Source organism: Streptomyces sp. NPDC107471, assembly GCF_055582845.1.
Genome location: NZ_JBVJPC010000002.1, coordinates 224,380 through 282,050, shown reverse-complemented (window position 1 = coordinate 282,050; position 57,671 = coordinate 224,380). Strand labels below are relative to the sequence as shown.

General features: G+C 72.0%; 47 protein-coding genes and 2 tRNA genes (1 of these 49 running past the window's edge). 34 read left to right on the top strand and 15 right to left on the bottom strand.

What is annotated here, in order from left to right; genetic code table 11:
* The first annotated feature begins 458 nt into the window (after positions 1-458).
* The 11 genes from ACZ66S_RS06155 (at position 459) to moeZ (ending at position 14,097) form a co-directional block, all read left to right on the top strand.
* Positions 459-1,418 (top strand): DUF3152 domain-containing protein, encoded by a 960-nt coding sequence (locus tag ACZ66S_RS06155; protein ID WP_469900015.1) that lies wholly within the window; start codon positions 459-461, stop codon positions 1,416-1,418.
* Positions 1,419-1,474: 56 nt separating this feature from the next.
* Positions 1,475-1,570, top strand: a complete 96-nt coding sequence (locus ACZ66S_RS06150) for an Ms4533A family Cys-rich leader peptide (RefSeq protein WP_365465703.1) — start codon at positions 1,475-1,477, stop codon at positions 1,568-1,570.
* Positions 1,571-1,736: 166 nt separating this feature from the next.
* Positions 1,737-3,455 carry an ABC transporter substrate-binding protein gene (locus ACZ66S_RS06145; RefSeq protein WP_469900013.1) on the top strand — a complete coding sequence of 573 codons (1,719 nt, stop codon included), beginning with the start codon at positions 1,737-1,739 and terminating at the stop codon, positions 3,453-3,455.
* A 4-nt stretch (positions 3,456-3,459) separates the two neighbouring features.
* On the top strand, positions 3,460-4,509 hold the full coding sequence (locus tag ACZ66S_RS06140; RefSeq protein WP_469900012.1) for an ABC transporter permease: 1,050 nt from the start codon (positions 3,460-3,462) through the stop codon (positions 4,507-4,509).
* Positions 4,506-5,504, top strand: coding sequence for an ABC transporter permease (locus ACZ66S_RS06135; RefSeq protein WP_469900011.1), 999 nt, complete (start codon positions 4,506-4,508; stop codon positions 5,502-5,504). Before ACZ66S_RS06140 ends, ACZ66S_RS06135 begins: the two co-directional genes overlap by 4 nt.
* Entirely contained in the window at positions 5,501-7,096 is a 1,596-nt protein-coding gene (locus ACZ66S_RS06130; RefSeq protein ID WP_469900009.1) for a dipeptide ABC transporter ATP-binding protein, read from the top strand. The genes ACZ66S_RS06135 and ACZ66S_RS06130 overlap by 4 nt, the downstream gene beginning before the upstream one ends.
* 190 nt (positions 7,097-7,286) lie before the next feature.
* Positions 7,287-8,993 carry a DUF3492 domain-containing protein gene (locus tag ACZ66S_RS06125; RefSeq protein ID WP_469900007.1) on the top strand — a complete coding sequence of 569 codons (1,707 nt, stop codon included), beginning with the start codon at positions 7,287-7,289 and terminating at the stop codon, positions 8,991-8,993.
* 248 nt (positions 8,994-9,241) lie between these two features.
* Positions 9,242-10,624 carry a hypothetical protein gene (locus tag ACZ66S_RS06120; protein ID WP_469900006.1) on the top strand — a complete coding sequence of 461 codons (1,383 nt, stop codon included), beginning with the start codon at positions 9,242-9,244 and terminating at the stop codon, positions 10,622-10,624.
* Positions 10,625-11,158: 534 nt separating this feature from the next.
* The gene (locus ACZ66S_RS06115; RefSeq protein ID WP_037719791.1) at positions 11,159-12,118 is read left to right on the top strand and encodes an NAD-dependent epimerase/dehydratase family protein; all 960 of its coding nucleotides are present in this window, start codon (positions 11,159-11,161) and stop codon (positions 12,116-12,118) included.
* Positions 12,106-12,855, top strand: coding sequence for a spherulation-specific family 4 protein (locus ACZ66S_RS06110; protein ID WP_469900004.1), 750 nt, complete (start codon positions 12,106-12,108; stop codon positions 12,853-12,855). Before ACZ66S_RS06115 ends, ACZ66S_RS06110 begins: the two co-directional genes overlap by 13 nt.
* A 63-nt stretch (positions 12,856-12,918) precedes the next feature.
* Entirely contained in the window at positions 12,919-14,097 is a 1,179-nt protein-coding gene (gene moeZ / locus ACZ66S_RS06105; protein WP_365462878.1) for an adenylyltransferase/sulfurtransferase MoeZ, read from the top strand.
* A 53-nt stretch (positions 14,098-14,150) separates the two neighbouring features.
* Here the strand turns inward: moeZ and ACZ66S_RS06100 are convergent, their stop codons facing one another.
* From ACZ66S_RS06100 to ACZ66S_RS06090, 3 genes are all read right to left on the bottom strand, one after another.
* Positions 14,151-15,692, bottom strand: coding sequence for an alpha/beta hydrolase (locus ACZ66S_RS06100; RefSeq protein ID WP_469900002.1), 1,542 nt, complete (start codon positions 15,690-15,692; stop codon positions 14,151-14,153).
* Between the two features lie 139 nt (positions 15,693-15,831).
* Positions 15,832-17,376 (bottom strand): alpha/beta hydrolase, encoded by a 1,545-nt coding sequence (locus tag ACZ66S_RS06095; protein ID WP_469900001.1) that lies wholly within the window; start codon positions 17,374-17,376, stop codon positions 15,832-15,834.
* An 82-nt stretch (positions 17,377-17,458) separates the two neighbouring features.
* Positions 17,459-20,140 (bottom strand): lysylphosphatidylglycerol synthase domain-containing protein, encoded by a 2,682-nt coding sequence (locus ACZ66S_RS06090; RefSeq protein WP_469899999.1) that lies wholly within the window; start codon positions 20,138-20,140, stop codon positions 17,459-17,461.
* Between the two features lie 186 nt (positions 20,141-20,326).
* On the opposite strand from ACZ66S_RS06090, the gene ACZ66S_RS06085 reads away from it, so the two are divergent.
* From ACZ66S_RS06085 to nudC, 5 genes are all read left to right on the top strand, one after another.
* On the top strand, positions 20,327-20,713 hold the full coding sequence (locus ACZ66S_RS06085; RefSeq protein ID WP_469899998.1) for an MGMT family protein: 387 nt from the start codon (positions 20,327-20,329) through the stop codon (positions 20,711-20,713).
* 275 nt (positions 20,714-20,988) lie between these two features.
* On the top strand, positions 20,989-24,489 hold the full coding sequence (locus ACZ66S_RS06080; RefSeq protein ID WP_469899997.1) for an ATP-dependent helicase: 3,501 nt from the start codon (positions 20,989-20,991) through the stop codon (positions 24,487-24,489).
* A gap of 110 nt (positions 24,490-24,599) precedes the next feature.
* Entirely contained in the window at positions 24,600-28,115 is a 3,516-nt protein-coding gene (locus ACZ66S_RS06075; RefSeq protein ID WP_469899995.1) for a UvrD-helicase domain-containing protein, read from the top strand.
* A 4-nt stretch (positions 28,116-28,119) separates the two neighbouring features.
* A complete protein-coding gene (locus ACZ66S_RS06070; RefSeq protein ID WP_469899994.1) occupies positions 28,120-29,538 on the top strand; it encodes a dipeptidase in 1,419 nt (472 codons plus the stop codon).
* 149 nt (positions 29,539-29,687) lie between these two features.
* Complete coding sequence (nudC, locus tag ACZ66S_RS06065) at positions 29,688-30,632, top strand: NAD(+) diphosphatase (protein ID WP_469899993.1); 945 nt, start codon at positions 29,688-29,690, stop codon at positions 30,630-30,632.
* A gap of 67 nt (positions 30,633-30,699) precedes the next feature.
* Here nudC and ACZ66S_RS06060 read toward each other — a convergent pair whose 3' ends face one another.
* Complete coding sequence (locus ACZ66S_RS06060; RefSeq protein ID WP_037719776.1) at positions 30,700-30,942, bottom strand: mycoredoxin; 243 nt, start codon at positions 30,940-30,942, stop codon at positions 30,700-30,702.
* 101 nt (positions 30,943-31,043) lie between these two features.
* On the opposite strand from ACZ66S_RS06060, the gene ACZ66S_RS06055 reads away from it, so the two are divergent.
* The 5 genes from ACZ66S_RS06055 to ACZ66S_RS06035 all read left to right on the top strand — a co-directional run bounded on the left by ACZ66S_RS06055 (position 31,044) and on the right by ACZ66S_RS06035 (position 34,999).
* Positions 31,044-33,323 (top strand): ATP-dependent DNA helicase UvrD2, encoded by a 2,280-nt coding sequence (locus tag ACZ66S_RS06055; RefSeq protein WP_469899991.1) that lies wholly within the window; start codon positions 31,044-31,046, stop codon positions 33,321-33,323.
* Positions 33,324-33,534: 211 nt separating this feature from the next.
* Positions 33,535-33,816 (top strand): hypothetical protein, encoded by a 282-nt coding sequence (locus tag ACZ66S_RS06050; protein WP_469900863.1) that lies wholly within the window; start codon positions 33,535-33,537, stop codon positions 33,814-33,816.
* 175 nt (positions 33,817-33,991) lie between these two features.
* A complete protein-coding gene (locus ACZ66S_RS06045; RefSeq protein WP_020119791.1) occupies positions 33,992-34,360 on the top strand; it encodes a WhiB family transcriptional regulator in 369 nt (122 codons plus the stop codon).
* Complete coding sequence (locus ACZ66S_RS06040; protein WP_469899989.1) at positions 34,357-34,680, top strand: hypothetical protein; 324 nt, start codon at positions 34,357-34,359, stop codon at positions 34,678-34,680. Before ACZ66S_RS06045 ends, ACZ66S_RS06040 begins: the two co-directional genes overlap by 4 nt.
* A 103-nt stretch (positions 34,681-34,783) precedes the next feature.
* The gene (locus ACZ66S_RS06035) at positions 34,784-34,999 is read left to right on the top strand and encodes a hypothetical protein (RefSeq protein WP_469899988.1); all 216 of its coding nucleotides are present in this window, start codon (positions 34,784-34,786) and stop codon (positions 34,997-34,999) included.
* An 11-nt stretch (positions 35,000-35,010) separates the two neighbouring features.
* Here ACZ66S_RS06035 and ACZ66S_RS06030 read toward each other — a convergent pair whose 3' ends face one another.
* Complete coding sequence (locus tag ACZ66S_RS06030) at positions 35,011-36,381, bottom strand: ABC1 kinase family protein (protein WP_469899987.1); 1,371 nt, start codon at positions 36,379-36,381, stop codon at positions 35,011-35,013.
* Entirely contained in the window at positions 36,374-37,591 is a 1,218-nt protein-coding gene (locus ACZ66S_RS06025; protein WP_469900862.1) for a TOMM precursor leader peptide-binding protein, read from the bottom strand. The genes ACZ66S_RS06030 and ACZ66S_RS06025 overlap by 8 nt, the downstream gene beginning before the upstream one ends.
* Positions 37,592-37,850: 259 nt before the next feature.
* On the opposite strand from ACZ66S_RS06025, the gene ACZ66S_RS06020 reads away from it, so the two are divergent.
* From ACZ66S_RS06020 to ACZ66S_RS06005, 4 genes are all read left to right on the top strand, one after another.
* Positions 37,851-38,447, top strand: a complete 597-nt coding sequence (locus ACZ66S_RS06020) for a M48 metallopeptidase family protein (protein ID WP_469899986.1) — start codon at positions 37,851-37,853, stop codon at positions 38,445-38,447.
* Positions 38,448-38,562: 115 nt separating this feature from the next.
* Positions 38,563-40,143 (top strand): TerD family protein, encoded by a 1,581-nt coding sequence (locus ACZ66S_RS06015; protein WP_469899984.1) that lies wholly within the window; start codon positions 38,563-38,565, stop codon positions 40,141-40,143.
* Positions 40,144-40,147: 4 nt separating this feature from the next.
* Positions 40,148-40,825 (top strand): AIM24 family protein, encoded by a 678-nt coding sequence (locus ACZ66S_RS06010; protein ID WP_352390275.1) that lies wholly within the window; start codon positions 40,148-40,150, stop codon positions 40,823-40,825.
* A gap of 19 nt (positions 40,826-40,844) precedes the next feature.
* The gene (locus tag ACZ66S_RS06005) at positions 40,845-41,582 is read left to right on the top strand and encodes an AIM24 family protein (RefSeq protein ID WP_383556311.1); all 738 of its coding nucleotides are present in this window, start codon (positions 40,845-40,847) and stop codon (positions 41,580-41,582) included.
* A 157-nt stretch (positions 41,583-41,739) separates the two neighbouring features.
* On the opposite strand, the gene ACZ66S_RS06000 is transcribed toward ACZ66S_RS06005, so the two are convergent.
* Together ACZ66S_RS06000 and ACZ66S_RS05995 are read right to left on the bottom strand one after the other, a co-directional pair.
* Positions 41,740-42,261 carry an NUDIX hydrolase gene (locus ACZ66S_RS06000; RefSeq protein WP_469899983.1) on the bottom strand — a complete coding sequence of 174 codons (522 nt, stop codon included), beginning with the start codon at positions 42,259-42,261 and terminating at the stop codon, positions 41,740-41,742.
* Complete coding sequence (locus ACZ66S_RS05995) at positions 42,258-43,682, bottom strand: zinc-dependent metalloprotease (RefSeq protein ID WP_469899981.1); 1,425 nt, start codon at positions 43,680-43,682, stop codon at positions 42,258-42,260. Before ACZ66S_RS05995 ends, ACZ66S_RS06000 begins: the two co-directional genes overlap by 4 nt.
* A gap of 192 nt (positions 43,683-43,874) precedes the next feature.
* Between ACZ66S_RS05995 and ACZ66S_RS05990 the strand changes: the two genes are divergently transcribed.
* The 4 genes from ACZ66S_RS05990 to ACZ66S_RS05975 all read left to right on the top strand — a co-directional run bounded on the left by ACZ66S_RS05990 (position 43,875) and on the right by ACZ66S_RS05975 (position 47,096).
* Complete coding sequence (locus tag ACZ66S_RS05990; protein WP_469899980.1) at positions 43,875-44,990, top strand: SDR family oxidoreductase; 1,116 nt, start codon at positions 43,875-43,877, stop codon at positions 44,988-44,990.
* Between the two features lie 163 nt (positions 44,991-45,153).
* Positions 45,154-45,615, top strand: coding sequence for a molybdenum cofactor biosynthesis protein MoaE (locus ACZ66S_RS05985; protein ID WP_469899978.1), 462 nt, complete (start codon positions 45,154-45,156; stop codon positions 45,613-45,615).
* A gap of 123 nt (positions 45,616-45,738) precedes the next feature.
* Positions 45,739-45,903 carry a hypothetical protein gene (locus ACZ66S_RS05980; protein ID WP_162951013.1) on the top strand — a complete coding sequence of 55 codons (165 nt, stop codon included), beginning with the start codon at positions 45,739-45,741 and terminating at the stop codon, positions 45,901-45,903.
* A 98-nt stretch (positions 45,904-46,001) separates the two neighbouring features.
* Positions 46,002-47,096 carry a YlbL family protein gene (locus tag ACZ66S_RS05975; protein WP_469899977.1) on the top strand — a complete coding sequence of 365 codons (1,095 nt, stop codon included), beginning with the start codon at positions 46,002-46,004 and terminating at the stop codon, positions 47,094-47,096.
* A 9-nt stretch (positions 47,097-47,105) separates the two neighbouring features.
* On the opposite strand, the gene ACZ66S_RS05970 is transcribed toward ACZ66S_RS05975, so the two are convergent.
* Positions 47,106-47,648: a PPA1309 family protein gene (locus ACZ66S_RS05970; RefSeq protein ID WP_469899975.1), complete on the bottom strand. Its 543-nt coding sequence runs from the start codon at positions 47,646-47,648 to the stop codon at positions 47,106-47,108.
* Between the two features lie 143 nt (positions 47,649-47,791).
* Between ACZ66S_RS05970 and ACZ66S_RS05965 the strand changes: the two genes are divergently transcribed.
* The 4 genes from ACZ66S_RS05965 to ACZ66S_RS05950 all read left to right on the top strand — a co-directional run bounded on the left by ACZ66S_RS05965 (position 47,792) and on the right by ACZ66S_RS05950 (position 53,070).
* Positions 47,792-50,779 carry a UPF0182 family membrane protein gene (locus ACZ66S_RS05965; protein ID WP_469899973.1) on the top strand — a complete coding sequence of 996 codons (2,988 nt, stop codon included), beginning with the start codon at positions 47,792-47,794 and terminating at the stop codon, positions 50,777-50,779.
* Positions 50,780-50,834: 55 nt separating this feature from the next.
* Positions 50,835-50,908 (top strand) — tRNA-Met (locus ACZ66S_RS05960).
* Between the two features lie 206 nt (positions 50,909-51,114).
* Entirely contained in the window at positions 51,115-52,923 is a 1,809-nt protein-coding gene (locus ACZ66S_RS05955; protein ID WP_469899971.1) for a tetratricopeptide repeat protein, read from the top strand.
* A gap of 73 nt (positions 52,924-52,996) precedes the next feature.
* Positions 52,997-53,070, top strand: a tRNA-Met gene (locus ACZ66S_RS05950).
* 139 nt (positions 53,071-53,209) lie between these two features.
* On the opposite strand, the gene ACZ66S_RS05945 is transcribed toward ACZ66S_RS05950, so the two are convergent.
* From ACZ66S_RS05945 to hisN, 3 genes are all read right to left on the bottom strand, one after another.
* Positions 53,210-53,626, bottom strand: a complete 417-nt coding sequence (locus ACZ66S_RS05945; RefSeq protein ID WP_469899970.1) for a Fur family transcriptional regulator — start codon at positions 53,624-53,626, stop codon at positions 53,210-53,212.
* A 75-nt stretch (positions 53,627-53,701) separates the two neighbouring features.
* Positions 53,702-54,112, bottom strand: coding sequence for a CBS domain-containing protein (locus tag ACZ66S_RS05940; protein WP_469899969.1), 411 nt, complete (start codon positions 54,110-54,112; stop codon positions 53,702-53,704).
* Positions 54,113-54,273: 161 nt separating this feature from the next.
* Positions 54,274-55,074, bottom strand: coding sequence for a histidinol-phosphatase (gene hisN, locus ACZ66S_RS05935; protein ID WP_469899967.1), 801 nt, complete (start codon positions 55,072-55,074; stop codon positions 54,274-54,276).
* Between the two features lie 200 nt (positions 55,075-55,274).
* Here hisN and ACZ66S_RS05930 point away from each other — a divergent pair, with 200 nt between their 5' ends.
* Entirely contained in the window at positions 55,275-55,883 is a 609-nt protein-coding gene (locus ACZ66S_RS05930) for a TetR/AcrR family transcriptional regulator (protein WP_469899966.1), read from the top strand.
* A gap of 6 nt (positions 55,884-55,889) precedes the next feature.
* On the opposite strand, the gene ACZ66S_RS05925 is transcribed toward ACZ66S_RS05930, so the two are convergent.
* From ACZ66S_RS05925 to aroA, 3 genes are all read right to left on the bottom strand, one after another.
* Positions 55,890-56,213 carry a DMT family transporter gene (locus ACZ66S_RS05925; RefSeq protein WP_469899965.1) on the bottom strand — a complete coding sequence of 108 codons (324 nt, stop codon included), beginning with the start codon at positions 56,211-56,213 and terminating at the stop codon, positions 55,890-55,892.
* Positions 56,214-56,301: 88 nt separating this feature from the next.
* Positions 56,302-57,312: a ribosome small subunit-dependent GTPase A gene (gene rsgA / locus ACZ66S_RS05920; RefSeq protein ID WP_469899964.1), complete on the bottom strand. Its 1,011-nt coding sequence runs from the start codon at positions 57,310-57,312 to the stop codon at positions 56,302-56,304.
* 12 nt (positions 57,313-57,324) lie between these two features.
* Positions 57,325-57,671, bottom strand: partial view of a 3-phosphoshikimate 1-carboxyvinyltransferase gene (gene aroA, locus ACZ66S_RS05915; protein WP_469899962.1) — the 3' portion only. The gene runs 979 nt beyond the window's last position; the window shows 347 of its 1,326 coding nt (coding positions 980-1,326); the start codon falls outside the window, past its right edge; its stop codon occupies positions 57,325-57,327.

Sequence of the window (57,671 nt, the reverse complement as noted above, 5' to 3'; positions counted from 1 at the left end):
GCTTCCCCCGGCTTCCCGACGGGACGCCTGCGCAGGGGACCTCGCGACTGCCGGACGGGACGCCTGCGCATGGGATCCCGCGGCTTCCCGACGGCACGCCCGCGCGTGGGGTCCCCCGGGTGCCCGGTGGGGCGTCCGGGCAGGGTGTGCGGCGGTTCCCGGACGGGACGCCGGCCGAGGGCTTCCCGCGGGGTGCCGACGGCACGCCGGTCCAGGGCGTGCCCGGGGCTGTCGACCGGACGCCTGCCCGGGGCGCCCCCCGGGTTCGGGGTGGGCATCCCGAGCAGCGTGAATCCGGGGGTGCCTGGGGGGAGTTGAGCGGTCAGGAGTCGGGCGGGTACGCCGACCGACCCGGACCCGGACCCGGAGTCGCTCCGCCGCGGCAGCGGCAGGGGCCGGCCGGTCGACGGTCGGGTCCGCGACAGGACTACGTCGACGCCTTCGCCGACGGCGGAGACGTGGACCTCTTCTCGCCCAGAGGGCCCCGCGGCGACGCGCACCCCTACGGCTCCGTCACCGACTGGCCGGACGATGCCGACGACACCCGCGGCCGCACAGACGCGGACGCCGGCTCCGGCGACGTGCCCCCGGACGACCAGCCCCCGACGGCCAAGGGCGGCAAGGGCCGAGCGTTCACCGGCATCGCGGCCGCCGCAGTCGTCACCGTGCTCGCCGTCGTCGTGGCCGGGCAGGTCACCGACGGACGCGGCACCGCCTCGGGCGCGCAGTCCGCGACCGACCAGGCGCGGGACGCGCGCGACACCGGCACGGGCGTGGTCGAGCCGGCCTCGCCGTCGCCCTCGGCCGTCGTGGCACCGCTGACGTACGAGCAGAAGATGGACACGAAGTACCCGCTGAGCGCCAAGCTGGACGGCTCGGGGAAGTTCGACGCCGTCCAGGGGGTCGACAAGGCGCCCGGCAAGGGGCAGAAGTACACCTACCGCGTGGACGTGGAGCAGGGGCTCGGACTCGACGGCGCCCTCTTCGCCGAGGCCGTGCAGAAGACGCTCAACGACAAGCGGAGCTGGGCCCACGGCGGCGCCCGCACCTTCGAGCGCGTCTACTCCGGCAAGCCCGACTTCGTGATCACCCTCGCCAGCCCCGGCACCACGGCCGACTGGTGTGCCAAGTCCGGCCTCGACACGACCGAGGACAACGTCTCGTGCGACTCGGCCGCCACCGAACGCGTGATGATCAATGCGTATCGATGGGCGCAGGGATCAACCACATACGGTGATCAGATCCATGCGTACCGGCAGATGTTGATCAACCACGAGGTCGGCCACCGCCTCGGCTACTCCCACGTGACCTGCGACAAGAACGGCGAGCTCGCGCCGGTCATGCAGCAGCAGACCAAGTTCCTCGACCACGACGGAATCCACTGCCGGGCCAACCCCTGGCCGTACCCCGGGAGTTGACAGACGACGCAGATGTCACATTGACATGTGTTGATCGGTCGTCCATATTTCAGATCATGTGGTCCCGTCACGCCGTCGAGAGCAGCGCCGCCATCGAGCTGGCGCTCATCGGTGTGACCCCGCTCTGCGTGGCCGACATCCTCTGTCGCTGACGCCCGCCCCCAGGCGCGCGCGTCGCGAATCCCGCATTTCTCCGTGACCCAGGGTCACGGCCTTTTCCGACGACCCGACGCCGGGGCAGACGTCCGTCCACTTTCGTCTCACCCTTCGTCATTTTGTCTCGCCATGCGAGACTCATCATTCGAGAGGTCGTCTCCGATGCGTCAACCGTCCCTCACAGCGCGCCGTGCGGCCGCGGTATCCGTAAGCCTGGTCCTGGCAGCGGGCGCCGCCGCCTGCGGGCCTGAGGACAACGATGCCAAGAGCTCCGGTGGCGACTCCGCGCCCCACAAGGGCGGCACCCTGACGGTCCTGAACGCCAACCCGCAGCAGGACTTCGACCCGGCCCGCCTGTACACCTCAGGCGGCGGCAACGTGCCCTCCCTGGTCTTCCGCACCCTCACCACCCGCAACCGCGAGAACGGCGCCGCCGGCGCCGAGGTCGTCCCCGACCTCGCCACCGACACCGGTCGCCCCAACAAGGACGCGACCGTGTGGACGTACACCCTGAAGAAGGGCCTGAAGTACGAGGACGGCACCGCGATCACCTCGGCCGACATCAAGTACGGCATCGAGCGCTCCTTCGCGCCCGAGCTCTCCGGCGGCGCCCCCTACCTGCGGGACTGGCTCGTCGGCGCGGCCGACTACCAGGGGCCGTACAAGGACAAGAAGGGCCTCTCGGCGATCGAGACGCCGGACGAGCGGACCGTCGTCTTCCATCTGAACAAGCCCGAGGGCGAGTTCCCGTACCTGGCCACGCAGACGCAGTTCACGCCCGTACCCAAGGCCAAGGACACGGGCACGAAGTACGAGGAGCACCCCGTCTCGTCGGGCCCGTACAAGGTCGTCACGAACCAGAACGACGGTGAGCACCTCGTCCTGGAGCGCAACACCCACTGGTCCGCCGCGACGGACGCGGAGCGCAAGGCGTACCCGGACAGGATCGACGTCAAGTCCGGGCTCGACTCGTCGGTGATCAACCAGCGGCTGTCGGCGTCCCAAGGGGCGGACGCCGCCGCGGTCACCACGGACACCAACCTCGGCCCGGCCGAGCTCGCCAAGGTGACGGGCGACAAGGAGCTCGCCTCCCGCGTGGGCACCGGGCACTTCGGCTACACGAACTACATAGCGTTCAACCCGAAGGTCAAGCCGTTCGACAACGCCAAGGTGCGGCAGGCGATCTCGTACGCCGTCGACCGCTCCTCCGTGGTCAACGCGGCCGGCGGCAGCGCCCTCGCCGAGCCCGCCACCACCTTCCTGCCGAACCAGAAGTCCTTCGGCTACGAGCCGTACGACCTCTTCCCGGCGGGCGCCACGGGCAACGCGGCGAAGGCCGCGGAGCTGTTGAAGGAGGCCGGATACCCGAAGGGGCTCACGGTCACGCTGACGCACTCCAACGCCAAGGACTTCGAGACCAGCCCCGAGATCGCGACCGCGATCCAGGACGCGCTCAAGAAGGCCGGCATCACGGTCAGGCTCCAGGGCCTGGAGGAGAACGACTACTCGGACACGATCCACAGCGTGAAGTCCGAGCCCGGGTTCTTCCTCGCCCACTGGGGTGCCGACTGGCCCTCCGGCGGCCCCTTCCTCGCCCCGATCTTCGACGGCCGGCAGATCGTCAAGGACGGCGCCAACTTCAACACGGGCCTGCTCGACGACAAGTCGGTCAATGACGAGATTGACGCGATCAACAAGTTGACCGATCTTGACGCTGCCGCCAAGCGATGGGGTGCTCTGGACAAGAAGATCGGTGAACAGGCCCTGACCGTGCCGCTGTTCCACCCGGTCTACAAGCGCCTGTACGGCAAGGACGTCAAGAACATCGTGATCAGCGACTGGACCGGCGTGCTGGACATCTCGCAGGTCGCGGTCAAGTAACCCGATGAGCGAGGCACTTGTCGCCACCGAGGTCCCCGAGGCAGCCGCCCCGGGGGCCTCGGGGGCCCGTCAGTTCTGGCGGCGGCTGCGGGCGCAGCGCGCCGCCATGGTCGCGGCCGTCGTCGTCGCACTGCTCGTCCTGGTCGCCCTCGCGGCGCCCCTGCTCACCGCCCTGGAGGGCCAGGACCCGACCACCTACCACCCCTCCCTGGTCGACTCCGCGCGCGGAGGCGTGCCCATCGGCTCCTTCGGGGGCGTCGGCGCGGACCACTGGCTCGGCGTCGAGCCCCAGACCGGACGCGACCTGTTCGCCCGGCTGGTGTACGGGGCCCGGGTCTCCCTCGGTGTCGCGCTGGCGGCGACCGCCGTACAGGTCCTCCTCGGCGTCGTCGTGGGAGTCGCGGCCGCGCTCGGCAACCGATGGGTTGATCAACTGTTGAGCCGGATCACCGACATCATCGTGGCCATGCCGTTGATGATCATGGCGTTGGCGCTGCTGGCCGTCGTGCCGAGCAGCTTCCCCCGGCCGGTCCTGGTCGCGCTCATCATCGGCTTCGTCGCCTGGGGCACGATCGGCAAGATCGCGCGCGCCCAGACACTCACCCTCAAGGAACTCGACTACGTGGCCGCCGCCCGGCTCAGCGGCTGGGGCACCCTGCGCATCGCCCGCCGCGAACTGCTGCCCGGTCTCGCCGCCCCCGTCATCACCTACGCGGCGCTGATGGTGCCGGCGAACATCGGCATCGAGGCGGCCCTGTCCTTCCTCGGCGTCGGCGTCAAGCCGCCCACCCCGTCCTGGGGACAGATGCTCACCTCGGCCGACGTCTGGTACCAGGCGGCCCCGCAATACCTGCTGCTGCCCGCTGCCGCGCTGTTCGTCACGGTCCTCGCGCTCACCGTCCTCGGCGACGGCGTCCGCACCGCCCTCGACCCGCGCGCGGCCTCCAGGCTGCGCGTCGGCACCGGCCGCAGGCAGGAGTCGAAGGCCGGCCGGGCCGCGACCGACCAGTCCCGCGCCGGCACCGCCAAGACCGCCGGGGAGGGCACCGCATGAGCGGCTTCACCGGCTTCGCCCTGCGCCGGGCGGTGAGCGCCGCGCTCACCCTGCTCGCCCTCTCGGTCATCATCTACGTCGTCTTCTACGCCACCCCCGGCAACGTCGCCCAGATCACCTGCGGCCCGCGCTGCTCGCCGGAACAGGTGCACCAGGTCGCCCAGCAGCTCCGGCTCGACGACCCGCTCTACCTGCGCTACTGGCACTTCCTCCAGGGCATCGTGGCCGGCCACGACTACTCCACGGGCACCTCCGTCGAGCACTGCCCGGCACCCTGCCTCGGGCTGTCGTACCAGAGCGACCAGCAGGTCACCCGGATCATCCTCGACAAGCTCCCCGTCAGCCTGTCGCTGGTCCTCGGCGGGATGGTCCTCTGGCTGCTGCTGGGCGTCGGCACGGGCGTGCTCTCCGCCTGGCGGCGCGGCCGGTTCAGCGAGCGCGCGCTGACCGGCGTCACGCTCGCCGGCGTCGCCACCCCCACCTTCGTCATCGGCCTCGTCCTGATGATCGTGGTCTGTGGGCAGTTGGAACTGCTGCCCTTCCCGGAGTACGTCCCCTTCTCGGACGACCCCGAGCAGTGGATGTGGGGCCTGCTGCTGCCCTGGGTCACGCTCGCCCTCGGCGAGGCGGCCTACTTCGCGCGGCTGACCCGGGCGTCGATGCTGGAGACGCTCGCCGAGGACCACATCCGCACCTTCCGGGCCTACGGCGTCGGCGAGCGGTCGATCGTCGGCCGACACGCCCTGCGCGGGGCCCTCGCCCCGATCATCGCCCTGAACGCCAACGACTTCGGCAGCGCGGTGGGCGGTGCCGTCCTGGTCGAGTCGCTGTTCGGCCTCCCGGGCATCGGCCAGGAACTGGTCCACGCCGTCACCGTCGTCGACCTCCCGGTCGTCGTCGGCATGGTCCTGGTCATCGGCTTCTTCGTGGTCCTCGCCAACGCCGTCGCGGACGTCCTGTACGCGGTGGCCGACCGACGGGTGGTGCTCGCATGAGTCTCGTCCACGTGACCGACCTGACCGTCGGGTTCGGCGATCTGCGCGCCGTCGACGGCCTCTCCTTCACCCTGGAGCAGGGGGCGGCCCTCGCCCTGGTCGGCGAGTCCGGCTCCGGCAAGTCCACCGTCGCCTCCGCCCTGCTCGGGCTGCACCGCGGCACGGGCGCGCGCGTGGGCGGCTCGGTCGAGGTCGCGGGGGTCGACGTACAGCGGGCGTCGGACGACGAACTGCGGCGGCTGCGGGGCGCGCAGGCCGCGATGGTCTTCCAGGACCCGCTGTCGTCCCTGGACCCGTACTACGCGATCGGCGACCAGATCGCCGAGGTGTACCGCGTGCACACGCGTGTGTCGCGGCGCACCGCACGCGCGCGTGCCGTGGAGGTACTGGACCGGGTCGGCATCCCGGACGCGGTACGGCGGTCCCGGTCCCGTCCGCACGAGTTCAGCGGCGGCATGCGCCAGCGCGCCCTCATCGCGATGGCACTGGCCTGCCGGCCCCGGCTGCTGATCGCCGACGAGCCGACGACCGCGCTCGACGTGACCGTCCAGGCCCAGATCCTCGACCTGCTGCACACGCTGCGCCAGGAGACCGGCATGGGACTGCTGCTCGTCACGCACGACGTGGGCGTCGCCGCCGAGAGCGTCGACGACGTGCTGGTCATGCGGCACGGTCGCACGGTCGAGCAGGGGCCGGTCGCCGCGGTGCTGGGCGCCCCGGGGGAGGCCTACACCCGCCAACTGCTCGCTGCGGTCCCGCGCGTGGACGCGCCGCGGGCACCGTCCAGGGCGGCCGGCGAGGTGGTCCTCGAAGCGCGCGGCCTGCGGCGCGAGTTCGGCCGCGGCAAAAGGGTCTTCGCGGCCGTCGACGACGTCTCGCTCACCGTCCGCCGGGGCGAGACCCTCGGTGTCGTCGGGGAGAGCGGCAGCGGCAAGACGACGCTGGGGCGGATGCTGGTCGGCCTGCTGGAGCCGACGGCGGGCGAGGTCCGCCACGACGGCCACGCGCGCGTGGGCGTGGACCCGGCCGTGCAGATGGTCTTCCAGGACCCCGTCTCCTCCCTCAACCCCCGCCGCAGCGTGGGCGAGTCCATCGCGGACCCCCTGCGCGCGCGTGGCATGGGGAGGGACGAGCAGCGGATCAGGAAGCGCGTGAAGGAGCTCCTGGAGCGCGTCGGGCTCGAAGGGGCGCACTACGACCGCTACCCGCACGAGTTCAGCGGCGGCCAGCGCCAGCGCGTGGGCATCGCCCGGGCGCTCGCGGCCGACCCGCGCGTCATCGTCTGCGACGAGCCGGTCTCCGCCCTCGACGTCACCACCCAGGCCCAGGTGGTGGCGCTGTTGGGGGAGTTGCAGCGGGAACTCGGCCTCGCGCTGGTCTTCGTCGCGCACGACCTCGCCGTCGTACGCCAGGTCAGCGACCGGGTCGCCGTGATGCGCCGCGGCCGGATCGTCGAACAGGGGCCGGTGGACGAGGTCTACGACAGCCCGCGGGACCCGTACACGAGGCAACTCCTCGCCGCCGTACCGGCGCTCGATCCGCGGATCGCCGCCCGGCGCAGGGCGGAACGCCGGGAAGTGGCCGTGACCTGACGTTCCGTGTCCGCATGATCTCCTAGCGCGACCGAACGCGACCCGCACGGGAAAGTTACGAGCGTTCACCCCTTTTGGTGGCGCGATGGACAACCGTCCGTCGCGCCACCGTCTTGTCCGCATACCTTCGTCCCGCTGCGAGCCGCCGGGCCAACGGCGGCTCCTCATACGGGAGATCGGGGGTGCACTTGTGCGCATAGGACTGCTTACGGAGGGTGGCTATCCGTATGTGGGCGGTGACGCCGGGCTCTGGTGCGACCGGCTCGTGCGCGGGCTCGAGCAGCACGAGTTCGACATCTACGCGCTCAGCCGCAGCGAGCGCCAGGAGGACGAGGGCTGGGTCCGGCTGCCGCCGCAGGTCGGCAGGGTCATCACGGCCCCGCTGTGGACCGCGGAGGACGACGGCGTGGTGTACGGACGGCGCGCGCGCCGCCGGTTCGCCGAGTCCTACGGCCAGTTGGCTGCGGCACTGTGCGAGGGAACCGTCGGCGACGCCTCGGGGGAGTCGCCGGCCGCTGAGGCGGACCGTTTCGCCAGCGCCCTGTACTCCCTCGCCGAACTCGCCCGCGACGAGGGCGGACTGGTCGGTGCGCTCCGCTCCGAGACCGCCGTACGCGCCCTGGAACGCGCCTGTCGTGCACCCGGCGCCCGGCAGACGGCGCGCGCGGCCCGGGTGCCGGATCTCCTCGCCGTGGCCGCCCACCTGGAGCGCGCCCTGCGCCCCCTCTCGCTCGACTGGTACGAGGACGACGGCCTCGGCGCGGTCGACCTGTGCCACGCGACCTCCGGCGGCCCCGCCGCCCTGCCCGGACTCCTCGCCCAGCACTTCACCGGCGTCCCGCTGCTGGTGACGGAGTACGGCGTGAAGCTGCGCACGCACTACCTCGCCGACACCGACTCCCCGCCCGCCGTACGGACCCTGCTCGCCGCCTTCCACGGCCGGCTCGCCACCGAGACCTACCGGCGGGCCGCGGTCGTCACGCCCGGCAACAGCCACACCCGCCGCTGGCAGGAGCGCTGCGGCGCCGACCGCGAGAAACTGCGCACGGTCCACCCCGGCATGGACGCCACCCGCTTCACGGAGGTGGGCGAGTCCGCGGAGTGCGCGAACCCGGACACGCTGGTCTGGGTCGGCCGGGTCGAACCCGCCAAGGACCTGATCTCCCTGCTGCACGCCTTCGCGGAGGTCCGCAAGGAGGAGCCCAAGTCCCGGCTGCGGATCGTCGGCGCGCCCACCGGCCCCGAGGGCACCGCCTATCTGGGGCACTGCAAGGCGCTGGCCGCTCAGCTCTTCCCGGACGAGGCCGAGGGGCTGCACGCCGTCGGCGACAACCCCGTCTCCTTCGAGGAGATCGGCGGCCCCGAGGTGCCGACACTCGCCGACGCCTACGCCTCGGGCGCGATCACCGTCCTGTCCAGCGTCGTCGAGGGCTTCCCGATCAGCCTCGTCGAAGCCATGTTCTGCGGCCGGGCCACCGTGTCCACCGACGTCGGGGCGGTGGTGGAGGCCATCGGCGGCACCGGGCTCGTCGTCCCGCCGCGCAACCCGAAAGCGCTCGCGGAGGCATGCGTCACGCTGCTGCGCGACCCCGAGCGCCGGGAGCGCCTGGGGGCCGCCGCCCGCGCCCGCGCACTCGAACTGTTCACCGTGGAGCAGAACGTCGCGGCATTTCACGGCATTTACCTGGAGATCGTCTCGCACACCCCGGTCCGCCGGGTCGTCCTGGACGACACCGGCGAGCCGCTGCCCTTCGCCGCCCCCGCCGAAGCCCACGTGCCCGGCCGCTGGGCCGAGCTCAACACCCGGGTGGTGGCCCGGGGCGGCCCCGGCTGGGCCGCCGGGCCCCCGGTCCGCGCGACACCTCCCTTCGCCGCCACGGAAGGAGCGACCGGATGAGCGACGTAGGACTGGACCGCCCGGGCACCCCGGCCAGCCCCGGGCCGTGGGACACCGAGTCGGAGGACTGGGTGACGGAGGGGCCGGTGCGGTCGACGAGGCCGGCGCGGGGGGCGGGGGAGAGCGCTGGGGTGCCTGAGGTAGTCGGGGAGTCCGGGGTGTCTCGCGTGTCCGGGGTTTCGGACGGGGCCGAAGTGTCAGGCGACTTCGAGGCATCCGGCGAGCCTGAGACGGCTGGTGAGTCCGAGGTGGCCGAAGAGGCTGAGACGGCTGGCGAGTCCGAGGTGGCCGAGGAGGCTGAGACGGCTGGCGAGTCGGAGATGCGCGGCGAGTCCCAGGCAGCCGAAGACGCTGGGATGAACGGCGAGTCCAAGGTGGCCGAAGAATCCGAGGCGGCCGAAGAGGCGCAGCCGGACGACACCCACCTGCCCCGGGTCGCCGCCCCCTCCGCGGACCCGGCCCCGCCCACCCCGTCGACGACGTCCGCCCCCCGCGCCCCCGAGATCTCCACCGGCCTCAAGCCCACCACCCCCGGCCCCGCCCGCCGTTCCGCAGCAGACCCGGTGAAGGCCCTGATGCACCGTCACCGCGAGCTGTGCGAACGGGCCGTCGACCCCCTGGAGATCGCCGCGGGCCTGGAGGCGCACGGCGTCACCGACCGCACCGCGGTCCGCTTCCGGCACCGGGACGTCTTCTCCCTCGCCGAGGAGATGTACGCCCGCGTCCCCAGAGACGGCGAGACGCCCCCGCCCACCACGCCCCAGCGGACACCCCGGCCCCGCGCCGACCGGGCTCTGCTCACCCTCCTCCCCGGCGCCCTCTGCGCGGCCACGGCGGTCGGCATCCGCCTCACCGACGGCCAGTCCCGCCTGGTCGCTGCCCTGGTGGGCTTCCTGGCCGTGTCCCTGGCCATGCGCGCGGCCCTGGCCCGCGGCCCCCTCGGCACGCCCGACCGCGCACCCACCACCGGCACCTCCACCTGGACGTACTGGCTCCTCGCCTACGCCACCCTCGGCGACGGACTCCTCGCGGCGGCCGTGACCGGCGGCCCCGACGCCCTGCCGACCGGCGCCGCCGACGGTCCCTGGCCCATGGCCACCGCCCCTGTCCTCGCCCTCACCCTGTCCTGCGCCCCGGCGGCCTGGTCCGCCCACCTCTTCGGGAGGCGCGCCCGCGCCCGACTGACCGTCAGCCGGGGCCTGGAGGACTTCGCGGCCTCCGTACGACCCCTGCTGTTCGGCACGTTCGCCCTGTACCTGTGCGCCCTGACGGCACTGTCGGCCCTGGCCGGGGCCGTGCTGGCCGAACCCACCGCCCACTCCCAGGTCATCGCCCTGGGCGCCCTCCTCTTCCTCGCCCGCCTCCTCACCGTCCACGGCTTCACCCACGCCCCCGCAGTGGTCCTCACCGCCGCCGTCGCCGCCGAGGCGACCACCCTGGCCGCGTCCTTCGCCTCCCGCCTGCCGGGCTGCGGCTTCCTGGCCGCGCCGGTGGACGCCCTCGTGGACCTCTGGGGCCCGGGCGGCATCCAGACCCTCTCCTGTGGACTGGGCGCCCTGGCGCTGCTGATCCACGGGACCCGCAAGCTGACGAGAGCGTCGGCCCACGCCCAGGCGGAGGCCCCGTGCTGACCCGCCTCCGAGCCACCCACCCGCCGTAGCCGCGACCGGCCCCCGCCGTAGGCGTGGCCGGCCCCCGCCGTAGGCGTGGTCGCCACCCGCCGCGGGTGCAGCCACCCCAACCAGAGGCCGGCCGCTCACCCGTCACGGGGGCAGTCGCTCACCCGCCACAGGAGGGGCAGCCGCTCACCAGTCATGGAGTGGCAGTCGCCCAGGGGCGGTCGCTCACTGGTCAGGGGGAACAGCCGCTCACCCGCCGTAGGAACCGTCGCCCACCCGGCGCGAGCACCAGCCGACGGTGGCGGACGCGGCCCCACCCGCCCCGCGGCGGAACCGCCCCAACGGAACGGCCCACCGCAGCCACCCCCAGAGACCCGCCCACCCGGTCCCGCCCAGCGGACCCGTTCCACCGGACCCGCCCCATTGGACCGCACACCGCCGCAGGCACCCCCGGCCCACCGCCGGAGGCAACTCGCAAGCCCCTTCCGAAGGAGAACCCGCAATGACCACCTCCCGACCCGCCCCCGAGGCCCCGGGAGCAGCCCGATGAGAGTCCTGCTGATCGGAGCCAACGGCTACCTCGGCCGATTCGTGGCCGACCGCCTGCTCGCCGACCCCGCCGTCCAGCTCACCGCCCTCGGCCGGGGTGACGACGCCGACGTCCGCTTCGACCTCGCGTCCGGCAGCCCCGGTGCCCTCACCCGCTTCCTCGACGCGGTCCACCCGGGCGTCGTCGTCAACTGCGCCGGCGCCACCCGCGGCGGCGCCCGCGAACTCACCCGCCACAACACCGTCGCCGTCGCCACCGTCTGCGAGGCCCTGCGGCGCAGCGGCTGCGGGGCCCGCCTGGTGCAGATCGGCTGCGGCGCCGAGTACGGGCCGAGCCAGCCGGGCTCCTCCACGGCCGAGGACGCGGTACCGCGCCCCGGCGGCCCGTACGGCGTCAGCAAGCTCGCCGCCACCGAACTGGTCCTCGGCTCCGGTCTGGACGCCGTCGTCCTGCGCGTCTTCTCGCCGGCCGGCCCCGGCACCCCCGCGGGCTCCCCGCTCGGCCGTCTCGCCGAGGCCATGCGCCGTGCCATGCAGTCCGGCGACGGCGAACTGAAGCTCGGCGGCCTCGGGGCCCAGCGCGACTTCGTCGACGTCCGCGACGTGGCCCGCGCCGTCCACGCCGCCTCGCTCTCCGCCGCACAGGGCGTCATCAACATCGGTTCGGGCCGTGCCGTCCGCCTCCGCGACGCCGCCGCCGTGCTGGCCCGGGTCGCCGGATACGGCGGTGCCCTCCACGAACTCGACGGCCCTCCCGGTCCGCTCAGGGCGACCATCGGGCACCCCCGCTCCGAGTCGGACCACGCGGCACCGGTCGCGTACCCGTACCCCGACGGCTGCGGAAGCTGGCAGCAGGCCGACGTGCGCACCGCGCGCGACCGGCTCGGCTGGCGCCCCCGCATCAACCTGGAGGAGTCCCTGGCCGACATCTGGATGGAGGCGGCATGCCGCATCTGACCAGCACGAGGACCAGCACGTCGAGCACCGAACTGCGCACCGGTCTCGGCGTCCCCGGCTTCGCCCACCCCCTGGTCGCCCCCGCCGAATGGGCCGAACTCACCCGCCCCGGCACCCCCCTGCACTGGGCCGTCCTCGACGTCGCCGAGGGCCCCGGCGCCCGCCCCGACCCGCACTGCCTCGAAGCGGCCGGCCGGCTGCGCAACGCGGGCGTCCGCGTCCTCGGCCGCCTGGACACCGCGTACGGGCTGCGCACCCACGGCGAGACGGTCTCCGGAGCCCAGCGCTACCTCGACTGGTACCAGGTCGACGGCTTCCTCCTGAGCCGCTGCCCGACCGACCGCGCCACGCTCCCGGACGTCCGCCGCACCGTCACCACGCTCCGCGCGGTCCGTGACGATGCCCACATCGTCCTCGGCCACGGCACCCATCCCCACCCCGGCTACGCCGAGACCGCCGACCAGTTGGTGACCTTCTCCGGCTCGTGGAGCGACTACCGCTGGTCGCAGGTGGCGGAGTGGACCGCCGACTACCCGCCCGACCGCTTCTGCCACCTCGTCCACGGAGTGCCCGGCCCGCATCTGGAGGAAGCCCTGCGGATAGCCCGCTGGCAGGGCGCCGCGACGATCTGGTTCACCGACCGCACGGACCACGGCGGCCGCGTCGACCCCTGGGAGACCATGCCCGGTTACTGGGACGACATCGTCTCGCGGATTGGAACGGGTGTCTCGGAATGAAAAAGGCCATGGCAGTGTTACCGGGAGAACAACTGTAGTGATTGACCGACCAACGGAGTCCCCGTGTCGCTGCCACCCCTGGTCGAGCCCGCTGCCGAGCTCACCGTAGACGAGGTCCGCAGGTACTCCCGCCACCTGATCATCCCCGACGTCGGGATGGACGGGCAGAAGCGGCTGAAGAACGCCAAGGTGCTCTGTGTGGGCGCCGGCGGCCTGGGCTCGCCGGCGCTGATGTACCTGGCCGCGGCGGGCGTCGGCACGCTCGGCATCGTGGAGTTCGACGAGGTCGACGAGTCGAACCTGCAGCGCCAGATCATCCACAGCCAGGCCGACATCGGCCGGTCGAAGGCCGAGTCCGCGCGCGACTCCGTCCTCGGCATCAACCCGTACGTGAACGTGATCCTTCACGAGGAGCGGCTCGAGGCCGACAACGTGATGGACATCTTCAGCCAGTACGACCTGATCGTCGACGGCACCGACAACTTCGCGACCCGCTACCTGGTCAACGACGCCTGCGTGCTGCTGAACAAGCCGTACGTCTGGGGTTCGATCTACCGCTTCGACGGCCAGGCCTCCGTCTTCTGGTCCGAGCACGGCCCCTGCTACCGCTGCCTCTACCCGGAGCCCCCGCCGCCGGGCATGGTCCCCTCCTGCGCCGAGGGCGGCGTCCTCGGCGTGCTGTGCGCGTCCATCGGCTCCATCCAGGTCACCGAGGCCATCAAGGTCCTCACCGGCACCGGTGAGCCCCTCGTCGGCCGCCTGATGATCTACGACGCCCTGGAGATGCAGTACCGCCAGGTCAAGGTCCGCAAGGACCCGAACTGCGCGGTCTGCGGCGAGAACCCGACCGTCACCGAGCTCATCGACTACGAGGCCTTCTGCGGCGTCGTCTCCGAGGAGGCCCAGGAGGCGGCCGCCGGCTCGACGATCACTCCCAAGCAGCTCAAGGAGTGGATCGACGACGGCGAGAACATCGAGATCATCGACGTCCGGGAGATCAACGAGTACGAGATCGTCTCCATCCCTGGCGCCAAGCTGATCCCGAAGAACGAGTTCCTCATGGGCACCGCCCTGGAGAGCCTGCCGCAGGACAAGAAGATCGTCCTGCACTGCAAGACGGGTGTCCGCAGTGCGGAAGTCCTCGCGGTCCTGAAGTCCGCGGGCTTCTCCGACGCCGTGCACGTCGGCGGCGGTGTGATCGGCTGGGTCAACCAGATCGAGCCCGAGAAGCCGGTCTACTAGGCCCACATCTCGACGGGAGGGGCTCGGCACCACGTGTGCCGGGTCCCTTTCGCTCACCTGGCGCAGACCTTGCCGTCCTTCGGCACCGTGCCCTTCAGCAGATACGCGTCGACCGTGGCGTCCACGCAGTCGCTCCCGTTGCCGTACGCCCCGTGTCCCTCGCCCTTCCAGGTGAGCTCCACGCCGACCCCCTTGCCCAGCTCGTCGGCCATCCTGCGGGCACCCTCGTAGGGCGTGGCCGGGTCGCCCGTGTTGCCGATCACCAGCACCGGTGCCGCACCGGGCGCGCTCACCTCCGGGGTCTCGTACTGCCCGGGCACCGGCCAGTCGTGGCACCAGCCGGCCGCGTCCCAGCCGAGGAAGGGGCCGAACACGGGTGAGATCCGCTCGAACTCCGGCAGCAGCCGCTTCGCCTCCGCCAGCGTGGGCCGCTGCTTGTCGTCCAAGCACGATATGACCCGTTGTGCCTGCGGAAGCAGGCCGTAGCGCCCCGAGGAGTCACGCTCGTTGTAGCCGTCGGCGAGCGCGAGCAGTTCGGAGCCGTCGCCCCGCTCGGCCGTTGCGAGAGCGCTGGTCAGAGAGGGCCAACTGTCCTCCCGGTACAGGGGCAGGACGATGCCGGTGAACGCCAGCACCTGGGTCAGTTTCCGCCCGGAGTACGTCTCCAGCGGGTGCGTGTCGATGCGGTCCAGCAGGTCGGCGATCCTGCGGGTGCCCCGCGCGGGGTCCTCGCCGGTGGACGCGAGGTAGTTGTCGAGGGCGCGCTGGAAGCCCCGGGCCTGGTTCTTGCGGTGGTCCACCATGTCGGCGCCGGGGTCGACGACCGCGTCGAGCACCAGCCGCCCCACGTTCTCCGGGAACAGATGGGCGTAGACGCCGCCCAGTTCGGTGCCGTACGAGATACCGAAGTAGCGCAGCTCGTCGTCACCGAGGACCTGGCGCATCAGGTCCATGTCCCGCGCGGTGTCGGTGGTCGAGACGTGCGCCAGCAGTTCGCCCGCGTCCTTCTCGCAGCCCTGGGCGAAGTCGGTGGCGTCCCTGAGGTACGCCTGTTCCTCAGCCGGGGTGTCCGGAGTGGCGTCGACCGCCTCGGCCGCCTGCGTCTCCTTGTCGCCGCGGCACCGGACGCCCTCGCTGGCGCCCACCCCGCGCGGGTCCCAGCTCACCAGGTCGTACCGCTCGCGCAGCAGGGACACGGTGGCGGCGTACCCGGGCATGCCGGCAACGCCTGATGCCCCGGGGCCTCCGAAGTTGAACAGGAGCGAGCCGATACGGTCGCCGCCGCGGGCCCTGGAGCGGATCATCGCGAGGTCGATCGTCTCGCCGTCGGGCTTCGCCCAGTCCAGCGGCACCTTCAACGTCGCGCACTGCCAGTCCCTGCCGGGTGCGGAGGAGTCCGCGGTGGCCCTGCAGCGCTCCCAGTCGAGTCTCTGCGAGGTCAGCGCGGCGGGCAGCGCCTTCGCGCCGGTCGTCGTGGGCCGCGCGCCACCCGACCGCTCCTCGCCCCCACCGCCGTCGGACGAACCACCGCCGCAGCCGGCCGCCAGCAGCGCGCCCGCGGCCGCCACACCCGCCCACCGCACGAAACGCCCCATTCCCGTCCCCCTCCCAAGCCGTCCGCGTCGGTCCACGAACGTCGGTCCGGCCATGGTAGGCCGATCACGAATCCCCCGTCCGACCCTGTGGATAACCCTCTGACCTGCACCTTTCGGAGGGAGTCGGGTCGGCTGTGCGCTACGAGCAGACGGTCCCGGCCGCCGGTACCTTCCCGGTGAGGAGATAGCCGTTCACCGCGTTCTGCACGCATGCGTTCTTGCTCTCGTACGCCCCGTGCCCCTGCCCCTTGTACGTCATCTCGATGCCGACGCCCGCGCCGAGCGCCTCCGCCATCTTCCGGGCGCCCTCGTACGGGGTCGCCGGGTCCCCGGTGTTGCCCACGACGAGGATCGGTGCCGAGCCGGGGGCGCTCACGTCGGGATGGTCGGCGGCCCCGGCCACGGCCCAGTCGGTGCAGGTCACCATCGACCAGGCCATGAAGTCGCCGAACAGCGGGGAGGCGGCACGGAACTCGGGCAGCCGCTGCTCGACCTGGGCAGTGGTGTAGCGGGGCTTGTCGTCGGCGCAGTTGATGGAGATGTTGGCCGCGGCGATGTTGCTGTACTCGCCGTTCTCGCTGCGCCCGTTCATCGAGTCGGACAGCAGCATCAGCACCCTGCCGTCACCGTCGTACGCCTGTTCAAGGCCCTCGGTCAGGTACTCCCAGAAGTCCTTCGAGTACAGGGACTGCGCGATGCCGTTGGTCGCGGCGGTCTGGGTCAGGGGCCGCTGCCCGATGCCGGGGATGGGGTTGCGGTCGAGGTCGGACAGCAGTTTCGCGATGCGCTTCTTGACGTCCTGCGCGGTGTCGCCGACCGGGCAGTCCGTGGGCTTCGAGGTGCAGTCCTCGGCGAAGTTGTCGAGCGCGAGCTGGAAGCCCTTCGCCTGGCCGAGCGAACCCTGCTCGCTGCTCTGCGTCGGGTCGACGACCGCGTCGAACACCGCGCGCCCCACCCGCTTCGGGAACAGGTGGGCGTAGACGCCGCCGAGTTCGGTGCCGTACGAGATGCCGAAGTAGTACAGCTTGTCGTCGCCGAGGACCTGACGCATCAGGTCCATGTCGCGGGCGGCGTCCGTCGTGCGCACGTGCGGCAGCATCTTCTCGGAGTTCTCCTCGCAGGCCGCGTTGAACTCCTTGGTGTTGTCCAGGAGCGCGGTGCGTTCGGCCGTGTCGTCCGGGGTGGCGTCCTGCTCGAAGTACACGTCGAGCTGGAGGTCGTTCAGGCACTCCACCGGCGCGCTGCGGCCGACGCCGCGGGGGTCGAAGCTCACCAGGTCGTAGCGGGTGCGCAGTTTCGTGTAGTCGGAGCCGAAGGCGGGCAGCGTGGTCACGCCCGAACCGCCGGGGCCGCCGAAGTTGAAGACCAGCGAGCCGATCCGCTTGTCCTCGGCGCCGCTGGCCTTGGCCCGGATCAGCGCGAGGCCGATCGTGTCCCCCTTGGGCTCGGCCCAGTCGAGCGGGGCCTTGAGGGTGGCGCACTGCCATTCCTCGCCGCCCGGCAGCGGCGAGGGGGCGTCACCGCCGCCCTCGGCCGCGGAAGGGGCCGGGCAGTCCTTCCAGTCCAGCTTCTGGGCCGACAGGTCCTCGTGCTCGGAGTCGTCGCCGCAGCCCGCCAGCCCCGAGGCCAGCAGAAGGGCGGTGGCGGTCAGGGCGGCGACACGCAGGCGAGAGGGGTTCGGCATGAACCCATCCTGCGCTCGCGCGCGCGGGGACGCGCGGAGCACGAGGCGTAAGAGGTACCTGCTCCGGCCGGGGCGGGACGGACTACAGGGCGCCCTTCCGCGACAACTGGTTGAAGGCCAGCCAGCCCGGCAGCACCGGCAGCCACAGCGTCAGCAACCGGAACAGCAGAACGGCCGGCGCGGCGACCTCCTTGGGGAGCCCCACGGCGATCAGACCGACCGTCAAGGTGGCCTCCACGGCGCCCACACCGCCCGGTGTCGGGGCCGCCGAACCGAGCGCGTTGCCGGCGAGGAAGACGACGGCCACGCTGGCGATGCTGAGCGAGGTGCCCTCGTTGCCGAAGGCACGGATGGACGCGTCCAGGCACATCACGAAGCAGGCCGTCAGCAGCAGCATGCCGCCGATGCCGGTGATCAGCTTCTGCGGCCGCTGGAGGACGTCCAGCATGCGCGGCACGACACCCGCGAACAGCGACCTCACGCGCGTGACGACGAACTTCCTGAGGAACGGCACCGAGGTGACCACGAGCACGAGCACCGCCACCGTCAGCAGACCCGCGATGACCGTCCTCGACGGCGACAGCGACGGCGTCTTCTCGGTACCGGTCAGGTAGCCGAAGGACAGCAGCATCAGGATGTGGCAGCCGAGCCCGAACAACTGCGAGGCGCCGACGCTCGCCACCGCGAGGCCGGGCCGTACGCCCTGGCGTTGCAGGAAGCGGGTGTTGAGCGCCACACCGCCGACCGCGGCCGGTGCGACGATCTTGACGAACGAACCGGCGACCTGGGCCGCGACCGTCCGCAGGAACCCCACCCGCTCGGGCACGAAACCCAGCAGCGACATGGCGGCGGCGAAGTAGCTGCACGCCGAGAACAGCACGGCGGCGGCGACCCAGCCCCACTCGGCGTTGGCGACGAGGGGCCCGAACTCGATGTGGGTGAGCTGCGTCAGCAGGAAGTACGCGCCGATGGCGCCCGCGATGAAACTGATCAGCGTGCGCGGCTTCACCCGCTCCAGACGGGCGGGTTCGACCGGCGCCTGCGGCCTGATCAGCAGCACCTGGTGGCGGATCTGCGTCAGCAGATCCTCCTCGCGCGCCTCTTCGATGGCCTCGTCGATGGCCCGCTTCTCCGCCCGGGCCTCCGCCTTGACCGTCTTCTTGTCGGGCTTCTCGAGGACGGGCCTCGCCTCCTCCGGCGCGCCCTCCAGACGGGCCTGCTTGGCCTGCTGGGACGCCTCCAGGACGGCCTCGCGCTCGCGCTGGGCCCGTTCCCGGGCCAGTCTGCGCAGCGTCGCGCGCGTGGAGCGCGTCAGCGCGATGGGCTGGAGCATCGGCAGACAGTCGGCGACGGTGTCGGGGCCGAGGATGCTGACCGCCGAGGCCACCGCGCGTTCCGCGCCCGCCAGCAGTCCCAGGGTGGTGACGAGCTGGGCGACGTCCATGCGCAGCAGCAGGGTGCTGGCCGCGATCTCGCCGCCGCGCAGGTCGGTGAGGATCACCGCGCCGGAACGATCCACCAAGATCGCGTCACCGGCGAGCCTGCGGTGCGCGATGCGCCGCGACTGCAGTGCCTGCACCTGACGCCAGGTGTTGCGCAGCAGTTCGTCGGTGATCTCGTCCTCGTCCAGCGATTCGAGCGTGCGTCCGCCGGTGTGCTCGTAGACGAGCATCACGGCGTCCGGGCCGAGTTCGGAGGTGGCGATCAGCTTGGGCGCGTTGGCACCGGCCGCGATCGCCGCGTAGGCGAGCAGCGCCTCCTGCTCCAGGGCCTGCCTGAGCGACTGGAGGCTGCTGCGGGTGGCGAAGCCGCGCAGCGTGAGGTTGCGCCACACGCGGTAGAAGAAGCCCTGCGCCTGCTGCTCCCGGTCGACCACCGTCACGTCCAGCGGCGGGCCGTCCTCCAGGGTGACGAAGTAGCGCCGGCCGCGGTCGCCGTTCTCCGCGCTCTCCGAGACCTCCTCACGGGCCGCACTGACCGGGTGGAAGCCGACGGTCCTGAGGCCCGCGATCAGCGTCTGACCGGTGGGCCGGACATTGGGCGAGCCGACCGCGTACAGCGTGCCGTAGGCGACCGTCCAGCCGATCAGCACCGTCAGGATGATCGAGAACGGTGTGGTGTAGCCGGTGACGAGCATCGAGAACGCGTCGAGCATCAGCACGATCCACAGCACCGCACGCCAGCGCGGCCTGCGGGACATGCCGACGGCCGTCATATAGGCGATGACGGGCGCCAGATAGCCGTGCACCGGGTCGGTGAGGGCGTGGATGTCACCGGGGGAGGGCTGGGTGAGCGCCTCCTGGATCGAGTTCGGGGCGGCCTTGGCGACCCACAGGTCGGTGGCGAGCGTCACACCGTGGGCGAGGACCGCGGCGAGCACGCCGTCGGCGATCCGCAGTCCGTCGCGCTTGATCAGCCGTTCGATCGCGAACGCGACCGGGACGAGGAGGATCGCGATGCTGGAGGCGAGACCGGCGATCTTGATGAGCAGGTCGGGCGCCTGCCCGGTGCCCTTGTTGATGTCCTGTTCGAGCCCGGAGGTGGTGCCGTGCGCGAACGCGGCGATCGCGAGCAGCACCACGACGGCCAGCACGCCGACCAGCAGCCGCATCAGGTCGGAGGGCCGGTGCACGCGCGCGGGAAGGAGCGGTTCGTCGCTCTCGACCGCGTCGACGTGCACTTCCTCGGCGTCGGCGGTGTCGGGGCGCGACGAAGCGTCAGAGGTGCTCTCGGCGTCCTCCGGGTGCACACCCTGTGGCTTCATCGTCTCTTCTTGATCTCGTATCACCAGTCACCGCCCGCACGATGGTGGCATGCCCCACCGACACACGGGGGTGTCAGGGTGCACATGCGGGGGCGCACAGTCTGCCGGAAGCGCCGTTCTCGGGCGAGGGATACGCACGGTCGCGAGCCCGTCACATTGTCGGTGGGGTGGTGCAGGATGGGGCGGATGAGCGAGCAGAGCCTTCCTCAGGACGCCCACCCGGAGTACGCGGACACGCTGCCGGAGTACGCCGAGCGGGTCCTCGACGTCGCCGAACGCATCCCTCCGGGGCGTGTCATGACGTACGGCGACGTCGCCGAGTGGCTGGAGGAGGGCGGCCCCCGCCAGGTCGGCCGGGTCATGGCCCTGTACGGCGGAGGCGTGCCGTGGTGGCGTGTGGTCCGCGCGGACGGCGTCCTGCTCCCGGGGCACGAACTGCGGGCGCTCGACCGGTACCGCGCCGAGGGCACGCCCCTGAAGGAGGCGAGCAGGGCTGCCGAGGGCCATCTGCCGCGCCTCGACATGCGGCGGGCCCGCTGGGACGGTGGCGATCGGGCGGAGGGTCACACCTGACAGCTTCCGCCATCCGGCGGGCCCGGGAGCACCCTGAGGCCCGTACGGGGGAAACACGGCACGTCTGTGGCATGCCGTACGTTCGTGGGGTGAGGGACGTACGGGTCGCGAGCGACTCGTGGGCCGCACGGGACGCCCGGGATGAATCGGAAGCCCTGCTTCCGCACTCCGCGTCGGCGTAGCGTCGGCTGCACGCGTCCCCCTCACCCCCCGTCCACCGCCCTCCACGCGCGGCGGGCCGCCCGACAGCACACCCACCAGGACCGGCGAACCACGTGAGCTCCTCTTCCTCCACCAGGCGTCTGTCGCACTCCCAGGTGCGACAGGGGACCCGTGGCGCTTACCGACTGGTCCGTACCCAGCCGGCCCGCGTGGCTCCCCCTCGTCTGGACGCCGCACAGCGCGCCGTGGTTGAGCACGGAAGCGGTCCTTTGCTCGTTCTCGCAGGTCCGGGCACCGGGAAGACCACCACCCTCGTCGAGTCGGTGGCCTCACGAATCGCCCGTGGAGGGGACCCCGCGCGCGTGCTCGTGCTGACGTTCAGCCGCAAGGCCGCCGTCGAACTGCGCGACCGCATGGCGCTGCGCATAGGAGCGGCGCGCGCCCCGCAGGCGACGACCTTCCACTCGTTCTGCTACGCCCTGGTCCGCGCCCACCAGGACAGCGACCTGTTCGTGGAGCCGCTGCGGCTGCTGTCCGGCCCCGAGCAGGACGTCACCGTGCGCGAACTCCTCGCCGGCCAGCCCGACCTGGAACGGCTCGGCCTCGCCCACGTGCGCTGGCCGGACGAACTGCGCGCCTGCCTGACCACCCGCGGCTTCGCCGACGAGGTCCGCGCGGTCCTTGCCCGCAGCCGCGAACTGGGCCTCGGTCCCGGCGCCCTGGACGCCTTCGCCCGCCGCATCGGCCGCCCCGACTGGCGGGCCGCGGCCGCCTTCCTCGCCGAGTACCTCGACGTCCTCGACCTCCAGGGCGTCCTCGACTACGCCGAACTCGTCCACCGCGCGGTGCTCCTCGCCCGCCGCCCCGAGGTCGCCGAGCGACTCGCCGCCCAGTACGACGCCGTGTTCGTCGACGAGTACCAGGACACCGACCCGGCCCAGGTACGGCTGCTGCACGCCCTCGCCGGCGGCGGCCGCACCCTCGTCGCCTTCGGCGACCCCGACCAGTCGATCTACGCCTTCCGGGGCGCGGACGTGAACGGCATCCTCGACTTCCCGTACGACTTCCCCCGCGCGGACGGCCGGACGGCGCCCGTGGAGGTCCTGCGCACCTCCCGCCGCTCCGGCGCCGACCTGCTGGCCGCGACCCGCCTGGTGACCCAGCGCATGCCCCTGACCAGGCTGCCAGCGGAGAAGGTCCGCGCCCACCGCGAGCTCGCCCCGGTCCGCGAGGGCGGGCGCGTCGAGGTCTTCACCTACCCGACCCCCGGCACGGAACTGGACAACATCGCGGACATCCTGCGCCGGGCGCATCTGGAGGACGGCGTTCCGTGGGGCGAGATGGCCGTCCTGGTCCGCGCGGGCTCACGCACGATCCCGACGGTCCGCCGCGCGCTCACCGCGGCCGGCGTACCCCTGGACATCGACGGCGACGACCTCCCCCTGCGCCACGAACCGGCGGTGGCCCCCTTGCTGACGGCCCTGCGGGCGGTGGCGACGGCGGAGGAGGCGGGGGGTGTCGTACGGCCTGAGGAAGCCGTAGGTGTCGTACGGCCTGAGGAAGCGGGGTCGGAGGAGGCAGGGCCCGAGGGGGCGGGGTCGGAAGAGGCACGTCCCGAGGAGGGCATCGTTACCGAGGAGCGGCTGTCGGACGACGAGGCCGCCTCTGCGGACGAGACCGCTCCCGAGGAGCCGCCGTCGGACACGGGGGAAGCCTCCGAGACACCGTCCGTGGCGACCTCCTGGCTCGACACCGAGACCGCCCTCACCCTCCTCGCCTCCCCCCTCGCCGGTATGGACGCCGCCGACCTGCGCCGCCTCGGGCGGGCCCTGCGGGACGAGGAGCGGGCCGCGGGCAACGCCCTGCCGCCGCCCTCCGACGTGCTGCTCGCGCGGGCCCTCGCCGAGCCCGAACGGCTGGCCGTGCACGACCCCGCGTACGCACGCGGAGCCCAGCGGCTCGGCGCGTTGCTCGCCAAGGCCCGGCAGCGCCTCGCGAACGGCGGCAGCGCCGAGGAGGCGCTCTGGGACCTGTGGGAGGGCACGCCGTGGCCCGGGCGTCTGCAGCGGGCCGCCCGCCGCGGCGGGGCCGCGGGGCGCAACGCGGACCGGGATCTCGACGCCGTGTGCGCCCTGTTCGCGACCGCCGCGCGCGCGGAGGAGCGCACCGGAGGCCGCGGCGCCCTGAACTTCCTGGAGGAGATCGACGCCGAGGACATCGCCGCCGACACCCTCACCCGGCGCGCCGTACGCCCCGACGCCGTCCGCCTGATGACCGCGCACCGCTCCAAGGGCCTGGAGTGGCGGCTGGTCGTCGTCGCGGGCGTCCAGGAGGGCCTGTGGCCCGATCTGCGCCGCCGGGGCTCCCTCCTGGAGGCCGACCGCATCGGCCGCGACGGACTCGCCGAACCGCTCACCCCGGGCGCCCTGCTCGCCGAGGAGCGCCGGCTGTTCTACGTGGCCGCCACGCGTGCGCGTGAGCGACTCGTCGTCACCGCGGTGAAGGCCCCCGCAGACGACGGCGACCAGCCCTCCCGCTTCCTGACCGAACTCGGCGTCGAGCCCAAGGACGTCACCGGCCGCCCGCGCCGCCCGCTGTCGGTCGCCGCACTGGTCGCCGAACTGCGCGCCACCGTCGTCGACCCGCGCGTCTCCGACACCCTGCGGGAGGCCGCCGCCCGCAGGCTGGCCCGGCTCGCCGCCCTCGCCGACGATGACGGCCGCCCGCTCGTCCCCTCGGCGCACCCCTACCGCTGGTGGGGCATGTTCGAGCCGACCGAGTCCAAGGTGCCGCTGCGCAACCGCGACCAGCCCGTGGTGCTCTCCGGCAGCGCCCTCGACCAGCTCGCCAACACCTGTGCCCTGCAGTGGTTCCTGGGCCGCGAGGTGAAGGCCGACGCCCCCGCCACGGTCGCCCAGGGCTTCGGCAACGTCGTCCACGTCCTCGCCGACGAGGTCGCCTCCGGGCACACCCCGGCCGATCTCGACGTCCTCATGGAGCGCCTGGACTCCGTGTGGAACGCACTCGCCTTCGACGCGCCCTGGAAGTCGGCGCAGGAGAAAGAGAACGCGCGCGTGGCGCTCGAACGCTTCCTGAAGTGGCACGTCATGGACCGCACCGGCCGCACCCCCGTGGCCAGCGAGCACGACTTCGACGTCACCCTGGAGGCGGGCGAGGTCGAGGTGCGCATCCGCGGTCAGATGGACCGCGTCGAGGCCGACGGCGAGGGACGCGCGTACGTCGTCGACTTCAAGACCGGCAAGCAGCCCGTGAGCTCCGCCGACGTGGAACGCCACCCCCAGCTCGCCGTCTACCAGCTCGCCGTCCGCGAGGGGGCCGTCGACGAGGCCTTCGACGGCGTACGCCCCGAGCCGGGCGGCGCCGAACTCGTCCAACTGCGGCAGGGCGCCCCCAAGCGGGACGGCGGCGAGACCCTGCCCAAGGTCCAGGCGCAGGAGCCGCTGGAGGGGGAGTGGGTCGGTGACCTGCTCGCCACGGCGGCCGGCAAGGTCCTCGACGAACGCTTCACGCCGAACGCCGGCCAGCACTGCGCCCACTGCGCGTTCCGGGCCTCGTGCAGCGTCCGGCCGGAGGGGCGCCACGTCGTGGAGTGAGGTGAGCATGCCGGTGTGATCAGTCGCACCACACGCGCTGACCTGCGTATCCTCCGCCCCGAGGGGCGATTCGTCCTCCGCTGTCAGTGCGCGCCGCTAGCCTCTGCGACATGCCCGCCCGTATCACCGATCCCGATCAGCTCAAGGAGCTCCTCGGCATCCCGTTCACCCCGGAGCAGACGGCCTGCATCACGGCGCCGCCCGCCCCGCAGGTGATCGTGGCCGGTGCCGGCTCGGGCAAGACGACGGTGATGGCGGCCCGCGTGGTCTGGCTGGTCGGCACCGGACAGGTCGCCCCCGAACAGGTCCTCGGCCTCACCTTCACCAACAAGGCGGCGGGCGAACTCGCCGAACGCGTCCGCAAGGCGCTCGTCAGGGCGGGCGTCACCGACCCCGACGTCATCGACCCGGACAACCCGCCGGGCGAACCCGTGATCTCCACCTACCACGCCTTCGCGGGCCGCCTGCTGACCGACCACGGCCTGCGCATCGGCCTCGAACCGACCTCCCGTCTCCTCGCCGACGCCACCCGCTACCAGCTCGCCGCGCGCGTGCTGCGCGAGGCGCCCGGCCCCTATCCCGCGCTGACCCGCTCCTTCGCCGACCTGGTCAGCGACCTCCTCACCCTCGACGCCGAACTAGCCGAGCACCTGGTCCGCCCCGAGCAGGTGCGCGCCCACGACGCCGAGCTGCTGCTGACCCTCCGGGGCGCCAAGCTCACCAACGACGCCCTGCGCAAGGTTCCCGAGGCGGCCGCCGCCCGCCGCGAACTCGCCGACCTGGTCGTCCGTTACCGCGCCGCCAAACGCGAACGCGACCTGCTCGACTTCGGTGACCAGATCGCCCTGTCCGCCCGCCTTGCGGGGATCCCCGAGGTGGGCCGCGTCCTGCGGGACGAGTTCCGGGTGGTGCTGCTCGACGAGTACCAGGACACCTCGGTCGCCCAGCGCGTCCTTCTGGCGGGGCTGTTCGGCGGGGGGACCGGCCACCCGGTCACCGCCGTCGGCGACCCCTGCCAGGCCATCTACGGCTGGCGGGGAGCCTCCGTCGCCAACCTCGACGACTTCCCCGAGCACTTCGCCCACCCCGACGGCCGCCCCGCGACCCGCCAGTCCCTCAGCGAGAACCGCCGCAGCGGCGGCCGCCTCCTCGACCTCGCCAACGGCCTCGCCGAACCCCTGCGCGCCATGCACGCGGGCGTGGAGGCCCTCCGCCCGGCCCCCGGCGCCGAACGCGACGGCATGGTGCGCTGCGCCCTCCTGCCCACCCACGCCGAGGAGATCGACTGGCTCGCCGACTCGATCGCCCACCTCGTACGGACCGGGAAGGCGCCCGGCGAGATCGCCGTCCTGTGCCGCACGGCGACCGACTTCGCCGAGATCCAGGGCGCCCTCGTCGAGCGGGACGTCCCGGTGGAGGTGGTCGGCCTCTCGGGCCTGCTGCACCTGCCCGAGGTCGCCGACCTGGTCGCCGTCTGCGAGGTCCTCCAGGACCCCGGCGCCAACGCCGCCCTGGTCCGCCTGCTGACCGGCCCGCGCTGGCGCATCGGCCCCCGCGACCTCGCCCTCCTCGGCCGGCGCGCCCGGCGTCTGGTGTCCCACACGCGCGTGGACGCCGACGACGACCCCGACCGCCGGCTCGCCGAGGCCGTCGAGGGGGTCGACCCGGCCGAGGTGATATCGCTCGCCGACGCCCTGGAGACCTTCCTGGAGACACCCCTCTACAGCGACGACGAGGACGACGACGGACTGCCCTTCTCGCCGGACGCGCGCGTGCGGTTCGCGCGTCTGGCCGCCGAACTGCGCGACCTGCGCCGCTCGCTCGCCGACCCGCTGATGGACGTCCTGCACCGGGTCCTCGCCGTCACCGGCCTGGAGGTCGAACTGTCGGCGTCCCCGCACGCGCTGGCCGCCCGCCGCCGCGAGACCCTGTCCAACTTCCTCGACGTCGCCGCATCCTTCGCGGCCGGGGACAACGAGGCGACCCTCCTCGCCTTCCTGGGCTTCCTGCGCACCGCCGCCCAGTACGAGAAGGGCCTCGACAACGCCCTGCCCGGCGGCGAGAACACCGTCAAGGTGCTCACCGCGCACAAGTCCAAGGGCCTGGAGTGGGACGTCGTCGCCGTCCCCGGCCTGGTCACCGGCACGTTCCCGAGCAGCCAGGGCCGCGAGAAGTGGACCGCCCAGGGCAAGGTGCTGCCGCACGCGCTGCGCGGCGACAGCGACACCCTCCCCGACATCAACTCCTGGGATGCCCGCGGCATGAAGGCCTTCCACGAGGCCATGAAGGACCACCAGCACACCGAGGAACTCCGCCTCGGCTACGTCACCTTCACCCGGCCCCGCTCCCTCCTGCTCGGCTCCGGCCACTGGTGGGGGCCCAGCCAGAAGAAGCCCCGGGGACCGTCCGACTTCCTCCAGGCCCTGCACGACCACTGCACGGCCGGCCACGGCGAGATCGAGGCGTGGGCCGACGAGCCCGCCGAGGACGAGGAGAACCCCGCCCTGCACAGCCGGACCGAGGACCAGGTCTGGCCCCTGCCCCTGGACGACAGGGCCCTCGCCCGGCGCCGGGCCGCCGCCCAGACGGTCCTGGACCACCTGGAGGCCCTCGCCGCCCACACGGACACCCACCCCGCGGCCGTGCACGACCCGGACACCTACGACGACCCGGACTGGCCCCCGCCGCCGGACGATGAGCCGGAGCACTCCGAAGAGCCGCCCTACGAGGACGAGGGTTTCGGCGAGGACGGCACCGAGGACTGGGACACCTTCACCACGGCCCGCCCGGCCGTCCCGCACCAGGCCACGGCCCCGGAGGCGCCCACCACGCCGGCCCGCCCGCACCCCGCGGACCCGGAACCCCTCACCCCCGAGGAGGCCCGTGCCGTCGCCTCCTGGGACCGCGACCTCGACGCCCTCACCGGCGAACTCCTGCGCGCGCGGGAAGCCGTCACCGACGTACCCCTGCCCGCGTCGCTCACCGCGACCCAGGTGCTGCGCCTGGCCGCCGACCCCGACGGGCTCGCGCAGGAGCTCGCGCGCCCCATGCCGCGCCCTCCGCAACCCGCCGCACGTCAGGGCACCCGCTTCCACGCCTGGGTCGAGGCCCGCTTCGAGGCCCTGACCCTGCCGATGCTGGATCCGGACGACCTGCCCGGCGGCGACGCCGAGATCGCCGACGAACGCGACCTGGAAGCGCTCAAGGACGCCTTCGAGCGCACCGAGTACGCCCACCGCACCCCCTACCGCCTGGAGACGCCCTTCCAGCTCGCCGTCGCGGGCCGCGTGATCCGCGGCCGTATCGACGCCGTCTACCGCGAGGGCGACGGGGACAGCACGACGTACGAGATCGTCGACTGGAAGACCGGCCGCACCCGCACCGCCGACCCCCTGCAGCTCGCCGTGTACCGGCTGGCCTGGGCCGAGCGGCAGGGCGTGCCTGTGGAATCCGTCACTGCGGCGTTCCTGTACGTCCGCACCGGAGAGGTCGTACGGCCCAGGAACCTGCCGGACCGGGCCGCCCTGGAGCGGCTGTTCACGCAGGGCCGGGGAGGACGAGCGGACGGCTCCGCGCAAGCAAACTGTGAGGAACCGCCCACCGAGGATGTCGGTGCGGGCCGATAGGCTCATGACCATGAGCCAACCCGTTGACAGTGACGTCAGCGCCGTCCGTGCGTACATCGAGCAGCACCGCGCCGCCTTCCTCGACGACCTCGCCGCCTGGCTGCGCATCCCGTCCGTCTCGGCCCAGCCCGACCACGCACCCGATGTACGCCGCAGCGCCGAGTGGCTCGCCGCCAAGCTCACCGAGACCGGTTTCCCCACGGCCGAGGTCTGGGAGACCCCGGGCGCGCCCGCCGTCTTCGCCGAGTGGCCCGCCGACGACCCCGCGGCGCCCACGGTCCTCGTCTACGGCCACCACGACGTCCAGCCCGCCGCCCGCGAGGACGGCTGGGACAGCGACCCCTTCGAGCCGGTCGTCCGCGGCAACCGCCTCCACGCGCGCGGGGCGGCCGACGACAAGGGCCAGGTCTTCTTCCACACCCTCGGCGTCCGCGCCCACCTCGCCGCGGCCGGCCGCACCGCCCCGGCGGTGCACCTGAAGCTGCTCGTCGAGGGCGAGGAGGAGTCCGGCTCCCCGCACTTCCGCGCGCTGGTCGAGAAGCACGCGCGGCGACTCACCGCCGACGCCGTGATCGTCTCCGACACCGGCATGTGGTCCGAGGACACCCCCACCGTGTGCACCGGCATGCGCGGCCTCGCCGAGTGCGAGATCCGGCTGTACGGACCCGACCAGGACATCCACTCCGGCTCCTTCGGCGGGGCCGTGCCCAACCCGGCCACGGCGGCCGCCCGCCTCGTCGCCGCCCTGCACGACGAGCACGCGCGTGTGGCGATCCCCGGCTTCTACGACGACATCGTCGAGCTGACCGACCGGGAGCGCGAGCTCTTCGCGGAGCTGCCCTTCGACGAGGAGCAGTGGCTGCGCACCGCCAAGTCGCACGCCACCCACGGCGAGGCCGGACACACCACCCTGGAGCGTGTCTGGGCCCGCCCCACCGCCGAGGTCAACGGCATCGGCGGCGGCTACCAGGGCCCCGGCAGCAAGACGATCGTCCCGTCCTGCGCCATGGTCAAGCTCTCCTTCCGGCTGGTCGCCGGCCAGGATCCCGGCCACATCGAGAAGGCCGTCCGCGACTGGGCCGCCGCACAGGTTCCGGACGGGATCCGGCACGAGATCACCTTCGCGGCCGCCACGCGCCCGTGCCTGACCCCGCTGGACCACCCGGCCCTGCAGTCCGTCGTACGGGCCATGGGCCGCGCCTTCGGCGAACAGGTCCGCTTCACCCGCGAGGGCGGCTCCGGCCCCGCCGCCGACCTCCAGGAGGTCCTCGGCGCACCCGTGCTGTTCCTCGGCATCTCCGTCCCCTCCGACGGCTGGCACGCGCCGAACGAGAAGGTCGAGCTGGATCTGCTGCTCAAGGGCGTCGAGACCGCCGCGTACCTGTGGGGTGATCTCGCCGAGCACTGGAGCCACGCGCCCTGACCGTCCGCGCCGCCCGACCGGCACCGCGCGAGGGGCACACTGAAAGGGCCGCCGCGCGAAGCCCCGCCGGACCGGCCGCCCCGCGCCGCACGTCCCGCCGAACCACCCGCCGAAACAATCCGTTGCACCCGGGGGAGTTGGAAGCACCCGTGACCACCTGGACCGACCACACCGCCGACCGTCCTGTCTCGCTCACCGCCCCCAGCGGCATCGACCGCGCCGCGCACCACCGGCTCGACGAGGCCTGGCTCGCGGCGGCGTGGAGCCACCCCACCACCCGCTGCTTCGTGGTCTCCGGCGGCCAGGTCCTCATAGACGAGACGGCGGACGGCCGCACCGAACTCGTCATGACGCCGTCCTTCGAGGCCCCGCTCACCGAGGCGCACCGCTACTTCCTCGGCATCGACGAGGACGGCGTCCGCTACTTCGCCCTCCAGAAGGACGCCCTGCCGGGCCGCATCGACCAGTCCGCGCGGCCCGCCGGTCTGCGCGAGGCCGGCCTGCTGCTGTCCGCGCGCGACGCGGGTCTGATGGTGCACGCGGTCGGCCTGGAGAACTGGCAGCGCACCCACCGTTTCTGCTCCCGCTGCGGCGAGCGCACCGTCATCGCCGCGGCCGGCCACATCCGCCGCTGCCCCGCCTGCGGCGCCGAGCACTACCCGCGCACCGACCCGGCCGTGATCATGGCCGTCACCGACGACGAGGACCGCATCCTGCTCGGCCGCCAGGTGCACTGGCCGGAGGGCCGCTTCTCGACCCTGGCCGGCTTCGTCGAGCCGGGCGAGTCCATCGAGCAGTCGGTGCGGCGCGAGGTGTTCGAGGAAGCCGGCATCACCGTCGGCCCGGTCGAGTACGTCGCCAGCCAGCCCTGGCCGTTCCCCTCCAGCCTCATGCTCGGTTTCATGGCCCGCGCCACCTCCACCGACATCAACGTCGACGGCGACGAGATCCACGAGGCCCGCTGGTTCTCCCGCGACGACCTCCAGGCCGCCTTCGAGTCGGGCGAGGTCCTGCCGCCGTACGGCATCTCGATCGCGGCCCGGCTGATCGAGCTCTGGTACGGCAAGCCGCTGCCGACGAGGAGCTTCGTCTGAGAGGACGGCAACACCAGAAAGGGCGGTTCCCGAGCAAGCTCGGGAACCGCCCTTTCGGCTGCGCTGCTTACGCGCTGATCTTCTGCTTCACCTGCGCCAGCGACGGGTTCGTCAGCGTCGAACCGTCGGCGAAGAGCACGGTCGGCACGGTCTGGTTCCCGCCGTTCGCCTTCTCCACGAAGGCGGCGGACGCCGGGTCCTGCTCGATGTTGATCTCGGTGTACGCGATGCCCTCGCGGTCCAACTGCTTCTTCAGCCGCTGGCAGTAACCGCACCAGGTGGTGCTGTACATCGTCACAGTGCCCTGCATGTCTCGCGCGCTCCTTCGGTGGCTCCGGGGAAGAGGTCATCCGTTGAGGGAACGTATGCGACCGGGTCGCCATTCCCGCACCGGGGGTGCCCGGCCAGGTGATGCCTGCCGCATTAGTACGACTGCGGCTGCCTGCCTGTGGACAACCGGCTCGTCCGCCTCCGCCGACCTGGCAGCATGGCGGTGTGACAGCAGCAACGCACTCCACGCTCTTCCCGCGCACACCGGACTCGGCCGACGCGGTGCTGGAAGGGCTCGACCCCGAGCAGCGCGAGGTGGCCACCGCCCTGCACGGACCGGTGTGCGTGCTGGCGGGCGCCGGCACCGGCAAGACCCGGGCGATCACCCACCGCATCGCCTACGGCGTGCGGGCCGGCATCCTCCAGCCCTCCAGCGTGCTCGCCGTCACCTTCACCAACCGCGCCGCCGGGGAGATGCGCGGACGGCTGCGCCAGCTCGGCGCCACGGGCGTCCAGGCACGCACCTTCCACTCTGCGGCCCTGCGCCAGCTCCAGTACTTCTGGCCGAAAGCGGTCGGCGGCTCCATGCCCCGGCTCGTCGACCGCAAGATCCAGCTCGTCGCCGACGCGGCCGCCGCCTGCCGCATCCGTCTCGACCGGGGCGAGCTGCGGGACGTCACCGGCGAGATCGAGTGGTCCAAGGTCACCCAGACCGTCCCCTCCGACTATGCCCTCGCAGCCGCGAAGGCCGGCCGGGAGACCCCCCGCGCCGCGGCGGAGATCGCCCAGCTCTACGCCGCCTACGAAGACCTCAAGCGCGACCGGGCCGTCATCGACTTCGAGGACGTCCTGCTGCTGACCGTGGCCATCCTCCAGGACCGGCACGACATCGCCGAGCAGGTGCGTTCCCAGTACCAGCACTTCGTCGTCGACGAGTACCAGGACGTCAGCCCCCTCCAGCAGCGCCTGCTGGAACTGTGGCTCGGGCGGCGCGACAGCCTGTGCGTCGTGGGCGACGCCAGCCAGACGATCTATTCGTTCACCGGCGCAACTCCCGACCATCTGCTCGACTTCCGCACCCGCCACCCCGGGGCCACCGTCGTCAAGCTGGTCCGCGACTACCGCTCCACCCCCCAGGTCGTCCATCTCGCCAACGGCCTGCTCGCCCAGGCCCGCGGCCGTGCCGCCGACCACCGGCTGGAACTGATCTCCCAGCGCCGGCCCGGCCCCGAGCCCGTCTACACCGAGTACACCGACGAGCCCGCCGAGGCCGAGGGCGCCGCCCGTCGCATCCGGGACCTCATGGCCGCGGGCGTCCGGGCCAGCGAGATCGCCATCCTGTTCCGCACCAACTCCCAGTCCGAGACCTACGAACAGGCCCTCGCCGACGCCGGGGTGCCCTACCAGCTCCGCGGTGCCGAGCGGTTCTTCGACCGACCCGAGGTGCGCAGGGCCATCGTGAACCTCCGGGGCGCGGCCCGCTTCGGCGGCAACGACTCCCAGTTGGACGACGCCGTCGACCTGCCCTCCCAGGTGCGTGCCGTCCTGTCCGGCGAGGGCTGGACCACGGAGCCGCCGGCCGGCTCCGGGGCCGTCAGGGAGCGCTGGGAATCACTGGCCGCCCTGGTGAACCTCGCGCAGGACTTCGCCGCCGCCCGCCCCGGCGTCACCCTCAACGACCTGGTGGCCGAGCTCGACGAGCGGGCCGGTGCCCAGCACGCCCCGACCGTCGAGGGCGTCACCCTCGCCTCCCTGCACTCGGCCAAGGGCCTGGAGTGGGACGCGGTGTTCCTGGTCGGGGTCGCCGAGGGCATGATGCCGATCACGTACGCCAAGACCGACGAGCAGATCGAGGAGGAGCGCCGGCTCCTCTATGTCGGCGTCACCCGAGCCCGCGAGCGCCTCCACGTCTCCTGGTCGCTCTCCCGCTCGCCCGGCGGTCGGCCCAACCGTCGGCCCAGCCGCTTCCTCGACGGGCTGCGCCCCGGCTCCATCGCCACCGCGGGGCGCACCGCGGGCGGCGGCCCCGGGGGCGTGGAGCGCGGTTTCACCAGCGCCGTCGGCGTCACGCCCCGACGCACTCAGCGCACCCCGGCGCGCTGCCGGGTGTGCGGGCGCACGCTCACCGACGCGGGCGAGCTCAAGCTCATGCGGTGCGAGGACTGCCCCTCCGACATGGACGAGGGGCTCTACGAGCGGCTGCGCGACTGGCGTGCCGTACAGGCGCAGCGCAGCGGCCAGCCGGCCTTCTGCGTCTTCACGGACAAGACCTTGATGGCGATCGCCGAGGCCGTGCCCGACGACGAGCACGAGCTGGCGCGGATCCCGGGCGTCGGCCGGCGCAAGCTCAACCGCTACGGAGCGGATGTGCTGACCATCTGCGCAGGCCAGGAGGTCACGGAGGAAGAGGACGACGACTGATTCCAACTCGTCGAAAAAATAGTTTGCGCATGCCCCGGCAATCCCCATAGGTTCTTAGCCACGGGGACGGAGGCCTTCTCGGAGGCCCCGATTCCGTGTTCTACTTGCATTTCCGTCGGACAGCGGCTCGCGCCGCCGTCCCCAGAGACGCCGAGAGGAGGCGATTGAAGTGATCAGCATCAACAGCCGCAAGGCCATCAGCACCGCCAAAATGACCGATCTCTCGGTCGTCTCCACGTGCATGCTCGGCGTTTCGAACCTGGGCACCGGTCTGTCCGGCATTCTTGCCGTCCGTCCGGCGTCCTCCGTGTCTCTCGCGGCCCTTCCGGTCCGTGAGCGCAATGAGCGACCGACCAAGGCACTGGAAGCAGTAGTGGCACAGGCGCACGCCTATGCCTTTGCGGCGGCCGGTGCCGGATTCCGGAAGCAGACGACGCAGCACCACCAGATGTGGGCCTTCCGTGGGCCAGAACCCTGGAGTGATCCAGCCTGATCGCCGATCAGGCCGGCGCCTTCAGGGCCGCGGAACCCCATCCGGGATCCGCGGCCCTTCTGTTTTCCCCGAACGGGGAGAGCGGAGCGAAGGGGCCTCGGGACAAGAAAAGAACCCGGTACCAAGCGACCACCGGTCCCACAGGGCCGGACCGAACAGACGAGGAAGACGAACCGTGCAACTCGAAGCGCACGCCCCGTCCGTACCGCCTTCCGAAACGATCCCCCCGCCCGGCCTCACGGAGGACTCCACCTTGATCCCGCTCACCGCGCTCACCGCGCTCGACGACGCCATCGAGAACCTCGGCGTACCCGTCCCCTGCCGTTCCTACGACCCGGAGGTCTTCTTCGCCGAGTCGCCGGCCGACGTCGAGTACGCCAAGTCCCTCTGCCGCACCTGCCCGCTGATGGAGGCCTGCCTCGCCGGCGCCAAGGAGCGGCGTGAGCCCTGGGGCGTCTGGGGTGGAGAGCTGTTCGTCCAGGGTGTCGTCGTCGCCCGGAAGCGGCCGCGTGGTCGCCCGCGCAAGAACCCGGTCACAGCATGAACACCGCAGGAACGATCGACCGCCCCCTCACGAACGACCCCACGAAGCAGGCCCCGATGAAGCCGTCCACCAGCGAGCCCGCCGGCTCCGCGATCCCAGACTTCACCACCACCGACGCGAACGACTCGCGTCAGAACAGGACCCGAGAGATGCAACTCATCCCAGAAGCCCTGGCTCGCGCGCATATGCGCGACCGGCTGCACGAGGCCGAGCAGGAACGCCGGGCGATCCGCCTGGCCACCGCCCGCCGGATGCAGCGCCGGGCCGAGCGCGCCTCCCTGCGTGCTCGCCGTGCGCTCGCCATGGCCGTCATGCAGTAACACGACCCGGTAGTTCCCCACGGGGGTCGGTCCGTCCGAACGGACCGGCCCCCGCGGTGCGTTGTACGCGCCGAACCGTCGGAGACGGAGTTATCGTCGGCGGGTGACGAGCCCTTCCGCACACGACGGAGACGACGGCGGCGACGGCGACGGCGAGCCTGAGCCCCTCGTGTGCGCCCGGTGCGGCACCCGGGCCGAGGGCTCACAGCCCACCTGGACCTGCTCCGTGGAGAACGGCGTCCGGCAGTACTTCTGCGACAGGTGCGCCCGGGAGAACCTCAGGGCCATCGAGGGGCGGCTCGACTCCTCCTGGTGGTAGGCCGGTCCGGCTCACGCCTCCGCGGCCGCCTCCGGCTCGTCCCCCTCGTCCTCCGGCAGGAACCCCGGCAGCCAGTCCTCCAGCTCCTCGCGCAGCCGGACCGTCGCACCCAGTTGGCACAGGACACCGATCGTGCTCAGGGTGACCCGGTGGATCAGCAGGTACGCCGGGGGCAGATTGAGCTGTTTGCCCAATTGATGGGCGGGGGAGCGGGGATCGGCGATCCGGGCCGCCTGACTGCGCATCCAGCCCCGGGTGAAGGTGAACTCCTCGACCTCGGCCGGCTCGATGATCGGCAGGAGGTAGTCGAGGACCGCGTCCGGGTCCAGCTCTATGGACTCCTTCACGAAGCCCTCCGTGCAGAGCAGTTCGTAGACCGCCTCCGCCTCGCCGTCCAGCGTCATCCGCAGGCAGGTGCCGATGGTCTCCGGCAGACCGCCCGAGAGGCGGTCGACCGTGCCGAAGTCCAGGACGCCCAGGCGCCAGTCGTCCTCGCCTTCGGGGCCGCCCGGCAGAAGCCGGAAGTTGCCCGGGTGCGGGTCGGCGTGCAGCAGGCCGGTGCGGGCCGGACCGGAGAAGAGGAACCGGGCCAGGAGCTGCCCGGCGCGGTCACGCTGCTCCTGCGTGCCGTCCGAGATCACCTCCGACAGGGGGACGCCCTCGATCCACTCGGTGATCAGGACCTGGTCGCTCTGGTGGACCACGGCCGGCACCACGACGTCCGGATCGTCCGCGAACTCCTCCGCGTGGGCCTGCTGGGCCTGCGTCTCCAGGCCGTAGTCGAGCTCCTCCGAGACCCGGTCGCGCAGCTCGGCGATGAGGGGCTTGATGTCGATGCCGGGAATCAGCGGCCCCAACAGGCGGGCGAAACGGCCCAGTTGGTTCAGGTCGGACAGCAGGGCCTCGCCCGCCCCCGGGTACTGGACCTTGACCGCCACCTCGCGCCCGTCGTGCCAGACGGCCCGGTGGACCTGGCCGATCGACGCCGCCGCGGAGGGCTTGTCGTCGAACTCGGCGAACAACTCCTGCCAGTCCTCGCCCAGCCGCTCCTCGAGCACCGCGTGCACGGTGCGGGTCGGCATCGGAGGCGCCGCCTCCTGGAGCTTGGTCAGGGCGGCGCGGTAGGGGCCCGCGACCTCCTCGGGGAGCGCCGACTCGAAGACGGACAGGGCCTGGCCGAACTTCATGGCCCCGCCCTTGAGCTCCCCGAGCACCTTGAACAACTGGTCCGCGGTGCGCTGTTGCAGCTCGCGGCCGACGATCTCCGCGGACTCGCCCACGATCCGCTTGCCGAGTCCCCAGGTGGCCCGCCCGGCGAAGCCGAGCGGGAGCGCGGCGAGCTTGGCGGTCCGGGTGACCGCCTTCCGGGGAAGATCAGACATGCGCCCTCCAGGTCCCAGCCGGCCGTGGCGCGGTTGCCTTGCGGCACAACTCCTCCGACGACCGTTGCTCCGTCATTGTCTCGTGCGAAGCCTCCTCCTTGGAGGTGTGTTCTCCCTTACCTTTCTCCGCGGCCCCGCACGGACATGCGGGATGCGCCGGGATCGGCCGAGCGTGCCAGGTCAGACCGGGCAGCGAGACCTCCCAGCGGGCGCCCGCGCTGGACGGGACGCGGCCGTCGAGGAAGGCGAGCGCGTGCGCGGCCGCGAGCCCGGCGACCGTCGTGGCCAGGGTCAGGTCACAGGGGCGGGCCGGAAGCCGTCGGCTGCCCGAACGCCACTGGGCCACCAGCCGGGGCCAGGCCGGGTCACGGTCGGTCCGCGCTTCGTGCAGACAGCCGGCGCAGCCCGTCTCGCCCGGCAGGACGAGCGGGCCGACCACTCCTGTGGCCTCGACCACACCGGCGTACAGGTGAGGTGTGCCGGACCGGACGAGGGGCTCACCGGCGGCCGGGGCGGGCGCGTGGACGTCGACGTCGTCCCGCGGGGCGAGCACGACGAGGGAGAACCCCGGATCGTCCGCCACCACCGAGGCCCGGGAGCCGTGGCGCGGCGGGCGTCCCGGAGCCGCCGCGGACACGGCCCGGCGCGCGGCGGTGTCCCTGCGGTCGCCGACGGAGGCGGCGGGGAGCCCGCCCGGAGCAACGTCCCCCGGCTCGACCCGGCCGCCGTCCCGTACGTCGACCTCCCCGACACCGGCACCCGAGAGCAGTGCGGCCAGTGCCGCGCCCACCCGGCCCGCCCCTCTGACCTGCACGCGCAGTGAGCGGCGGGCCGCCAGGAGCCGCATCGCGTCACCCGGCTCCGAGGTGGTCAGCGAGAGGGACGCCAGATCGGGCGCCAGCCGCTCGAGGACGTCCTTCCTCTCCCGCAGCGCGTCCGCGGCCGGCCCGCCGCCGCGCGCGTCGTCGACGAGCCCGGCCCGCGCAAGCCGCCCCACCAGTGTGTCGACATGGCCGTCGGGCAGGTCCATGCGGCGTCCCTCCTCCCGCAGCAGCGCGAGACCGCGCGTGCCGTTGAGCAGGTCGAGGAAGCTGCCCGTCGCCGTGTCGACCGGGCCCAGCGTCAGCGCGTGCGCCGGGGTCATCCCGAACTGCACGGTGTTGAGGTCGCGCCAACCGCGCCGGAGCGCGGGCTTCATGCGCGGAACCATGGTGTGCTCGAGCGGAACCACTGCTTGCATGACAGGCCCCCGTAGCCCTCGTAGAACGTCCCCGTCCGCCCTCGTGGCCCGCGACGGTCGGTCGCGGTCGAGGCGGCGCTGCCAGCATGCCCGGAGCCGGTGGACGGGTGCCGAAAGTTGTCCACAGGTGGGGGCCATTCGTCGTACAAATCAGACGCATGGTGGGCGATCGAAACCGAACCGTCCCGGAGTCGGGACTTCCCCCGTGTGCAGCGGGTAACGTCGGGGCGTGCCCGCCGACCCACTGCACAGCGCCGGAACGCCACAGCGCAGCACGACGAGCCAGCCGCCGAGCGGCTCGGGGGCGAGCGCGATCGAGGTGCGCAGGAGCAGCCGTCGACGCCGGACGGTCTCCGCGTACCGCGAGGGCGATCGCACCGTCGTGCTCATCCCTGCCCGGATGTCCGAGGCGGAGGAGCAGCGCTGGGTGACCGTCATGCTCGCCAAGCTGGCCGCCCAGGAGAGCAAGCGGGTCCTCGGCGACACCGAGCTCGCCGAGCGCGCCCGGCGGCTCTCGGACCAGTACTTCGACGGCCGGGCGCGGCCCGCCTCGGTCCGCTGGGTCACCAACCAGAACACCCGCTGGGGTTCGTGCACCCCGTCCGAGGGCAGCATCCGGCTCTCGCACCGGCTCCAGGGCATGCCGGAGTACGTCGTCGACTACGTCCTGCTCCATGAGCTCGCGCATCTGCTCGTGCCCGGTCACGGGCCCCGTTTCTGGCGGTTGCTGGAGGCCTACCCGCGCACCGAGCGGGCCAAGGGCTATCTCGAAGGCGTGGTCGCCGCCGACCGGTTGCCGCACCTCCCGGGCGTCCGCGGGGAGTGACCGATGACCCGAACGGGTTTTTGTACCGGATCTGTACCGACCTCCGCCGGTGTCCGAGTTTGCCGTTAGCCTGTCGCGACGCACTCGCATTCGGGATGGGGGACGGTCGTTACGCATGGCCAGGGAATTCCAACGCGGCCACAAGGCCAAGATCAGTGACCTGACCGCGGGCACGGACCTGTACGTAGGCGTACAGATCTCCGGCCCCGGACTGACCTTCGACATCAGTTGCTTCGGCCTCGACGCCGAGGAACGGCTCTCGGACGACCGGTACTTCATCTTCTTCAACCAGCCGAAGTCCCCTGAGGACTCCATCCAGCTCCTGGGCGCGCAGTCGGGCGACACGGAGTCCTTCCGGGTCACGCTCGACCGGATTCCGTCGCAGATCCAGAAGCTGTCCTTCACGGCGACGCTCGACGGCGACGGCCAGATGTCGCAGATCGCCCCCGGCTACGTCCGGATCGTCGCCGGTGGCGAGGAAGTGGCCCGGTACTCGTTCGACGGCAGCGAGTTCTCCACCGAGCGGGCCGTGATGCTGGGCGACCTCTACCTGAAGGACGTCTGGCGGTTCGCCGCGGTCGGCCAGGGCTTCGACGGCGGCCTGGAGGCGCTGCTGAAGAACTTCGGCGGCGAGGTCGCCGAGGAGGAGCCCGAGGCCGCGCCCCAGCAGGCCGCCGTGCCCGCGCAGTCCCAGGCACCGGCCTTCGCCCCGCCCCCGCAGACCGCCGCGCCGGCCCCTTCGTTCGGCGCGCCGCCGGCCCCCGCCGCCGCCCCGTCCGTCCACACCGCGCCGACGGTCGCCGCGCCCGCGCCCGCCGCGCCGACGAGCCCCCAGATGTTCACTCCTCCGGGGCAGACCCCGGCTCCGCCCGGAGCGCCTCCGGCGGGCCAGTACGCGCCGCCCGGGGCACCCGCGGGCCAGTTCACACCTCCGGGCGCCGTCCCCGGCCAGTTCGCGCCCCCCGGTGCGCCGGGAGCCTTCCCGGGCCAGGCGCAGCCCTTCGGCGGCGGCACCCAGCTCGCCCCCGTGCCGCCCGAGGCCAACGTCCGGGTCGTCCTGACGAAGTACGCGGAGGCGCCCGTCGGCGACCGCTGGACGGAGCAGAACGCCAACCTGGTGCGGGCCACCCTCACCAAGGACGCGCCCATCCTCGCCAAGCAGGGCAGCATGGTCGCCTACCAGGGCGACATCGACTTCGCCCACAAGGGCTCCGGCCTGCTCGGCAAGCTCACCGGGGCGCTCACCGGCCAGGGCATGTCCCTGATGCGCTGCACCGGCAACGGCGAGGTGTTCCTCGCCGACGAGGCCAGCCGTGTCTTCGTGATCCGCCTCCAGGGCGAGCAGCTCTACACCAGCGCGCAGGGCGTGCTGGCCTTCGACGAGACCCTGGACACCGAGGTCCGCCGCATCGAGGGCGCGGGACTGCCCGGCGGGGGTTTCTTCAGCATGCTCTTCTCCGGCACCGGCGCGGTCGTCGTCAAGACACGCGGCGTGCCCGTCGTCCTGCCCGTCGGCGCGGCCACCTATGTCGACGGCAACGCCGTCATCGCCTGGTCCGCCGGTGCGCAGGCGGTCACCACGACCTCGCTCAGGCTGCGCCGCTCCGGGTACGCCCGGCAGACCACCGAGGCCGTGAACCTCCAGTTCCGCGGCGCCCCCGGCAACTTCGTCGTCGTACAGCCCTTCGAGGTGTGAGGCCATGGACTCCCAGACTCTGAGTGCGCACCGCGCCGCCGCGACCGGCGTCCGCATGAGTGTGCACAGCTCCAAGACGCTCAAGGTCACCATGGTCACCGGGCAGGACCTGATCGCCAAGGCCGGCTCGATGATCGCCTACGACGGCTATGTGCAGTTCGACGGGGCGCCCGCGAGCCTGCGCCGCTCGGCGGAGGAGATGGTCAGCGGCGAGGGCGGCCGGCTGATGCTGGCCCGCGGCGACGGCGACCTGTACCTCGCCGACTACGGCGGTGACATCCTCGTCCTGCACCTCAACGGCGAGGCGCTCTCCGTCAACGGCGCCACCCTGCTGGCCTGCGACGCCTCGCTGGAACTGGCCATCGAACCGGTCAAGGGACTCGCGAAGCTCTCCGGCTCCGGCCTGACCAACCTCGTCATCAAGGGCACCGGCTGGGTCGCCCTGGTCAGCCGGGGCATCCCGATGGCCCTGGACTGCGCCGAGCGCGAGACGTACGTCGACCCGGACGCGCTCGTCGCCTGGACGACCGGCCTGGAGATGAAGGCCCGCCGCACCATCAAGGCGAGTGCCCTCATCGGCCGCGGCAGCGGCGAGGCCTTCCAGATCGGCTTCAAGGGGCAGGGCTTCGTGGTCGTCCAGCCGAGCGAGGACACCGGCGACCGATTCAAGATCCGGGGCTGAGGGGAGCACCAGGCACATCATGCACAGCACACTCTTCGCACACGTCCCGGTCGAGTCGACCGGGCGCTACACGCTGCAGAACCCGCAGCTCCTGAAGACCGACGTCACCCAGGGCAGCAGCCCCGTCCTCGCCCGGCAGGGCGCCATGGTGGCCTTCGAGGGGCAGGTCGAGTTCGACAGCCAGTACCGCAACCGGAGCTGGCGCAACGTCGAGCGGATGACCGGTGAGGGCCTCGACCTCATGCGCTGCAAGGGCAACGGCATCGTCTACCTGGCCAACCTCGCCCAGCACCTGCACGTCATGGAGGTCGGCCGCGGCATCACCGTCGACAGCTCGTACATCCTCGCCTTCGACGGCTCCCTCGGGGTCGGCATCGTCGCCGTGGACAGTGCCGTCGAGGTGGCCGCAGCGGGTGCCTACAACCTGGAGCTGTCCGGCTCCGGGCAGGTCGTGCTGATGACCTCGGGCGAGCCGCTGGTGCTGGAGGTCGGCCCGGACAAGAACGTCTGCGTCGACTCCGACGCCGTCATCGCCTGGTCCACGTCCCTGCGCACCCAGCTCCAGGCGCCCACCTCGACCTCCGGCGTCTGGCGCCGCCGGGGCACCACCGGCGAGGGCTGGGAGATGCACTTCGGCGGAACCGGCCATGTCCTGGTCCAGCCCAGCGAGCTGCTGCCGCCGCAGGGCATGCGCAACGGCGGGGTGCTCGGCCAGTTCGGCATGCGCGGCAACTCCCTCGGAGGCAGCAACAGCTAGTCAGCACGTGTAAGGGGCGCCCGCCATTGCCGGGCGCCCCTTACACATGCGCCCGCCATAGCCGGGCGCCGTTACACATGCGCCCGCCACGACAGGACGCCCGTTACACCTGCGCCTTGCCGAGCCGGCGTCCCCTGACCATGCGCCGAGAAGACGTTCAAAGCCTCGCGCGCGTCGCTTCCAGCAGGCGTACGACCGATTCGTCCGCCACGTCCGCGACCTCGTCGTAGGCGAACCACCGCACGTCCAGCGACTCGTCGCTGATCGCCTCCACGGCGCCGGACGGGGCGAGCGCCGCGTACTGGACGTCGAAGTGGCAGTGGCACGGCGGCGGGATCGGATGCCGGTCCAGGCGCACCGGGCCGCCCGGCAGCAGCGTCAGGCCCGCGATGCCGGACTCCTCCGTCGCCTCGCGCAGGGCCGCCGCCGCCAGGGAGAGGTCGGCCGGCTCGCAGTGGCCGCCCATCTGCAGCCACATGCCCAGCTTCTTGTGCAGGGTCAGCAGGGCCCGGCCGCGCTCCGGGTCGACGACCAGGGCACTCGCCGTGAGGTGGCCCTCCTCGCAGGCCTTCCACATGCCGTCCGGGTGGGCCGCCAGATGGTCCAGGTAGGCCTGCCGAAGGTCCGCCTGGTCCTCGTACCCCTTGAGGACCAGGACGGCGTCGTCATGGAGGCTCACTCGGTGTCGTCGTCCTTCTTCAGGTCGGGCTTGCCGCCGGAGCCGTCGGCGGCCTCGCCGAGCATCTTGTCCAGCTCGGAGAAGTCGAGCTGCTCGCGGTGCACGAAGCCGTCCGGGTCGTCCAGGTCGGACGCGGTCGGCAGCATGTCCGGGTGGGCCCACAGGCCGTCCCGGCCGTCGACACCGCGCGCGTCCGTGAGCGAGGCCCACAGCCGGGAGGCGTCCCGCAGGCGGCGCGGGCGCAGCTCCAGGCCGATCAGCGTGGCGAAGGTCTGCTCGGCCGGGCCGCCTGAGGCACGCCGGCGGCGCAGGGTCTCGCGCAGCGCGTCCGCGGACGACAGACGGGGCTTGGCGGCCGCGTGGACCACCGCGTCCACCCAGCCCTCCACGAGCGCCAGAGCCGTCTCCAGACGGGCCAGGGCGGCCTTCTGCTCCGGGGTGTCCTCCGGCTGGAACATGCCCTGCTGCAGGGCGTCCTGGAGCTGCTCGGGGTTCTGCGGGTCGAACTGGCCGACTACGTCCTCCAGCTTGGCGGTGTCGACCTTGATCCCGCGCGCGTACCCGTCGACCGCGCCGTACAGGTGCGAGCGCAGCCACGGCACGTGCGCGAAGAGGCGCTGGTGGGCGGCCTCGCGCAGGGCGAGGTACAGCCGCACCTCGTCCTTGGGCACGCCCAGGTCCTTGCCGAAGGCCTCGATGTTCGCCGGCAGCAGCGCGGCCTTGCCGGCCGGGCCCAGCGGCAGGCCGATGTCGGTGGAGCCGACGACCTCGCCCGCGAGCACGCCGACGGCCTGCCCGATCTGGGTGCCGAACATGGCGCCGCCCATCGAGCGCATCATGCCGATCAGCGGGCCCGCCATGGCCTGCATCTCCTCCGGCAGGACGTCGCCCATGGCGGTGCCGACCCGCTCGGCGACCGGGTCGACGAGTTCCTTCCACGCGGGCAGGGTCGCCTCGACCCACTCCGCGCGGGACCACGCCACCGCGGAGCCCGCCCCGGACGGCAGCGACGTCGCGTCGTCGAGCCACAGGTCCGCCAGGCGTACGGCCTCCTCGACCGCGGTGCGCTCGGCGGGGCCGATGCTCGCGTCCTTGGTGCCGTCCGCGGTCCCCTGGGAGACCGTCTGGCGGGCGATCTGCTTGGCCATGTCCCAGTTCACCGGGCCGCCCTCGTAGGAGAGCATCTGGCCGAGCTGCTGGAAGGCGGCGCCCAGGTCGGTGGGGTTCAGGGAACCGAACATGGCTGCGAGCGGATTGTCCGCACCGGGGCCGCCAAAGCCTCCGGCTCCGGGCAGACCGCCGAAACCGAACGGGTTGGCCGGTCCCTGACCACCACCGCTCTGCTGGTCCTTCTTCTTGCCCTCGTCGCCGTCGTCCGGCTCCTCCGGCGGAAGGCCGAATCCGAATGGGGTGTCACTCACGGGATTCCTCGGCTGGTAAGGCCACCGGTTGCCTCCGGCGGCGCGGCTGCCCGATAACACCCCCCAGCGTAGACACCGACGGCCGTCGGGGCCTCGGTGCTCCGCCGACTCTCCGCCTGCGGCAGGATGGATGCCACCTGGTACGTACGCGTCACTCGCGTTCCTACTGAAGACAACCGCTGGAGACGCCCGGTGAGTTCCCCTGATCCGCAGGTTCGCGCAGCGCGAAACCAGTCAACCAATCCCGCCGCGCGCGGGCCAGTCGTCGCGGTCACCGGTGCCGCGTCCGGCGTCGGAGCGCTGCTCACCGAGCGGCTCGCCGCCTCGGAGGAGATCAAGCAGGTCATCGCGCTGGACGAGCGGCGCGGCGAGTGCGCGGCGGCGCAGTGGCACATCCTGGACGTGCGGGACCCGGCCATCGCGGAGAAGCTGCGCGGGGCCGACGTCGTGGTGCACCTGGCGCTCGACCTCGACCTGGAGACCGACCCCGCGGCGCGTACGGCCTACAACGTGCGCGGGACGCAGACCGTACTGACCGCCGCCGCGGCCGCGGGCGTCCACCGGGTCGTGCTGTGCACCTCCGCGATGGTCTACGGGGCCCTGCCGGACAACGAGCTGCCGCTGTCGGAGGACGCCGAGCTGCGGGCCACCGCGGAGGCGACCGGGGTCGGGGACCTGCTGGAGGTCGAGCGGCTCGCGCGGCGGGCGCCCCGCGCGCACCCCGGGCTCAATGTCACCGTCGTACGCCCCGCCGTGCTGGTCGGGGGCGGTACCGACACCGCCCTGACCCGGTACTTCGAGTCGCCGCGGCTGCTGGTCGTGGCCGGGTCCCGGCCCGCCTGGCAGTTCTGCCACGTCGAGGACCTCTGCAGCGCTCTGGAGCACGCCGTCCTGGAGAAGGTCGACGGGGAGCTCGCCGTCGGGTGCGACGGGTGGCTGGAGCAGGAGGAGATCGAGGAGCTCAGCGGGATCCGCCGGATGGAGCTGCCGTCGGCGGTCGCGCTGGGAGCGGCGGCCCGGCTGCACCGGATCGGTCTGACGCCGTCCCCCGCGGGGGACCTGGCGTACACGATGTACCCCTGGGTGGTGAGCGGGAGCCGGCTGCACGACGCGGGGTGGCGGCCGCGGTGGACCAACGAGGAGGTCCTCGCGGAGCTGCTGGAGGAGGTCGCCGGACGGCACACGGTCGCCGGGCGGCGGCTGGGCCGCAAGGACGCGACGGCGGCGGGCGCGGCCGGGGCGACGGTCGCTCTGCTGGGTGCGGCTGCCGTTGTGCGGCGGGCCAGGAAGGCTCGCCGGAGGATCTGAGGGGGCGCGGGCGGTCGGCGGCCGCGGGATCGTCGTGGCTGTTCGCGCGGTTCCCCGCGCCCCTTTGGGCGCGTACATCTGGACGAGCCTCCAAACGTGCACACGCGTGTGCCGGGTGATCGAGCTATTCCCCGTGGTCGCGGGCGTGCGGCACGATGGAGGCATGGCACCCACTCATGACCACCCCGGCGAGCGGTCCGCCGACGAGCCCATCAAGCTGCTCGGCATCCGCGACACGCCGCTCTCCCTCGACGAGGTCTTCCGTGCCGTCGGGGACGACGCGGCCGGGGGGACCGCCCTGTTCGTAGGGACCGTCAGGAACCACGACGGCGGCGCCGACGTCGACAGGCTCGGGTACTCGTGCCACCCCAGCGCCGAGGCCGAGATGCGCAGGGTCGCCGAGAAGGTCGTCGCCGAGTTCCCGGTGCGGGCCCTGGCCGCCGTGCACCGCGTGGGGGACCTCGGGGTCGGGGACCTCGCCGTCGTCGTCGCCGTCTCCTGCCCGCACCGGGGCGAGGCCTTCGAGGCCTGCCGGAAACTGATCGACGATCTCAAGCACGAGGTGCCGATCTGGAAGCACCAGACGTTTTCTGACGGTACGGAGGAATGGGTCGGCGCCTGCTGAACCCTTCCTTCACCCCTCCGGTTGCGTAACCGCACCCCTGGCGTGAGCGTTGTCACTGCGGATGGTTAATCTGCTGATCAGTCAGTTCGCTGCGGTGGCTCAGTGTGGGGTCGGGAGGTCGGCATGGGGGCGCTCGTCTGGTTGTTGATTCCGTTGTTGGCCGCTGTGGTCGCGGGACTGTGGGGCAGTTGGGCCAACCGGACCCGGAAGGCGCGCAGCGACGGCCCCGAGCTCGACGGATACGCCCGTTTCCGCGCCGCGATGGAGAAGTCGCACTCCGGCACCTGACGTCCGGCGACTCCGGCACCCGGCGTCCGGCACCTGACGCCCGCGTGACGGCGGCGCCCTGACGAAGGTCTGACAGAAGCGTCCCGTACTGTCGTGCCATGCCACGCCGCACCGCGACGATGCTCGCCTCGACCCTGATGCTGATCGCGCTCCTCTGCGCGGGAGTCTTCATCAACGTGCCCTACGCCGAGATGTCTCCGGGCCCCACGGTGAACACCCTCGGGGACCACGGCGGCGAGCCGGTGCTGCAGATCTCCGGTCGCAAGACGTATCCGACGAGCGGTCACCTGAACATGACCACCGTCCGGGTCACCAGCGCCGACTTCAGGATGAACCTCGTCGAGGCCGTGTACGGCTGGCTCGCGCACGACAGCAAGATCGTGCCGCACGACACGCTCTACCCGGACGGCAAGACCGAGGAGCAGTCGACCCAGGAGAACGCCGAGGAGTTCAGCCAGTCCCAGGAGAGCGCCAAGGTGGCCGCGCTGAAGGAACTGGACGTCCCGGTGCAGTCCTGGGTGATCGTCTCGACGGTCGTCAAGGACTCCCCGTCCGAGGGCAGGCTCCACGCCGGTGACGTGATCAAGGCCGTCGACGGCACGGCGGTGAAGGCGCCCGGCGACGTCGCCAAGCTGGTGACCAAGCACAAGCCCGGCGAGGACGTCGTGTTCACGATCGTGCCCGCGAAGGAGCAGGCCGCCGCCGAGAAGGCGCACCGCACGGCCACGAAGACCGAGAAGGTCACGATCACCACCAGGGCGTCCGACGACGAGGGCGAGAAGCGCGCCATCGTCGGGATCGCCGCCGGGACCGACCACACCTTCCCGTTCACCATCGACATCAAGCTCGCCGACGTCGGCGGCCCGAGCGCCGGTCTGATGTTCGCGCTCGGCATCTACGACAAGCTCACCCCCGGCAGCCTGACCGGCGGCAAGTTCGTCGCCGGCACCGGGACGATCGACGACGACGGCAAGGTCGGCCCGATCGGCGGCATCGAGATGAAGACGGTCGGCGCCCGCGACAAGGGCGCCCAGTACTTCCTGACGCCCGCCGACAACTGCGCGGCCGCCGCCAAGGACACCCCGAGCGGGCTCACCCTGGTCAAGGTGAACACCATCCAGGACGCCCTCGGCGCGCTCAAGGACCTCCGCGCGGGCAGGACGTCCGACCTGCCCAAGTGCACCGAGGGATAGCCGCGGCGGCTACTCCGCGAACGTCGCCGACAGCGCCTGCGCCAGACCCGGCACCAGGTCACCGCCCGTGAGGACCTCGGTGGGGGAGTCCTTCTCCCGCAGCCGCAGGGCCGAGTCGCGGCGGCCGTCGCGCAGGACCGCGACCGTCATGCGGACCTCCTGGCGGTCCGGGTGCCCGGCGACCCACTTCGCCAGCTTGGCCTCGCTCAGCCCCTGCGGGACGGACGCCTCGGCGGACGGCGGCAGCATCAGACGCTCCACGGTGAGCGCGCAGCCCACGACCGCGTCGGGCCAGGCGATGGTGCCGAGGAACTCGTCGAGCGGCTTGCCCGCGGGGATCTCCTCCTGCTCGATGGGGGTGAAGCCGGAGGACTCCTGCTCCGCCTGCAGACCGAGCTGGCTCGCGAGAGCGGGTTCCTGGGCGCGCAGCCGGGCGGTGTCGACGAGGGCGAAGAGGCGGGCGGGCTGGTCCCAGCCGAGGCCGGAGGCGTACTCGTCGATCTCGAGCACGGCCCGGGTGAGCGGGTTCGCCGCCATGGGGGTGTTGGACATGGTCACAATCCTGCCTCGTTCGTCACCTGAATCGGGAACCGAGTAAACGGTGAGTAAGTTGCATAGGTGTGGGCCCGCGATCACGGGGGGCCACCCAGGGCCCGCGAACACGAGGGTCTGACGGATCGACAGCGAACTTCGAGGTGCGCACCTTGGCTTTCCAGATGCCGGACCGCGGCGGAGGCCCGACGGGGCCGCGGATGAGAGTGGGCCGCCCGTCCCGGCGTGCCAGGACCCTGCTCATGACGCTGGGCGTCCTTGCCGTCCTCGGCATGGCGTTCACCATGTTCGCGGGCTTCTGGACGGACTGGCTCTGGTACCGCTCGGTGAACTACTCGTCCGTGTTCACCACCACCCTGTGGACCAAGATCGGGCTGTTCTTCGTCTTCGGCCTGCTGATGGCCCTCGCGGTCGGCTTCAACATCTGGCTGGCCCACCGGCTGCGCCCGCCGCTGAGCGCGATGTCGATGGAGCAGCAGAACCTCGACCGCTACCGGATGGGCATCGCGCCGTACAAGAAGTGGCTGCTGCTCGGGATCGTCTCCCTGGTGGGCCTGATCGCCGGCGCCTCCGCCTCCAGCCAGTGGCGGACCTGGCTGATGTGGGTCAACGGCGTCTCCTTCGGTCAGAAGGACCCGCAGTTCCACCTCGACATCTCCTTCTACACCTTCGACCTGCCCTGGTACCGGTTCCTGCTCGGCTTCGGCTTCGCCGCCGCGATCCTCTCGGTGATCGCCGCCGCGCTCACCCACTACCTGTACGGCGGTCTGCGGATCACCTCCCCGGGCGCGCGGGCCACGGCCGCCGCGACCGGGCACCTGTCGGTGCTGCTCGGCGTCTTCGTCGCCCTGAAGGCCGTCGCGTACTGGCTCGACCGGTACGGCCTGGCGGTCAAGTCCAGCGACTTCAAGGCCACCGATAGCTGGACCGGCCTCAGGTACGTCGACGCGAACGCCTACCTGCCCGCCAAGACGATCCTGTTCTGCATCGCCGTCATCTGCGCGCTGCTGTTCTTCGCCACCCTGTGGCGGCGCACCTGGCAGCTCCCCGTGATCGGCTTCGGCCTGATGGTGCTCTCGGCGATCCTCATCGGCGGGCTCTACCCCGCGATCGTCCAGAAGTTCCAGGTCCAGCCGAACGAACAGGCCAAGGAAGCGCCGTACGTCGAGAAGAACCTCAAGGCGACGCGTGAGGCCTACGGCATCGACGACGCCTCGGTGACCGAGTACGACGGCAAGTCCACCACCACGGACAAGACCAAGCTGCGCGACGACGTCGACGCCACGGCCAGCATCCGGGTCGTGGACCCCAACGTCGTCTCGCCGACGTTCCAGCAGCTCCAGCAGATGCGGAACTACTACGCCTTCCCGACCAACCTGGATGTCGACCGCTACAGCAAGGACGGCAAGGACCAGGACACGGTCATCGGGCTGCGCGAGCTGAACCTCGCCGGCATCCCGAAGAACAACTGGATCAACGACCACTTCCGCTACACCCACGGGTACGGCGTGGTCGCCGCCAAGGGCACCGAGGCCGACGCCGAGGGCCGCCCGGTCTTCACCGAGTCCAACCTGCCCTCCCAGGGCGACCTCGGGACGTACCAGCAGCGCGTCTACTACGGCGAGAAGACCACCACCTACTCGATCGTCGGCGGTCCCCAGAAGGAGATCGACTACTCCGACGACTCCGGTGAGAAGACCTACAGCTACGAGGCCAAGAGCGGGGTCAACCTCGCCAACCCGGTCAACCGGGCCGCGTACGCGGTGGCGTTCAGCGAGCCGCAGATCCTCTACTCCGGAGCGATCGGCGAGGGCTCGCGGATCCTGTACAACCGCACGCCCAAGCAGCGTGTCGAGGCGGTCGCCCCCTGGCTGACCATCGACGGCGACGCCTACCCGGCGGTGGTGAACGGCAAGATCCAGTGGATCGTCGACGCGTACACGACGACCAACGGCTACCCGTACTCCTCGCGCACGACCCTCGGCGACACCACGGCCGACTCGCTGACCGCGACGAACAACCAGCGTGCGGTGGTGGCCCAGCAGAACCAGGTCAACTACATCCGCAACTCGGTGAAGGCGACCGTCGACGCGTACACCGGCGAGGTCAAGCTCTACCAGTGGGACACCAAGGACCCGGTCCTCAAGACCTGGATGAAGGCGTTCCCGGGCACGGTCGAGTCGAAGAAGGACATCTCCACCGACCTGATGGCCCATCTGCGGTACCCGCAGGACCTGTTCAAGGTCCAGCGTGAGCTGCTGGCGCGCTACCACGTCGAGGACGCGGACACCTTCCTCAGCGGCAGCGAGGTGTGGCAGGTGCCGGACGACCCGACCAACAAGTCGGGCGACGCGGTGCCGCCGTACTACCTGAGCATGAAGATGCCCGACCAGAAGGCGCAGGCGTTCTCGCTCACGACGACGTTCACGCCCAACGGCCGGGACAACCTCAGCGCGTTCATGTCGGTCGACGCCGAGGCGGGCACCAGCGACTACGGCAAGATCAGAATCCTGAAACTGCCGACCAACACCACGGTCAACGGGCCCAAACAGGTGCAGAGCCAGTTCAACTCCGAACAGGACATCGCCGAGACCATCAGCCTCCTCAACAGAGGCGACTCCAACGTGGAGTACGGCAACCTCCTGACGGTGCCGCTCGACGGCGGACTGCTCTACGTCGAGCCGGTCTACGTGCGCGGTGGTGGACTCAAGTACCCGCTGCTGCGGAAGGTGTTGGTGACCTACGGCGGCAACACCGCCTTCGAGGACACCCTGGACGAGGCGCTCAACAAGGTGTTCGGAGCGAGCGGTTCGACCACCGAGCCACCGGACGACGACGGCGGGACGACCACCAAGCCGCCGCCGGCCTCCAGCAACCCGACGGTCCAACAGGCGCTGGACGACGCCCAGAAGGCCTTCGAGGCCGGCCAGGAAGCCCTGAAGAAGGGCGACTGGGAGGCGTACGGCAGGGCCCAGGCGGACCTGGAGGACGCGCTCAAGCGCGCCGAGGACGCGCAGTCCGCGGCGGACAAGGGCAGCGGCAGCAGTGCCAAGCCCAGTGCCAAGCCCAGTGCCACGCCGAGCGCCGGGAACAGCCCCAGCAGCAGTCCGAGCAGTAGCCCCGGCGGCTGATCAGCCGCTGGTCGAACGCCCACCCCCGCGCCGTGATACGGTTGCGACACAACGGCGCGGGGTGGAGCAGCTCGGTAGCTCGCTGGGCTCATAACCCAGAGGTCGCAGGTTCAAATCCTGTCCCCGCTACTGGAATCGAAGGCCCGGATCCTTTTCAGGATCCGGGCCTTCGTGATGTGCGAACGCATGTGCCGGGATACCGACGGCCGCGCCGCCGGGGGCAGTTGGGGGGAACTGTGTTTCACTTGTCGTTCTGTGGGCATGTCGACAAAACGCTGAAGTGACCTCACTGGCTGCGGTATACCAGGTGTACCCAGGTTGCAGGTGGTGCGACGATGGACGTTATGGGGGACAAGGCAACTCTGTTCGAGACAGGGCGTTTTGTGCAACCTTCCGGGCGGGACGGGGCCGGGGAGGCGACTGACGACGCCGCCGAGGAGGTCCGGCAGCGCCTGGCCGCCGAAGCCGGTGACGTCGAGGCGATGAGCGTCCTCGGCGCCCTCCTGCTGCGCCGCGGCGATCTCGACGGAGCCGAGCCCCATCTGCGTGCCGCCACCGCCGCCGGCGACCGGGCCGCAGCCAACAACCTCGGCGTCCTGCTGCACCAGCGCGGATACGCCGACGACGCCGCCGGCTGGTGGCGCATCGCCGCCGTCGCCGGGTCCGCCGCGGCCGCGCACGCGCTCGGCCGCCACCACCGCGAGCGGGGCGACGAGCCCGCCGCCGAGTACTGGCTGCGCCAGTCCGCCGAGCAGGGGCACGCGCTGGGCGCCTACGCGCTCGCCGACCTGCTGGAGCACCGCGGGGACACGGGCGCCGAGCAGTGGATGCGGATCGCCGCCGAGCGGGGCCACCGGGAGGCGGCCTACCGGCTGGCCCGCACACTCGACCGCCGGCTGGGTCCCGAGGGCGACGTGGGCGACGACCACGGCGCCGGGGCCGAGGCCGAGCTGTGGTACCGGCAGGCCGCCGCGCGCGGTCACCGCCGGGCCGCGTTGCATCTCGGGGCGATCCTGGAGCGGCGCGGCGCGCTCAAGGAGGCCGGCCGCTGGTACCTGACGTCCGCGAAGGACGGCGAGGCACGGGCCGCCTGCGCGCTCGGGTTCCTGCTCCGGGACGCCGGTGACACCGAGAGCGCGGCCGTGTGGTGGCTGCGCGCCGCCCAGGACGGCGACGGCAACGCGGCCAACGCACTGGGCGCCCTGCACGCCGAGCGCGGCGAGCCGCAGACCGCCGAGCGCTGGTACCGGGCGGCGATGGACGCCGGCGACGACAACGGCGCGTACAACCTCGGGCTGCTCTGCGCCGAGCAGGGGCGCACCTCCCAGGCCGAGCAGTGGTACCGCCGGGCCGCCTACGCGGGGCACCGGGAGGCGGCCAACGCGCTGGCCATCCTGCTGCTCCAGGGCGGGGACACGGCCGGGGCCGAGCCCTGGTTCTCCAAGGCCGCGGAGGCCGGCAGCGTGGACGCCGCCTTCAATCTCGGCATCCTGTTCGCCGGGCGGGGCGAGGACGCCGTCGCCCTGCGCTGGTACGAGCGGGCCGCCGCCGCCGGGCACACCGAGGCCGCCCTCCAGGTGGGCATCGCCCGGCTCCGGGACGGGGACGAGGCCGGCGCCGAGCGGCACCTGCGGTGCGCCGCGGGCGGCGGCAGCGCGGAGGCCGCGTACCGGCTGGCGACCGTGCTGGACGCCCGGCGGCCACCCGTGCCCGCGCACTCCCTCGGGGAGCCGGTGCACGAGGAGAAGAGCGAGTGCGAGGAGTGGTACGAGCGGGCGGCCACGCAGGGGCACCGCCGGGCCCAGGTGCGGGTGGGCATGCTCGCGGCCGCGCGGGGTGACGTCGTGGAGGCCGCCCGGTGGTACCGGGAGGCCGCGGAGGCGGGCTCCCGCAACGGCGCCTTCAACCTCGGGCTGCTGCTCGCCCGGGAGGGCAGCGAGCCGGAGGCCGCCGTGTGGTGGGCCCGGGCCGCCGACGCGGGGCACGGACGGGCGGCGCTCCGGCTCGCCCTGGTCTACGCGCGTCGTGGGGAGCTGGCCGAGGGGCAGCGGTGGGCCGACCGGGCGGTGGCCCTGGGCCCCGAGGAGGTCTCCGAGCGGGCGGCCCGGCTGCGGGACGCGCTGCGTGAGGAACTGTCGGCGTGACGCCGTGTGAGGGAGGCCTCGGTAAAGCGATTTGCCTCTGGCCTCACCCATCACGTAACGTTGCATTCATCGACGCGGGGTGGAGCAGCTCGGTAGCTCGCTGGGCTCATAACCCAGAGGTCGCAGGTTCAAATCCTGTCCCCGCTACTGAAGGCCGAGGGCCGGAATCCGAAAGGGTTCCGGCCCTCGGTGTTTGTCGGACCCGGAACCCGAAAGACGTCAGGAAGCCGCGGGCAGCACGAAGCCCCGGCGTCCGTGAGGGATGCCGGGGCTTCGGTGCGAGCTGTTATGCCGCCGCGCAGTTCGGGCACACGCCCCGGTACGTCACCTCGACGTCCGAGACGGTGAAGCCGAACCGCTCCGTGTCGGGCAGGTCGGCCATCGGGTTGCCCGTGGGATGCACGTCCCGGATGGCGCCGCACTGGGCGCAGACCAGGTGGTGGTGCGGTCGGTGGGCGTTCGGGTCGTACCTCTTGGCGCGCTTGTCGGTGGCGACCTCGAGCACCTCGCCGAGGGAGACGAGCTCGCCCAGCGTGTTGTAGACGGTCGCCCGGGAGATCTCGGGCAGCTTGGCCACGGCGCGTGCGTGGACCTCGTCGGCCGTCAGGTGGACGTGTTCGCCGTCGAGGACCTCGGCCACGACGCGCCGTTGTGCGGTCATCCGCCATCCACGGCCGCGCAGTCGTTCCAAAAGGTCGCTCATGCTCACCAGACTAACAGCCGGGGACCAGAATCCGAACGGGTGTGAGTTTGGAGAGCTGCTCGATTTGGATTGAGTCTAATGTGGTGCACCGGTCGTGGCCGGTACGCGCTGCCGTGCCGGCGCCCAGCAGCGGATGATGTCGCGCACCGAGACGATGCCCGTGGGCTCGCCGTCGTCGAGCACGATGAGGTGCCGGAAGCCGCCGTGGGCCATCGCCTGCGCGGCCTCCTCCAGGGTCCAGGTCGGGGTGGCGAAGACGACGTCGGTGGTGGTGTGGGCGTGGGCGTACTCCGTGTCCGGGCTCTGGCCCAGTCCCACGGAGTTCAGGATGTCGCGCTCGGTCAGAATGCCGGTGCCGGTGCCGTCGGGATCGAGGACCACGGCCGCGCCCACCCGGCGGGCGGACATCAGGGCGGCGGCCTGGCGGAGTGTGTGGGCGGGGCCGATGGTGAGGACCACCGTGCTCATGGCGTCGCGGACGAGCATGGGTACGCAGTCACCTCCTGGGAACCAATGAGTTCGTTCATTGGTTCACAAGTTCACAAATGAGGGTCCCCTCAGAGTCGCAGGTAAAGCGAGGGTCAACAAGAGGGCGCGCGCCGCCGATTGAGGGCGCGCGCGCTCGCACGGGTTCCGCCGGAGCCGTCCTAGTAGCGCTCGTTGAGATAGCCCAGGAACTCGTCGTGCAGCAGTCCGTTGGACGCGGCGGCGTTGCCGCTGTGCGGGCCGGGGCGGCCGTCCAGCCCGGTGAAGGTGCCGCCGGCCTCCGTGACCACGATCGCGGTCGCGGCCATGTCCCACAGGGAGAGCTCGGGTTCCGCGCAGAGGTCGACCGAGCCCTCGGCGACCATCATGTACGGCCAGAAGTCGCCGTACGCGCGCGTGCGCCACACCTCGCGGGTCAGGTCCAGGAAGCCGCCCAGCCGGCCCTGGTCCTCCCAGCCGGTGAGGGAGGAGTACGCGAAGGAGGCGTCGCTCAGCCTGCCGACCTTGGAGACGTGCAGGCGGGACGCGGAGGAGAGGCTGCGGCCGCTGAAGGCGCCGTGACCCCTCGCGGCCCACCAGCGGCGCCCGAGGGCCGGGGCGGAGACCACGCCGACGACGGGCTGGAAACCGCCCTCGCCCGCCTCCATCAGGGAGATCAGGGTGGCCCAGACGGGGACGCCCCGGACGTAGTTCTTGGTGCCGTCGATCGGGTCGATGACCCAGCGGCGCGGGCCGGTGCCCTCGACGCCGAACTCCTCGCCGAGGATGGCGTCACGGGGGCGGGCGCGCTTGAGGTGGCCGCGGATCAGTTCTTCCGCGGCCTTGTCCGCCTCACTGACCGGGGTCATGTCCGGCTTTGTCTCGACCTTGAGGTCCAGTGCCTTGAAGCGGTCCATGGTCGTCGCGTCGGCCGCGTCCGCGAGAACGTGGGCGAGGCGGAGGTCGTCGAGGTAATCCGGCATGGTGGGAACGGTATCCGCCGGTGTCGGTGCGGTGCCATGGGGGCCGCAGTGTGGACGCCTCGCGCGGCGCCGGGGCGGATGGCGCGGCGGCCGCGGGCGCTTCACGGCGGGCCCGCGCCCCGCTGCGTCCCCGCGAACCCTTGACAGTGCTTCCGTCCGCGTCAAATCTGGGCGCAGAGCTGCTTGCTCCCTGGGAGGCGATGATGCCTGCTGCGCGGGAATCGCTGCTGGATGCCGCTTATGCGGCGCTGGCACGTCGGCCGTGGTCCGCCGTGCGGATGGTGGATGTCGCGGCGGCGGCCGGAGTGTCCCGGCAGACGCTGTACAACGAGTTCGGGAGCAAGGAAGGGCTGGCCCGCGCGCTGGTGAGACGAGAGGCCGACGGGTACCTCGTCGGCGTCGACCGGGCGCTCACCACGCACGGCGACGCCCGCGAGCGGCTGACCGCGACCGCCGAGTGGACCGCCGCCTCCGCCCGGGAGAACGCGCTGGTACGGGCCATGCTCACCGGCTGCTGGAGCGAGCGGCTGCCCTCGCCGACGCTCTCGGCCGTACCGTCCTCCTCGGCCGTGCCGGCACAGCGCCGGGCCGACGGACCGCTGCCCTCACCCGGCGACTTCGTGGCCCTGGTGCGCGACCGGGCCGTCTCCGTGCTCTCCGGACCCGGCGTCCACAGGTCGGAGGTCCCCGACCTCGTCCGCTCGTGCGAGCTCGCCGTCCGCCTCGCCCTGTCCTGCGTGGCGGCCCCTCCCGGTGAGGGCGGCGTCGCGGACCTGGTGCGCAGCGCGCTGCACCGGCAGTACGCGTGACCGCGCCTAGTGCGACGAGCCCGACAACTGGAGCCCGATCACCCCGATGATCACCAGGCTGATCGAGACGATCTTCAGCGTCGACACCAGGTCGCCGAGGAAGATCATCCCGTAGATCGCGGTGCCCGCCGCGCCGATCCCGGTCCACACGGCGTAGGCGGGGCCGACGTCCAGCTTCCGCAGGGACAGGGTCAGCAGGCCGAAGCTGCCGAGCGCGAAAATGCAGAACGCGATCGTGGGCCACAGCCGGGTGAAACCGTGGGAGAGCTTCAGACACACGGCGAAACCGGTCTCCAGCAACCCGGCCACCACCACCAGCAGCCACGCCATGTGCTGTCCTCCCGTATGTCCGGCCGCATGCCCGGCTCGGTGCGATTATGCACTTACCGAACTCGCGTACAGCCAAACAACGCGGAGGTCAGTCCCCCTCGGTCCGCTCCCGTGTCGCGAGCAGCCGGCGCAGGGAGTACAGCCGGGCCGGGTCGGCATGGCCGTCGGCCACCCACTGGTCCAGCGCGCAGTCCGGCTCGTCATGACTGCACGCGCGCGGACAGCCCTCGGTACCCGGTTCCAGGTCGGGGAACGCGTGGATCACCCGGGACGGGTCCACGTGGTGCAGGCCGAACGACCGGAGGCCCGGGGTGTCGATCACCCAGCCGTCGTCGCCCGCCAGGGGCAGCGCCAGCGCCGAGGTCGTGGTGTGCCGGCCGCGGCCGGTCACCGCGTTCACATGGCCGGTCAGGCGCCTGCGGTCCTCCGGGACCAGCGCGTTGACCAGGGTCGTCTTGCCGACGCCCGAGTGGCCGACGAACGCCGTGATCTTGCCGTCGAGCTGCTCGCGCACCCGGGCCGCCGCGTCGCCGTTCTCCAGCTCCTCGCGGCTGGTGACGACGTACGGGATGTCCAGGTCGCCGTAGAGCTCCAGGAGCTTGTCCGGCGGGGCCAGGTCCGACTTGGTCATCACCAGGAGCGGGGTGAGCCCGCCGTCGAAGGCGGCCACCAGGCAGCGGTCGATGAGCCGGGGGCGGGGTTCCGGGTCGGCGAGGGCCGTGACGATGGCGAGCTGGTCGGCGTTGGCGACGACCACCCGCTCGAAGGGGTCGTCGTCGTCGGCGGTCCGGCGCAGGACCGAGGTCCGCTCCTCGATGCGCACGATCCGCGCGAGGGTGTCCTTCTGGCCGGAGAGGTCGCCGACGAGGGCCACCCGGTCGCCCACGATCGCCGCCTTGCGGCCCAGTTCGCGGGCCTTCATGGCCATGATGATCCGGTCGTCCACGAGGACGGTCAGCCGGCCCCGGTCGACGGTGAGGACCATGCCCCAGGACGCGTCCTCGTGCTTGGGCCGGATGTTGGTGCGCGGCCGGTTGCCCTTGCGGTTGGGGCGGCTGCGGATGTCGTCCTCGTCGGTGTGCTTGCCGTAGCGGCGCATGGCGTGAGTCCCCTACGCCTTCTCGCTCCCGAGCATCCCGCTCCACATGTCGGGGAAGTCCGGCAGGGTCTTGGCCGTCGTGGCGACGTTCTCGATGCGTACGCCCTCGACCGCGAGGCCGATAATCGCGCCGGCCGTGGCCATGCGGTGGTCCTCGTAGGTGTGGAAGGTGCCGCCGTGCAGCGGGCGCGGGCGGATGTGCAGACCGTCGGCCGTCTCGGTGACGTCACCGCCGAGTTCGTTGATCTCCTTGGTGAGCGAGGCCAGCCGGTCCGTCTCGTGCAGGCGGAGGTGGGACACCCCGCGCAAAGTCGAGGGGGAGTCCGCGAGGGCCGCCACCGCCGCGATGCCCGGGGTCA

Excerpts from the sequence above, each read along its gene's own strand:
- ACZ66S_RS06005 (WP_383556311.1), top strand. The coding sequence starts at position 40,845 with ATGCACAGCACACTCTTCGCACACGTCCCGGTCGAGTCGACCGGGCGC.
- ACZ66S_RS06100 (WP_469900002.1), bottom strand. The coding sequence starts at position 15,692 with ATGGGGCGTTTCGTGCGGTGGGCGGGTGTGGCGGCCGCGGGCGCGCTG.
- ACZ66S_RS06010 (WP_352390275.1), top strand. The coding sequence starts at position 40,148 with ATGGACTCCCAGACTCTGAGTGCGCACCGCGCCGCCGCGACCGGCGTC.
- ACZ66S_RS05940 (WP_469899969.1), bottom strand. The coding sequence starts at position 54,112 with ATGCTCGTCCGCGACGCCATGAGCACGGTGGTCCTCACCATCGGCCCC.
- ACZ66S_RS06115 (WP_037719791.1), top strand. The coding sequence starts at position 11,159 with ATGAGAGTCCTGCTGATCGGAGCCAACGGCTACCTCGGCCGATTCGTG.
- ACZ66S_RS06090 (WP_469899999.1), bottom strand. The coding sequence starts at position 20,140 with ATGAAGCCACAGGGTGTGCACCCGGAGGACGCCGAGAGCACCTCTGAC.
- ACZ66S_RS06025 (WP_469900862.1), bottom strand. The coding sequence starts at position 37,591 with ATGGTTCCGCGCATGAAGCCCGCGCTCCGGCGCGGTTGGCGCGACCTC.
- ACZ66S_RS06055 (WP_469899991.1), top strand. The coding sequence starts at position 31,044 with ATGCCTGCCGCATTAGTACGACTGCGGCTGCCTGCCTGTGGACAACCG.
- ACZ66S_RS06030 (WP_469899987.1), bottom strand. The coding sequence starts at position 36,381 with ATGTCTGATCTTCCCCGGAAGGCGGTCACCCGGACCGCCAAGCTCGCC.
- ACZ66S_RS05925 (WP_469899965.1), bottom strand. The coding sequence starts at position 56,213 with ATGGCGTGGCTGCTGGTGGTGGTGGCCGGGTTGCTGGAGACCGGTTTC.
- hisN (WP_469899967.1), bottom strand. The coding sequence starts at position 55,074 with ATGCCGGATTACCTCGACGACCTCCGCCTCGCCCACGTTCTCGCGGAC.
- ACZ66S_RS06145 (WP_469900013.1), top strand. The coding sequence starts at position 1,737 with ATGCGTCAACCGTCCCTCACAGCGCGCCGTGCGGCCGCGGTATCCGTA.
- ACZ66S_RS06095 (WP_469900001.1), bottom strand. The coding sequence starts at position 17,376 with ATGCCGAACCCCTCTCGCCTGCGTGTCGCCGCCCTGACCGCCACCGCC.
- ACZ66S_RS06150 (WP_365465703.1), top strand. The coding sequence starts at position 1,475 with ATGTGGTCCCGTCACGCCGTCGAGAGCAGCGCCGCCATCGAGCTGGCG.
- ACZ66S_RS05980 (WP_162951013.1), top strand. The coding sequence starts at position 45,739 with ATGGGGGCGCTCGTCTGGTTGTTGATTCCGTTGTTGGCCGCTGTGGTC.
- ACZ66S_RS06085 (WP_469899998.1), top strand. The coding sequence starts at position 20,327 with ATGAGCGAGCAGAGCCTTCCTCAGGACGCCCACCCGGAGTACGCGGAC.
- ACZ66S_RS05985 (WP_469899978.1), top strand. The coding sequence starts at position 45,154 with ATGGCACCCACTCATGACCACCCCGGCGAGCGGTCCGCCGACGAGCCC.
- ACZ66S_RS06110 (WP_469900004.1), top strand. The coding sequence starts at position 12,106 with ATGCCGCATCTGACCAGCACGAGGACCAGCACGTCGAGCACCGAACTG.
- ACZ66S_RS06060 (WP_037719776.1), bottom strand. The coding sequence starts at position 30,942 with ATGCAGGGCACTGTGACGATGTACAGCACCACCTGGTGCGGTTACTGC.
- ACZ66S_RS06070 (WP_469899994.1), top strand. The coding sequence starts at position 28,120 with ATGACCATGAGCCAACCCGTTGACAGTGACGTCAGCGCCGTCCGTGCG.
- ACZ66S_RS05930 (WP_469899966.1), top strand. The coding sequence starts at position 55,275 with ATGATGCCTGCTGCGCGGGAATCGCTGCTGGATGCCGCTTATGCGGCG.
- ACZ66S_RS06130 (WP_469900009.1), top strand. The coding sequence starts at position 5,501 with ATGAGTCTCGTCCACGTGACCGACCTGACCGTCGGGTTCGGCGATCTG.
- ACZ66S_RS06015 (WP_469899984.1), top strand. The coding sequence starts at position 38,563 with ATGGCCAGGGAATTCCAACGCGGCCACAAGGCCAAGATCAGTGACCTG.
- ACZ66S_RS06140 (WP_469900012.1), top strand. The coding sequence starts at position 3,460 with ATGAGCGAGGCACTTGTCGCCACCGAGGTCCCCGAGGCAGCCGCCCCG.
- ACZ66S_RS06075 (WP_469899995.1), top strand. The coding sequence starts at position 24,600 with ATGCCCGCCCGTATCACCGATCCCGATCAGCTCAAGGAGCTCCTCGGC.
- ACZ66S_RS06040 (WP_469899989.1), top strand. The coding sequence starts at position 34,357 with ATGAACACCGCAGGAACGATCGACCGCCCCCTCACGAACGACCCCACG.
- ACZ66S_RS05970 (WP_469899975.1), bottom strand. The coding sequence starts at position 47,648 with ATGTCCAACACCCCCATGGCGGCGAACCCGCTCACCCGGGCCGTGCTC.
- ACZ66S_RS05975 (WP_469899977.1), top strand. The coding sequence starts at position 46,002 with ATGCCACGCCGCACCGCGACGATGCTCGCCTCGACCCTGATGCTGATC.
- ACZ66S_RS05955 (WP_469899971.1), top strand. The coding sequence starts at position 51,115 with ATGGACGTTATGGGGGACAAGGCAACTCTGTTCGAGACAGGGCGTTTT.
- ACZ66S_RS05945 (WP_469899970.1), bottom strand. The coding sequence starts at position 53,626 with ATGAGCGACCTTTTGGAACGACTGCGCGGCCGTGGATGGCGGATGACC.
- rsgA (WP_469899964.1), bottom strand. The coding sequence starts at position 57,312 with ATGCGCCGCTACGGCAAGCACACCGACGAGGACGACATCCGCAGCCGC.
- ACZ66S_RS06050 (WP_469900863.1), top strand. The coding sequence starts at position 33,535 with ATGACCGATCTCTCGGTCGTCTCCACGTGCATGCTCGGCGTTTCGAAC.
- ACZ66S_RS06135 (WP_469900011.1), top strand. The coding sequence starts at position 4,506 with ATGAGCGGCTTCACCGGCTTCGCCCTGCGCCGGGCGGTGAGCGCCGCG.